Source organism: Kitasatospora sp. NPDC001309 (genome assembly GCF_042896295.1).
In the GTDB taxonomy this organism is placed as follows: Bacteria; Actinomycetota; Actinomycetes; order Streptomycetales; family Streptomycetaceae; genus Kitasatospora.
Window position 1 is genome coordinate 336186 of sequence record NZ_JBIAXC010000001.1, and the last position, 57237, is coordinate 393422.

The 57237-nt window shown below is 71.5% G+C and carries 52 protein-coding genes and 3 tRNA genes (2 of these 55 running past the window's edge); 32 read left to right on the forward strand and 23 right to left on the reverse strand.

What is annotated here, in order from left to right; all coding sequences use genetic code 11:
* From ACFY2K_RS01600 to ACFY2K_RS01655, 12 genes are all read right to left on the reverse strand, one after another.
* Positions 1-40 carry the 5' portion of a helix-turn-helix transcriptional regulator gene (locus tag ACFY2K_RS01600; RefSeq protein WP_387709161.1) on the reverse strand. The gene continues 152 nt to the left of window position 1, outside the view, so only the first 40 of its 192 coding nucleotides appear in the window; its start codon is at positions 38-40; its stop codon lies off the left edge, out of view.
* 250 nt (positions 41-290) lie between these two features.
* Positions 291-2288, reverse strand: a complete 1998-nt coding sequence (locus ACFY2K_RS01605; protein ID WP_387709162.1) for a DUF3987 domain-containing protein — start codon at positions 2286-2288, stop codon at positions 291-293.
* Entirely contained in the window at positions 2285-2572 is a 288-nt protein-coding gene (locus tag ACFY2K_RS01610; RefSeq protein WP_387709164.1) for a hypothetical protein, read from the reverse strand. The genes ACFY2K_RS01605 and ACFY2K_RS01610 overlap by 4 nt, the downstream gene beginning before the upstream one ends.
* Positions 2573-2678: 106 nt before the next feature.
* Positions 2679-2849 carry a hypothetical protein gene (locus ACFY2K_RS01615; protein ID WP_387709166.1) on the reverse strand — a complete coding sequence of 57 codons (171 nt, stop codon included), beginning with the start codon at positions 2847-2849 and terminating at the stop codon, positions 2679-2681.
* 200 nt (positions 2850-3049) lie between these two features.
* Entirely contained in the window at positions 3050-3730 is a 681-nt protein-coding gene (locus ACFY2K_RS01620) for a hypothetical protein (protein ID WP_387709168.1), read from the reverse strand.
* On the reverse strand, positions 3730-4164 hold the full coding sequence (locus ACFY2K_RS01625; RefSeq protein ID WP_280675274.1) for a hypothetical protein: 435 nt from the start codon (positions 4162-4164) through the stop codon (positions 3730-3732). Before ACFY2K_RS01625 ends, ACFY2K_RS01620 begins: the two co-directional genes overlap by 1 nt.
* 16 nt (positions 4165-4180) lie before the next feature.
* Entirely contained in the window at positions 4181-4936 is a 756-nt protein-coding gene (locus ACFY2K_RS01630) for a hypothetical protein (protein ID WP_387709170.1), read from the reverse strand.
* 149 nt (positions 4937-5085) lie between these two features.
* Positions 5086-5259, reverse strand: a complete 174-nt coding sequence (locus ACFY2K_RS01635; RefSeq protein ID WP_387709172.1) for a hypothetical protein — start codon at positions 5257-5259, stop codon at positions 5086-5088.
* Entirely contained in the window at positions 5259-5504 is a 246-nt protein-coding gene (locus ACFY2K_RS01640) for a hypothetical protein (RefSeq protein ID WP_387709174.1), read from the reverse strand. Before ACFY2K_RS01640 ends, ACFY2K_RS01635 begins: the two co-directional genes overlap by 1 nt.
* The gene (locus tag ACFY2K_RS01645; RefSeq protein ID WP_387709176.1) at positions 5501-5623 is read right to left on the reverse strand and encodes a hypothetical protein; all 123 of its coding nucleotides are present in this window, start codon (positions 5621-5623) and stop codon (positions 5501-5503) included. The genes ACFY2K_RS01640 and ACFY2K_RS01645 overlap by 4 nt, the downstream gene beginning before the upstream one ends.
* 70 nt (positions 5624-5693) lie before the next feature.
* The gene (locus ACFY2K_RS01650) at positions 5694-6965 is read right to left on the reverse strand and encodes a hypothetical protein (protein ID WP_387709178.1); all 1272 of its coding nucleotides are present in this window, start codon (positions 6963-6965) and stop codon (positions 5694-5696) included.
* A complete protein-coding gene (locus ACFY2K_RS01655; RefSeq protein WP_387709180.1) occupies positions 6962-7240 on the reverse strand; it encodes a hypothetical protein in 279 nt (92 codons plus the stop codon). The genes ACFY2K_RS01650 and ACFY2K_RS01655 overlap by 4 nt, the downstream gene beginning before the upstream one ends.
* Positions 7241-7733: 493 nt before the next feature.
* On the opposite strand from ACFY2K_RS01655, the gene ACFY2K_RS01660 reads away from it, so the two are divergent.
* Positions 7734-8582, forward strand: a complete 849-nt coding sequence (locus ACFY2K_RS01660) for a GntR family transcriptional regulator (protein ID WP_380533194.1) — start codon at positions 7734-7736, stop codon at positions 8580-8582.
* Positions 8579-9265, forward strand: coding sequence for an HAD family hydrolase (locus tag ACFY2K_RS01665; RefSeq protein WP_387709181.1), 687 nt, complete (start codon positions 8579-8581; stop codon positions 9263-9265). The genes ACFY2K_RS01660 and ACFY2K_RS01665 overlap by 4 nt, the downstream gene beginning before the upstream one ends.
* On the opposite strand, the gene ACFY2K_RS01670 is transcribed toward ACFY2K_RS01665, so the two are convergent.
* Both ACFY2K_RS01670 and ACFY2K_RS01675 read right to left on the reverse strand, forming a co-directional pair.
* Positions 9262-11733 carry a tetratricopeptide repeat protein gene (locus tag ACFY2K_RS01670; RefSeq protein ID WP_387709241.1) on the reverse strand — a complete coding sequence of 824 codons (2472 nt, stop codon included), beginning with the start codon at positions 11731-11733 and terminating at the stop codon, positions 9262-9264. The two genes, ACFY2K_RS01665 and ACFY2K_RS01670, sit on opposite strands and share 4 nt — an antisense overlap.
* A gap of 206 nt (positions 11734-11939) precedes the next feature.
* Positions 11940-12368 (reverse strand): hypothetical protein, encoded by a 429-nt coding sequence (locus tag ACFY2K_RS01675; protein WP_387709182.1) that lies wholly within the window; start codon positions 12366-12368, stop codon positions 11940-11942.
* A 213-nt stretch (positions 12369-12581) separates the two neighbouring features.
* Between ACFY2K_RS01675 and ACFY2K_RS01680 the strand changes: the two genes are divergently transcribed.
* The 8 genes from ACFY2K_RS01680 (at position 12582) to ACFY2K_RS01715 (ending at position 23929) form a co-directional block, all read left to right on the forward strand.
* On the forward strand, positions 12582-13052 hold the full coding sequence (locus tag ACFY2K_RS01680) for a hypothetical protein (RefSeq protein ID WP_387709183.1): 471 nt from the start codon (positions 12582-12584) through the stop codon (positions 13050-13052).
* 608 nt (positions 13053-13660) lie between these two features.
* Entirely contained in the window at positions 13661-15490 is a 1830-nt protein-coding gene (locus tag ACFY2K_RS01685) for an APC family permease (RefSeq protein ID WP_380521317.1), read from the forward strand.
* Between the two features lie 388 nt (positions 15491-15878).
* Complete coding sequence (kdpF, locus tag ACFY2K_RS01690) at positions 15879-15968, forward strand: K(+)-transporting ATPase subunit F (protein WP_045693083.1); 90 nt, start codon at positions 15879-15881, stop codon at positions 15966-15968.
* Position 15969: 1 nt separating this feature from the next.
* Positions 15970-17631 (forward strand): potassium-transporting ATPase subunit KdpA, encoded by a 1662-nt coding sequence (kdpA, locus tag ACFY2K_RS01695; protein ID WP_375881959.1) that lies wholly within the window; start codon positions 15970-15972, stop codon positions 17629-17631.
* The gene (kdpB, locus tag ACFY2K_RS01700; RefSeq protein ID WP_380521313.1) at positions 17631-19748 is read left to right on the forward strand and encodes a potassium-transporting ATPase subunit KdpB; all 2118 of its coding nucleotides are present in this window, start codon (positions 17631-17633) and stop codon (positions 19746-19748) included. Before kdpA ends, kdpB begins: the two co-directional genes overlap by 1 nt.
* 21 nt (positions 19749-19769) lie before the next feature.
* Positions 19770-20399: a K(+)-transporting ATPase subunit C gene (kdpC, locus tag ACFY2K_RS01705; RefSeq protein WP_375881963.1), complete on the forward strand. Its 630-nt coding sequence runs from the start codon at positions 19770-19772 to the stop codon at positions 20397-20399.
* A 202-nt stretch (positions 20400-20601) separates the two neighbouring features.
* Positions 20602-23241, forward strand: coding sequence for an ATP-binding protein (locus tag ACFY2K_RS01710; RefSeq protein WP_387709185.1), 2640 nt, complete (start codon positions 20602-20604; stop codon positions 23239-23241).
* Positions 23234-23929, forward strand: a complete 696-nt coding sequence (locus ACFY2K_RS01715; protein WP_375881967.1) for a response regulator — start codon at positions 23234-23236, stop codon at positions 23927-23929. Before ACFY2K_RS01710 ends, ACFY2K_RS01715 begins: the two co-directional genes overlap by 8 nt.
* Positions 23930-24267: 338 nt before the next feature.
* Here ACFY2K_RS01715 and ACFY2K_RS01720 read toward each other — a convergent pair whose 3' ends face one another.
* A complete protein-coding gene (locus ACFY2K_RS01720) occupies positions 24268-25536 on the reverse strand; it encodes a hydrolase (RefSeq protein WP_380521308.1) in 1269 nt (422 codons plus the stop codon).
* A 261-nt stretch (positions 25537-25797) separates the two neighbouring features.
* On the opposite strand from ACFY2K_RS01720, the gene ACFY2K_RS01725 reads away from it, so the two are divergent.
* The 8 genes from ACFY2K_RS01725 (at position 25798) to ACFY2K_RS01760 (ending at position 30769) form a co-directional block, all read left to right on the forward strand.
* Positions 25798-25870 (forward strand) — tRNA-Thr (locus ACFY2K_RS01725).
* Positions 25871-25914: 44 nt separating this feature from the next.
* Positions 25915-25987, forward strand: a tRNA-Met gene (locus ACFY2K_RS01730).
* Positions 25988-26070: 83 nt separating this feature from the next.
* On the forward strand, positions 26071-26235 hold the full coding sequence (rpmG, locus tag ACFY2K_RS01735; RefSeq protein ID WP_006604855.1) for a 50S ribosomal protein L33: 165 nt from the start codon (positions 26071-26073) through the stop codon (positions 26233-26235).
* Positions 26236-26365: 130 nt separating this feature from the next.
* Complete coding sequence (locus tag ACFY2K_RS01740) at positions 26366-26824, forward strand: MaoC family dehydratase N-terminal domain-containing protein (protein WP_375881971.1); 459 nt, start codon at positions 26366-26368, stop codon at positions 26822-26824.
* A 5-nt stretch (positions 26825-26829) separates the two neighbouring features.
* On the forward strand, positions 26830-27252 hold the full coding sequence (locus tag ACFY2K_RS01745) for a MaoC family dehydratase (RefSeq protein ID WP_387709187.1): 423 nt from the start codon (positions 26830-26832) through the stop codon (positions 27250-27252).
* A 112-nt stretch (positions 27253-27364) separates the two neighbouring features.
* On the forward strand, positions 27365-27928 hold the full coding sequence (locus ACFY2K_RS01750) for a TetR/AcrR family transcriptional regulator (protein WP_375881973.1): 564 nt from the start codon (positions 27365-27367) through the stop codon (positions 27926-27928).
* A gap of 255 nt (positions 27929-28183) precedes the next feature.
* Positions 28184-29662 carry an MFS transporter gene (locus ACFY2K_RS01755; protein WP_380644870.1) on the forward strand — a complete coding sequence of 493 codons (1479 nt, stop codon included), beginning with the start codon at positions 28184-28186 and terminating at the stop codon, positions 29660-29662.
* A 63-nt stretch (positions 29663-29725) separates the two neighbouring features.
* A complete protein-coding gene (locus ACFY2K_RS01760; RefSeq protein ID WP_380521305.1) occupies positions 29726-30769 on the forward strand; it encodes a UDP-N-acetylmuramate dehydrogenase in 1044 nt (347 codons plus the stop codon).
* A 40-nt stretch (positions 30770-30809) separates the two neighbouring features.
* Here the strand turns inward: ACFY2K_RS01760 and ACFY2K_RS01765 are convergent, their stop codons facing one another.
* A complete protein-coding gene (locus ACFY2K_RS01765) occupies positions 30810-31853 on the reverse strand; it encodes an adenosine deaminase (RefSeq protein ID WP_375881976.1) in 1044 nt (347 codons plus the stop codon).
* Positions 31854-31969: 116 nt separating this feature from the next.
* On the reverse strand, positions 31970-33217 hold the full coding sequence (locus ACFY2K_RS01770; RefSeq protein WP_375881979.1) for a pyridoxal phosphate-dependent aminotransferase: 1248 nt from the start codon (positions 33215-33217) through the stop codon (positions 31970-31972).
* Between the two features lie 286 nt (positions 33218-33503).
* Between ACFY2K_RS01770 and ACFY2K_RS01775 the strand changes: the two genes are divergently transcribed.
* The 13 genes from ACFY2K_RS01775 (at position 33504) to ACFY2K_RS01835 (ending at position 50144) form a co-directional block, all read left to right on the forward strand.
* Positions 33504-33576, forward strand: a tRNA-Trp gene (locus tag ACFY2K_RS01775).
* A gap of 150 nt (positions 33577-33726) precedes the next feature.
* Entirely contained in the window at positions 33727-34053 is a 327-nt protein-coding gene (secE, locus tag ACFY2K_RS01780; protein WP_360226154.1) for a preprotein translocase subunit SecE, read from the forward strand.
* A gap of 207 nt (positions 34054-34260) precedes the next feature.
* Entirely contained in the window at positions 34261-35178 is a 918-nt protein-coding gene (gene nusG, locus ACFY2K_RS01785) for a transcription termination/antitermination protein NusG (RefSeq protein WP_380398955.1), read from the forward strand.
* 167 nt (positions 35179-35345) lie between these two features.
* On the forward strand, positions 35346-35780 hold the full coding sequence (rplK, locus tag ACFY2K_RS01790; RefSeq protein ID WP_375881984.1) for a 50S ribosomal protein L11: 435 nt from the start codon (positions 35346-35348) through the stop codon (positions 35778-35780).
* Between the two features lie 106 nt (positions 35781-35886).
* Positions 35887-36609, forward strand: a complete 723-nt coding sequence (rplA, locus tag ACFY2K_RS01795; RefSeq protein WP_375881987.1) for a 50S ribosomal protein L1 — start codon at positions 35887-35889, stop codon at positions 36607-36609.
* Between the two features lie 239 nt (positions 36610-36848).
* Positions 36849-37631 carry a hypothetical protein gene (locus ACFY2K_RS01800; protein WP_387709192.1) on the forward strand — a complete coding sequence of 261 codons (783 nt, stop codon included), beginning with the start codon at positions 36849-36851 and terminating at the stop codon, positions 37629-37631.
* 104 nt (positions 37632-37735) lie between these two features.
* On the forward strand, positions 37736-38590 hold the full coding sequence (locus ACFY2K_RS01805) for a hypothetical protein (RefSeq protein WP_380640087.1): 855 nt from the start codon (positions 37736-37738) through the stop codon (positions 38588-38590).
* 92 nt (positions 38591-38682) lie between these two features.
* Positions 38683-39600 (forward strand): hypothetical protein, encoded by a 918-nt coding sequence (locus ACFY2K_RS01810; RefSeq protein ID WP_380521297.1) that lies wholly within the window; start codon positions 38683-38685, stop codon positions 39598-39600.
* A 102-nt stretch (positions 39601-39702) separates the two neighbouring features.
* Entirely contained in the window at positions 39703-40578 is an 876-nt protein-coding gene (locus tag ACFY2K_RS01815; RefSeq protein WP_380521295.1) for a hypothetical protein, read from the forward strand.
* Positions 40579-40937: 359 nt separating this feature from the next.
* Positions 40938-41501 (forward strand): 50S ribosomal protein L10, encoded by a 564-nt coding sequence (rplJ, locus tag ACFY2K_RS01820; protein WP_350503606.1) that lies wholly within the window; start codon positions 40938-40940, stop codon positions 41499-41501.
* 87 nt (positions 41502-41588) lie between these two features.
* Positions 41589-41972: a 50S ribosomal protein L7/L12 gene (gene rplL, locus ACFY2K_RS01825; RefSeq protein WP_375881995.1), complete on the forward strand. Its 384-nt coding sequence runs from the start codon at positions 41589-41591 to the stop codon at positions 41970-41972.
* 685 nt (positions 41973-42657) lie between these two features.
* Positions 42658-46134, forward strand: a complete 3477-nt coding sequence (gene rpoB, locus ACFY2K_RS01830; RefSeq protein ID WP_375881997.1) for a DNA-directed RNA polymerase subunit beta — start codon at positions 42658-42660, stop codon at positions 46132-46134.
* Between the two features lie 116 nt (positions 46135-46250).
* Positions 46251-50144 carry a DNA-directed RNA polymerase subunit beta' gene (locus ACFY2K_RS01835; RefSeq protein WP_375882000.1) on the forward strand — a complete coding sequence of 1298 codons (3894 nt, stop codon included), beginning with the start codon at positions 46251-46253 and terminating at the stop codon, positions 50142-50144.
* Positions 50145-50238: 94 nt separating this feature from the next.
* On the opposite strand, the gene ACFY2K_RS01840 is transcribed toward ACFY2K_RS01835, so the two are convergent.
* The 6 genes from ACFY2K_RS01840 to ACFY2K_RS01865 form a co-directional block, all read right to left on the reverse strand.
* Positions 50239-51537, reverse strand: a complete 1299-nt coding sequence (locus ACFY2K_RS01840; RefSeq protein ID WP_387709195.1) for a M48 family metalloprotease — start codon at positions 51535-51537, stop codon at positions 50239-50241.
* Positions 51538-51634: 97 nt separating this feature from the next.
* Positions 51635-52150 carry a Pycsar system effector family protein gene (locus ACFY2K_RS01845; protein ID WP_375882006.1) on the reverse strand — a complete coding sequence of 172 codons (516 nt, stop codon included), beginning with the start codon at positions 52148-52150 and terminating at the stop codon, positions 51635-51637.
* Between the two features lie 17 nt (positions 52151-52167).
* Positions 52168-53118 (reverse strand): hypothetical protein, encoded by a 951-nt coding sequence (locus ACFY2K_RS01850; RefSeq protein ID WP_380521288.1) that lies wholly within the window; start codon positions 53116-53118, stop codon positions 52168-52170.
* Positions 53119-53160: 42 nt separating this feature from the next.
* Positions 53161-55347, reverse strand: coding sequence for a hypothetical protein (locus ACFY2K_RS01855; protein WP_387709198.1), 2187 nt, complete (start codon positions 55345-55347; stop codon positions 53161-53163).
* Entirely contained in the window at positions 55344-56153 is an 810-nt protein-coding gene (locus ACFY2K_RS01860) for a hypothetical protein (protein ID WP_387709200.1), read from the reverse strand. Before ACFY2K_RS01860 ends, ACFY2K_RS01855 begins: the two co-directional genes overlap by 4 nt.
* A gap of 110 nt (positions 56154-56263) precedes the next feature.
* Positions 56264-56983 (reverse strand): Crp/Fnr family transcriptional regulator, encoded by a 720-nt coding sequence (locus ACFY2K_RS01865; protein WP_380521281.1) that lies wholly within the window; start codon positions 56981-56983, stop codon positions 56264-56266.
* A 233-nt stretch (positions 56984-57216) separates the two neighbouring features.
* Between ACFY2K_RS01865 and ACFY2K_RS01870 the strand changes: the two genes are divergently transcribed.
* Positions 57217-57237: the start of a DUF4097 family beta strand repeat-containing protein gene (locus ACFY2K_RS01870; protein ID WP_380521278.1), read on the forward strand. It continues 654 nt past the right edge of the window; only the first 21 of its 675 coding nucleotides appear in the window; it begins with the start codon at positions 57217-57219; its stop codon lies beyond the right edge, outside the window.

A 57237-nucleotide genomic window follows, 5' to 3' on the forward strand; every position in this document is an offset into this window, starting at 1 on the left:
GGACAGCGCGGAGCTTGAGCTTCGGGTCCTTCTCGGCCATGACGGCCCCTCCGTTGGCGGGTGCGGATGGTGGTTGTGGTGCATCACGGCCCATGTGGGGGACTGGGGCCGGAAAGCGTCAGGGATGTCAGGGGAACTCGCTGACCTGCGGATATGGCCCATGCCGGGGCGTCAGGAGTTGTCAGGGCTGTCAGGGGATTTCGGTTATCCCCTGACAGCCCTGACGTTCCCTGGCGGGCCGTCCGGTGGCGATTGACCTGGTCAGGGCTTTGTCCTGACATCCCTGACGGTTACGCAGGCGCGTCTGCGGCGGTGGGGGTGCTCACGGCCGGGTGGACGCGGTAGGTGACGGCCTGGGGCCGGCCGCGCTGACCGCTGGCGGTGGGCTGGTCGGTGCGGAGCCAGCCGTGCTGTTCCAGCAGGTGCAGGGCGGGTTCGACGTCGGCGACCTTCTTGAACCGCCGGGACGACGCGACGGCGTCGTGGGCCTTGATGTGGGTGCGGTGGGTGCCGTCCTTCTTCGGCCGCTGGAGCCACTGGAGGAGGGCGTGGGCGTCCTCGGTGGCGGGGTCGGCCGCGATGAGGTCGAAGACCGCGAGGGTGTGGGCGGTGTAGTAGTCCGCGATCTCGGCGGCGCGCTCGACGGTGGCGGCCTCCAGGCCGGCACGCCAGGCGTTGCTGTCCCGGTCGGAGGCGATGCGGTCGGCGAGGTGGAGCAGGACGGCGATCCGGGCGATGTGGCCGACCAACTTCCCGGCCCAGTCCTTGATGTGGGCGAGCGGCTGGTCGGGGCGGAGCTGGACCTCGACCCGCTCCTGGAGTCGCTCGACGGCGAGGTCGGCGGCCTGGTCCATGAGCACGGTGACCGGCTCGGTGAGGTCGGTCATGGCGCGGAGCAGGCGGGTCAGGTTGCGGTCGTAGGCGTTCGCGACCTGCTCGGGGATCGGCGCGGTGCGGACCTTGCGGTAGCCCAGGTTGGAGGGCGGCAGGGAGTACAGGAAGCGGGCGAGCAGGCCGCGGTCGCGGGCGCCGGGGGCGGTGCCGAGCTCCTGGAGGACAGCGGGCTGCGGGGTCACGCCGATGGTGAGCGCGGGCTTGTCGACCGTGGGCTGCTCGCGTGTGATGCGCTCGGCCTGGAGGCGCTCGCCCTTGTGGGCCTGGAGGAACACGCCCAGGTTCGGCTTGCTGCTGTAGCGGCCGACCATGCTGTCGAACAGGTCGCCCTCCGGCGAGAGCGCGGCCAGGCACCGGTGGACGGAGAGCTGGCTGTTGACGGTCTCCGGGGTGATGTCTCCGGACAGCGTCAGCCGCGGGGTCGGCGGGACGGTGATCTCCTCGGCGACCATCTTCGCGGCGGAGATCTCCGCGATGAGCCGTGTGCGGTCGAGGTCGGGGTTCTTGCGGGCCTTGGCCGTCAGGGCGTCGACCTCCGCCAGCGCGGTGTCCTTGGCGGTCTCGGCCTCGATGATCACCGCCTTGGCACCGGCCTGGAGCTCCGCCTCGACCTTGTAGACCGGGCCCATCGTGAACGCGAAGACATCGGACTTACGGCTGGCCGGGGGCATCGCGCAGGTCAGGTAGAGGTTGGACTGCTCGCGCCAGCCGGGCCGGATCTCCACGTTCACTCGCCCGCCAGCGGCGGTCGACAGCGCCGCGAGGGCCATGGTCGCGGCGGCGTCGGGCGGGGTCTGGGTGAACTCGGCGACCGCGGCGACGTAGGCGCCGACCCACTCGGGCAGGGCCTGGACGGGGAAGGTCGGCAGGGCTCCGTGGGAGCCGAGCGGAACGGGGTCGAGCCAGGTGTCTCCAGCGGCGAGGTCCGCGAGCATGGAGAGCGCGGCCGTGCGGACGGCGTCCAGGTCGGCCTGGTCCTCGCCAGCCATGGCCATGTTGGCGAGGCGGCTGGTCGCGGTGCCGATCCGGCGGCGCTCGGCGGCGAGGCGCACGATCTCGGCGTAGTAGTCGCCGTTGGCTGCGGTCGGGGTCGCCTCGACGCAGGCGTGCAGGTAGCCGGGCCCGCCGACGCGGCCCAGGTCGCCCTGGGCGCGCAGGACACCGGCCAGCAGCATCGGGTCGACCGGCCGGTCGCCGCCGGCCATCCGGGTGATGGCGCGCCAGATCGTCTCGTGCGCGAGGTGGTAGAACGCGCTCGGGTCGCCGAGCTGGGCGGCCAGCGCCGGGATCTGCGCGGGGTCGAGCAGGGCGGCGCCGATGACGGCCTGCTCGGCGGCCTTCACGTCGGCGGGCTCGGGGCGGAACGGGACCACGTTCAGGGAGTTCTCGGTCACCGCTCCTCCTCGTCGGGGAGCTGGTGGTGATCGAGCCAGGCGAACGCGGAGGTGGTCTGGGCGCGGTAGTAGACCTCGATGGCCGCGCCCGGGACGCTGCCGACGCGGACGCGCGGGTCGACGAGGCTGGCGTACAGGCGCGCGCCGTGGTGCACGCAGGCCCCGGCGGCGTCGCCGTGGCGGTCGAGGACGGTCACGGCGTCGAGCGGGCCCTCGCAGGGTCTGGCGTCGCCGAGGTGGGCGGCCTCGCAACGGGGCTGCGGCGAGGTGGTGTTTCCGGGCATGCTGGAGTCCTCTGATCTCTGAGAGGGGATCGGATTGGCCCCGCAGCAACCGCCCGTTACCCGGCAAGGTCGACGGTTGCTGCGGGGCTTCGTGCTGGGCGGTCGGTCAGTCGTCCTCGGGGCCGCAGAGGCAGTCCTCGGGGGCGGCGCCCTGTCCGATCTGGCAGGCGCAGTAGATGAGTCCGAGCGGCGTCTCGATGGGCTCGCCGCCGGTGCAGTGGTCGCACTCGCCCGGCGCCCAGTCGGCGGCGTCGAACTCGTCGTAGTCGTCGTTCACGGTGTTGCCTTTCATCAGGCAGCCCGGCGCCGGCGGCCATTGCGGGGCCGCAGCGCCAGGTTGCCGAGGGGTGTGGATTGGCGCGGTAGGGCGGTAGGTAGGGGGCCGGCCGGGAGGGCGGTACGCAGGCGCTGACCTGCGGTTCCTACCGCCCTACCACCGCCCGAGAGGGGGTGTCAGGAGGGGGCGGGGGAGCGGGGTCAGGCGGCCTTCTGGGCAACCGCAGGGACGGTGCCCGGGGCGGCCTCCGGGAGGGCATCCAGCAGCACTGCGAGGCGGTTGCGCTGGCGCCCGTTGAAGGTGAGCTTCTTGCCCTCCACCAGGCCCACTCCCAGGCCCTCCAGGTGACCCCTCAGATCGGGGATCTTCCAGCCGCCGAAGAGGCCCCGTGCCTGGCCCTCCTCCAGGACGTGGGAGAGGTGCGCGGCAGTGCCCTGGTCGGACATCCCGGCGACGTACCGGACGAGGGCGTACAGATCGGCCTCGGCGGGGGCGTCCTGCAGCTCGTCGTCCTGGTCGTCGGAGTCGTCGGGCCCGGCCTTGGCGGCGGCCTCTTCCTGCTCCTCGGCCTTGGCCTTGGCCGGCTTCTCCTTCGCGGCCTGGTCGGCCTCGGCCAGTTCGGCGGCGGCTTCGGTGTTGCCGACCACGACCGCCACGACCACCCACAGGACGAGGAGGACGGTGACCGTGGTCGGCGCGTACCGGGCGACGGGCCGGGCCAGGACGGGGGAGAGAAAGAGGCCGAGGGCGAGCGCTCCCCCGACCTGCTGGCGGGTGATGGTGACCTTCTCGACGTGGGGCCGGACGGCCCGGATGATCAGCCTGTTGCCCAGGCCGAACGCGGTGACCGAGACGCCTTCGAGGTAGCGGTGCAGCTTCATCAGGCACCGACCAGGCCCTTGAGGACCGAGCCGATCACGGTGAGCGGCAGGGCCCAGATCCCGCCGGCGGCGGCGTAGACGGACGGCACGGTGGCGCCGAGGATGCTGTCCTTCCACGGGCCGGGCTTGGTGCCGAACAGGGCGAGGGTCAGGATCGCGGCGACCGCGCCGGCGCCGACGTTGCCGAACGCCTGGCTCTGCGAGGTGAAGGCGTGGGTCAGGGCGTCGCCGACCGTGCCCGGTGCGCTGAACGCCTGGCCGGCGCCCGCCGCGAAGATGCCGAAGACGATCATCAGCCAGGCGGTGTGCTCGTCCTTGTGCTTCTTGGCGAGCTTGCCCTGCTTCTCGGCCTTCCGGCTGCCGAGGATGATCCACACGGCGATGGCCAGGCAGAGACCGCCGGAGCCGAACGAGCCGAGCAGCTGGGTGTCCATGGTGGTCTCCTGACGGTCAGTGGTGGGAGCTGGAGAGCAGGGTGACCAGCGGAGCCAGGCCGAGGGCGCCGACCAAGGCGGAGGCGAGCGGCACCCGGACGAGGACCAGCACGGTGAGGGCGCCGGGGCCGCGGACCTCGGACACCCGGACGTGGCCCCACCTGCGCATGCGCAGATCGAGGACCCAGGCGCCGGCCGCGGCGAACGCGGCGACGGTGAGGGGCAGGTGGGCGGCCAGCTGGACGGCGCCGACGTTGAAGCCGACCACGGCGGAGGCGGTGGTGAGGATGCACCAGCGGCGGAAGCGCCGGGCGCGCTCGGACTGGGGCTGGCGCCACAGCACGGAGGCCTTGCGGCGCTGGGCCAGCCGCTCGGCCCGGTGCCGGGCCTTGCGCTGCTCGGGGGTCTCCCCCTGCCGCTGGTACCAGTCTTCGCGCTCGTTGCGGATGCGCTCGGCCCGCTCCTCCGGCGTCTCGCTGATCAGCAGGCCCAGGCGATTCACCAGGCTGTCCATGTCGTAGGCGGGGGCGGGCGGCGGGGCGAGATGCTGCGGGTCGGCGGGGCCGGCCTCGTCGACCGGGTCCTCGTCGGCCTGGTCCTCGCCGGAGTCGCCGAGGGCGGTTTTGCGGAGGTCGACGGGCTCGGCCTCGGGCTCGGGAGCGGTGCGCTGGTTCCACGGACCGCTCTTGCGCCACCACTCGGCGACGGGCTCGGGCTCGGCGTCGGGCATGCCGACGGTCGGCGGCTGGGTCGGGGGCGGGGGGATCGTCACCGCAGCCACCCCCGGCGGGCCAACTCGCAGAGGCCCCACACGGCGAGCCCGACGTCGACCAGGATCAGCAGCAGGCAGAGCAGGTAGATCACGGCTGTCTCCTCTCGGGAGAGAAGGGGCCCGGCTGGGACCGGGCCCCGGACGGCGGGTCAGGAGGAGCGCCACCAGGCGCGGACGGGGTCGGCCTCCAGGGCCGTGGTGCGGCGGGTCTTGGCGTCCATGGCGGCGTGCCCGGCGCGGTCCGCCTCGCGGACGGCCTTCGCCCTCCGCTGCTGGCGGGACTGTGTGGGCTGAGCGGGCTGCTTCTTGCCGAAGCCGCGCATCAGGTGCACTCCCCGATCCGGCCGACGAGGACGAACGGCTCGCCGTCCAGCTCGCAGATCGCGTGGAACTCGGCGGCGTAGCGGCCGCCGGCGCAGGCGTCGGTGACCGTCAGGCGGTGGCACCAGGCCTCGCGGGGCAGGCCGGCGACCTCGTCGATCGTCAGCGGCTCGGCGAGGCGGTAGGCGAGGCCGCCGTGGTCGAGGCGGGCGATGCCCAGACCGGGCACGTTGCGGATGGTGTTCACCGGGCACCGCCCGTCTTGCCGACCTGGACGGTCAGCACGCGGTCGGCGCCGGCGGCGGCGCGGGCGCGGTCTTCGGGGGTGATCGGGGGGATGGGGGGTGCGATGCTGATCAGGGTCATGACACTGCCCTCGCTGTGCACGTGGTGGGGCGGATCTGGGGGAGGGGGGAGATGTCCTCGCAGCGGACGCTCAGGCGGCGGCCGGCGGGTTGTTGCGCTCGGCGTCGACGTGGCGGCGCAGGCGCACGGCGTAGTCGTTGCGGCAGCCGAGGGCGTCGCGGACCTTCCTGGTGCTGAGCTCCTCGCCGCGCGCGGCGAGGTTGTCGGCCAGGACGCGGACCCGGGCGATGTCGGCCGGGTCGAGGGGGCGTTCCCCGGCAGTCGCGGAAGCGTTCCCGATCGCCTCGTCCGGGTGGCCCGCCTTGGGAGCCTCGGAATCGGGTGCGGGTGCGTACGACCCCGTTCCGTAAAGGGCTTCCAGGCTTTCGACCGTGATCGGGGAAGCGTTCCGCAGCTCGTCGGGAACGGTGTCGAGGTAGATGCCGTCGGACGGCCCGGAGGGTAGCGGGAGGGTGAGGGCGGGGAACGGGTCGTCGGGCATTCCCGGCCACAGATCGGCGGGCGCCGGGAGGACGCTCAGCTCCGCCACCCGGGCGCGGGCGTTGAGCCGCTGGGCGAGCAGGTCGGCGGTCAGGCCGGGGACGGTGACGCCGTGGACGTACTCCCACGCGATGCGCCACGCCTCGTCGGCCGGCAGCACGCCGAACGGGGCGGCGGACAGCAGGCGGTCGGCGACCTCCCGAACCTCGGGGTGGTGCTCGGCCCGGCGGCGGGTGTGCTCGGCCCGTTCCTTCGCCTGCTTCTTCTCGGCAGTGGTCGGGCCGCGGTCGCCGTGGGTCTGCAGGTCGGTCATCCAGACGGCACCGATGCTGGACAGGGCCAGCACGAAGGCCACCCAGTAGTGCGCGGGGTACTGCTGCCAGCCGTGGGCGAAGTTGATGCCCCCGGCGACCAGGCCGGCCGCCCACGCGCCGAGGCGGTAGGTGCGGGTGGAGCGCTCGCCCTCGGCCTGCGCGCCCATGGCGACCAGCGCCCACGCGCCGCCCTCCAGCATCGCGGCCAGCAGCACTGCGAGCAGCAGGTACACCTTCGCGCCGTCGAGCGCGGCGACCTGGGACACCACGGCTGGCACGATCGAGCACGCCTGCACGAACCGGACGAACGCCCGCGCCGGGTTGGCCGTCACCCACCCGGTCACCCGGCCGAGCCGCTCGGCCCGCGCCGCCCGCCGCCGGTCCCGGGCCTCCTCAGCGGCGCGCTGATCGGCCTCCCGCCGCTGGCGGGCCGCCTCGGCGTCGAGCCGGTTCTGCTCGCGCTCATCGCGGCGGTCCGCTCGGGCGTCGGCGCGGTCGGCCTGGCGGTCGGCCCGCCGCTCGGCGCGGTAGTCGCCCAGCCCGCTCACGCGGCCACCAGCTCGAAGCCGGCGGTGCGGCGGACGATCGCCCGGAACCGCAACGGCACCGGCGCCATCTTCATCTGCTGCTCGGCGTAGGCGGCCAGCTCCGGGTCCTCCCGGCGCAGGTCCGCCAGCACCGCGTACGCCACGTCCAACCGGGCCTGGCGCTCGACCGCCGACTCGCCGACCACGCCGGCGAACAGTTCCTCGTCCACGCCCAACGCCAGCTCCGCGAACTCCTCGGTGCTCAGGGCGTGTTGACCTGCAACAATCGACTTCATGGGTCTACCTCTTCCAGTGGGAGGTGGGCCCCAGGGGCTGCCGCGCGCCCGGCCAAGGAAAGCGCGGCGGCCCCGAATTCAGGGCCGGCTACTCGTCACGTCATGAGCAGCCATGACCCCCGACCCGCGCCCGCAGTTATGGATACGGGGCGGATCGGGGACCAAAGACACTCGTTCGCTGAGACCGCGCCGGTCCGGCGCCGAGGAGTTCGGCGGTGAGCTGGCGGGGGGGTGCGTCTTTCAGGGCAGACGCGGACCTCTCGGTCCATGCCATCCGCATGCCAAGGCGCGGTCGACCTCGGCCCGATCTGTCCCGGGCCCCTTCGCCTATCCCCATAGGCGCATTTGTGCAGCTCAGAGCAGCCCAAAGGAGGCCCCTCTGTGTCGCCCCTGTCTCACTCGGTGCGGCACTCACAACATAGACAACCTGCTTAGGCAGGTCAAGAGAGTTGGGTTTCTCGCGCCTGTTGGGCACCTCCCCTAGCATTGGCGCATGGCCCTAGACCCGGATGACTCTCGCCCCCCGTATCAGCAGGTCGGCAGCTCTCTGCGGGCCTCGATCCTCACGAAGAAGCCGGGCTTCGAAACCGGCGACAAACTGCCCTCTGGCCCCGAGCTGGCGAAGCACTTCGGCGTGGCGCGCGGCACGGTGGACAAGGCGCTCGACCTGCTCCGCACCGAGGGGTTGATCGTCACCCGGCAGGGGAGTGGCTCATTCGTTCGGGAGCGCACCTCGCGCCCGGTCGGGCTGCGGCCTCACCTCGAAGCGGCCTTCGAACAGCAGCAGGTGACCCTCGACTTCGCCGGCTTCTCCAGCGAGACGCTGCACAACGCGCTGCAGGAGCCGCTCGACAAGGTCCGCTCCGGCCGGCTGGCACCGGAATCCATCACGGTCCGCCTGCTGCTGCCGGACACCACGGCGCCGATGGCCGTGCCGGTCCTGGTCGACGGGCTCCAGGACGAGGCCGCCCTCCGGCAGCGCGCCCGCAACATCGCCCTGACGAACGCCGGCGGGATCGCCCACTCTGTGGAGATGCTGGCTGAGCTGGGCCTCGTCCAGAAGGCGAGCGTCCAGGTCAAGGTGCACCGGGCATCCAGCCTGTTCAAGCTGTACATCCTGAACCGGTCGGAGGCCTTCTTCGGTTTCTACCCGCTCCGCGAGCGCACCGTGGCCATCGACGACACCGCCCACACCTTCTACGACGTGACCGGCAAGGACACCACCCTGTTCCACCACGCCGCCGGCCCGGACGATGCCTCGCTCGGATCGCAGTACGTCCAGCAGGCCCAGATGTGGTTCGACAGCGTGTGGTCCACGATCGCCTACGAGCGGCAGCCATGACCGCCACTCCTCAGCAACTCGCCGACGTGCTGCGGCCGGTGAAGCACGTGCTCCTCGACTTCGACGGCCCGGTGTGCTCGGTCTTCGCCAGCCTCCCCGCCCCGGAGGTCGCGCGCCGACTCCGTGAGGGCCTGCTCGCCGCGGGCGAGCAGGCCCCAGCCGGGGCGGAGGAGGAGACCGACCCGCTCGCCCTGCTCCGGCTGCTCTCGGGCGCCCGCCCCGATCTCACGGAGAGCACGGACGCCGCGCTGGCCGCGCTGGAGACCGAAGCCGTCCAGGTTGCTCGGCCGACCCCGGGCGGAGAATCGGTTCTCCACGCGTGTGCCCGCTCCGGCCGCCTGGTCTCCGTGGTCAGCAACAACGCAGGCACGGCTATCGAGGCCTACCTCACCGAGCACGGCCTCAGCGACTACGTGGCCGGCGTCTTCGGCCGCGCCCCGGGCGACCCGTCCTCCATGAAGCCGAACCCGCGCCTCCTGCTCGAAGCCATGGAAGCCGCGGGCATCGGGCCGGAGCACTGCATCTTCATCGGTGACGCGGTCCGCGACGTTGAAGCCGGGGAAGCGGCTGGCGTTCCCACGATCGGCTACGCGAACAAGCCCGGTAAAGATGCCAAACTCGCTGCTGCTGGCGCCGTGGTGACCGTGGATTCGATGAAACTCATCGCGGACGCCCTGACCTAGTTGTCGGGCTTTGGGGCTCTGTTGCCTTCTGGTGAGGCACTCTTCTGCCAGTGGGCGAGGTTGTTGTGGATGGTGAGGGTGTGGGGATGGTTTGGGCCCAGTACCCGCGTGCATTCGGGCAGTAGGTCGGCGAGCGCTGCTGCGGCGCCAGCTGGATTCCCTGCCTCGCCTAGCCAGGAGGCGAGGTTGTTTCGGGTCGTGAGGATGTCGGGGTGGTCTAGGCCCAGCACCCGCATCTGACCGGCGAGCAGGTCGGCGAACTCTGCTACAGCGCCAGCCGCGTCCCCCGCCTTGCCCCGCCAGTGAGAGAGGTTGCTGCGGGTGGCGAGCGTGTCGGGGTGGTCTGGGCCCAGCACCCGCATCTGATCGGTGAGCAGGTCGGCGAACTCTGCTACGGCGCCGGCCGCGTCCCCCGCCCCGCCTCGCCAGGAGGCGAGGTTGTTTCGGGTGGTGAGGGTGTTGGGGTGGTCTGGGCCCAGTACCCGCGTGCATTCGGGCAGTAGGTCGGCGAGTGCTTTTGCGGCGCCGGCTGCGTCTCCTGCCTCGCCTACCCAAGAGGCGAGGTTTCCACGGGTGGTGAGGGTGTGGGGGTGGTCTGGGCCGAGTACCCGCGTGCATTCGGTCAGTAGGTCGGCGAGTGCTTCTGCGGCGCCGGCTGCGTCTCCTGCCTCGCCTAGCCAGGAGGCGAGATTGTTGCGGGTGGCGAGGGTGTCCGGGTGGTCTGATCCCAGCACCCGGGCCCGGTCAGACAGTTGGTCGGCGAGTGCTTCTGCGGCGCCAGCTGCGTCTCCTGCCTCGCCTCGCCAGGAGGCGAGGTTTCCACGGGTGGTGAGGGTGTGGGGGTGGTCTGGGCCCAGCACCCGCATCTGATCGGTCAGTAGGTCGGCGAGCGCTTCTGCGGCGCCAGCTGCGTCCCCTGCAGCGCCTAGCCAGTGGGCGAGGTCATTGCGAATGGTGAGGGTGTTGGGGTCGTCTGGGCCCAGCACCCGCATCTGATCGGCCAGTAGGTCGGCGAACGCCGCTGCAGCGCCGGCTGGGTCCCCAGCCGCGCCTTGCCAAGAAGCGAGGCTTCCGCGGGCGGCAAGGGTGTCAGGGTGGTCAGAGCCGAGCCGCTTATGGGCCAGCTCTGCAACGTGACGGAAGTGAGCGCAGGCGGCCTCCACCTGGCCAGCCTCAGCGAGGCTGTCGCCGGTGCGGGCAAGGACGGCGTGGACGTGGAACAGATAGAGGGCGTTCTCGGCGCAGGCTGCAAGGGATCCGGTGTTGGCGCGCAAGGCCTGGATGAGAGCGGTGTTGCGCTCGATCCGGGGCCAGGCCGCCATGAGAGCATCCGCGGCAGCACGGGCGGCCTGATGATGCTGGTCTGGGGTGAGCGTGTCCCGGACAGCGCGTTGGACAAGTTGATGGGTGCGGACCGCAGCATGCGGGGTGCCAGCGGTGTACTCGATGAGGCTGAGTCGGCGCAGGGCGCTCAGAGCCGCTCGGGCGGCGTCCTCGCTCACTGGTGGGATGGGCGCGGGCTTGGCACGCCTGCGGAGGAACCGGGCAATGAGACCGTGCCGCTGTTCTCGATCACTGTTTTCGCCGCCCACAATGTCCGCGTACTGGGCGAGGTGGCTACGGGCCGGGACACTGGTGAGGACGACGTCCGGGATGCCGTTGGGGTCGAGGTGCGCGGCGAGGTGGAGCATCGGGCGGGCGAGGCCGACAGGGCGGAGCGTGCTGGCGTGTTCAACAGACAGAGTCCAGGTCGCAGCCACCGTCCGTGACTGCTGGTCGGGAAGCAGGTTGGGGGCCGTGTCCTTTAGGGCAGTGGTGCGGTCGGCGAACAGCCGCCGGTAGGCGGTCACAGTCATACCGATGTCGGCGAGTTCGGCGATGTAGGCGGCAGCCTGGGCCAGGGCGAGCGGCAGGTGCCCTAGGTCCTGAGCGAGTCCGTCCAAGGCTTCGGGGGCCTCTGTCAGGCCGTGGCCAGCCAGCATGTCGGCAAGGTAGGTGCGGGACTCATCGGGGGTGTACACGCCGACTGTGACCAGAGCCCGGCCAGCGGTCAGGGCGGGGTCCTGGCGGCGGGTGGTGACCAGCGTTCGGCCGGTCGGAGAGGCCGGCGGCCACAGGCCGGTCATGCCCGCAGGGTCGACGACATCGTCCAGGACTACCAGCCACCGGCACTGCTGCTGAGCCGCCTTGGGTTCGAGCCAGGCCAGGAACGCCGCCGCCGCACGCTCCGGTTCGTCCGGCGCGGAGGAACCGAGCAGTTCTTCGGCGGCCCTGGCGTAGGCATCGACGACGGCGGTGGCCGTGGTGGCCGTGACCCAGACCAGCACATCCAGGTCGGCGGCCTGCCAGAGGGCGCGGGCGTAGTGCGCGGCGAGTTGGCTCTTGCCGACCCCGCCCAACCCCACGACCACCCCCGCTGGGGAGGGCTGCGCGACCACAGCAGTCCCGCCGCCCGACAGTGCCGTCACCAACTGGGCGCTCTCCGCCCGGTCCTGGAAACAGACCGCCTGTGGTGGCATCGTGCCGACCTGGTGCGGCCAGGATCTGGGCGGCCGTGGCGCTCCGTAGTGGATGTTCTGGGTTCCCTTGCCCAGGACAGGGCTTTGGAAGGTACCGCCGCTCAACTCGACGTGATCGCCCCAAGACCCAGTCCTGGTGCGGGGGAGTCCTTCGGTCACTTGGAGTGCGTGCCGTAGTGGATGTTCTGGGTGCCCTTGCCCTGTACCGGACCGTTGAACGTGCCCCCGTTGAACTCGATTCGATCACCACCTGCCGGATCCGCCCCGCCCGAGCCCCGCAACGCCCGCAGCTCGTCAACGAGCTTCTCCAAGAGCGTGGCGAAGTCCTCGTCCCGCTCGACGGCGTCCTCCAGCGAGTCCTGAAGCCGGCGTCGGGTCCGCTCCGACAGCTCCTCCCGGCCCTCCTCGGCTTCCTCGCGAGTGCGCTCCAGCGCCGGGTCCTGTCCGAGCTTGCGGCTTACTGCGTCATGGAGACGGTCCATCCCTGCTTCAAGCGCGCGGTCTACCTCTCCGTCCGCCCGGCCAGTGACTAGCTTCGCCTTGCGTACGAGCCACGCGAACACGTACCCGGCAGCGATCTCCACACCCGGAACCACAACCGCCCCCAACCTCAGCTCTGATTGCGTCAGACCGTATCGAACCGGGGTCGTCCGGCCGTGCAGAACAACAAAAAACACCCCCCTCGGACTCGGCCAGCAGTCGGGTGAGCGGGTGGCCGGCCTGTGGCGCTCTGCAGCAGGCCCGCCGCAAGGGCTTCGGTCTTTTGCGGAGTGTTTGGCGTCGGTAGGTTCTGGCCGGTGATTACTCAGATCGTCACGCTGGTGGGGGTCCTGCTGGGGGCGCTTACCTCGTTCGTGGCCACCGGGTGGGCGGAGCGGGTCAAGCATCGTCGGCTGATGGCCTCGCGGTGGGATGAGCGGAAGCTCGACACCTACGTGCAGTACGCGACCTGTGTGAAGGAGATCGCCGCGGTGGCCAAGCGGGCCGTCGACGCCGAGGCGGGGTCGACGGAGCGGGCGGAGTTCCTGGCCACGATGGAGCGGGCGGAGATTCAGCGGTCGGCGCTCTTCGAGACGCTCGTTCTGCTGGCGAGTCCGGCCGCGGTGGAGGCGGCGAAGGCGGTGAACGTCGCGCTGTGGGAGTCCGAGATCGCGGCCCGCGAGCACGGCGGCGTGCAGGACGGCGCCGCCTTGGTCGAGTTGCTCAACGCCTACCACTTGCAGGCGCGGCTCGACCTCGGCGTCGGCAACCCGGTTGGCGGAGCGTGATCAGGAACACAGAAGGGCCGGTCCGGGCAGCGGAGATCGCTGCCCGGACCGGCCCGTAAAGTGCTTGGGGGAGTGGGGCTGGGAGAGGTCGTCGAGACCATGATCCGGACCAGTGGCGGACCAGATCCGGGTCGCGAGCAAGAGTTGCCTGGTCAGAGCGTGCCTGGTCAGCGGCCTGTAAATCTGTCGCGCAAGCTACGCAGGTTCGAACCCTGCACCAGCCACAGGATAGAGAAACGGCCCCCGATCTGCGGAAACGCGGATCGGGGGCCTTTTTCGTGCGGTCCGGGCGGAATCGAACGGCGGGGGCGTCCGGGCGGGGTTGTCGGGCACTTGTTGCACATAGCTTGCAATTACGTTTTGTGGGCAGCAGAGTGGGGGGTCGGGGGTGGGAGTCCTTCGACCGAGCTGATCGTCTTCCCAACCGGCGCCCGCCGGGACCACGGCTCACCCCACCCCCGCCAAGCCCCCCTTCCGCCGTACGGCGGTGGCGTCAAGGCCGCGTCAAGGGCGCTGGTGACGGCGTCAGGAACGCGTAGGGGACGGGCGCGCCCCGGGCGCGCGAACCGCAGGATTCGGAGCAACTACCGACTGCGGAGGTCCGTCCGATGTCCAGCGCCATCTCCACCCCGGCCGTCACGGCCGACGAACCGCCGGACACCGGGGCGGGCGACGAGCGGCACCGGCTCAGCGCGCTCGGCGGCCTGGCGGCGCTGTCGCTGGACGCGATGGCCTCGGTGGCCTACGGCCCGGAGTCGATCGTGCTGGTGCTGGCCGCGGCCGGCGCGTACGGGCTGGGCTTCACGGTGCCGGTCACGGTGGCGATCGCCGTCCTGCTCGCGGTGCTGGTCGCCTCCTACCGGCAGGTGATCGCGGCCTTCCCGGACGGCGGCGGCTCGTACGCCGTCGCCAAGGCCCACCTGGGGCGCCGGACGGCGCTGACCGCGGCCGCCTCGCTGGTCATCGACTACATCCTGAACGTCGCGGTCTCGGTGACCGCCGGAGTGGCGGCGCTGACCTCCGCGATCCCCGGCCTGTACGACGACCGGGTCTGGCTCTGCCTGGGCGTGCTCGCCCTGGTGACCGCCGTCAACCTGCGCGGCATCGCCGAGTCGGCGCGCTGGTTCCTGGTGCCGACCGCCGTCTTCGTGCTCTCCATCCTGGCGATCATCGTGGTCGGCCTGTTCCGGGACGCCCCGGCCAGCACGGCGGCCGCCGCCGGCCACGCCTCGGTGCTCGCCGAGAACGCCACCGCGGTCGGCGCGCTGCTGCTGCTCAAGGCCTTCGCGGCCGGCTGTTCGGCGTTGACCGGCGTCGAGGCGGTGGCCAACGCCGTCCCCTCCTTCCGGACCCCGCGGGTGAAGCGGGCCCAGCACACCGAGGTCGCGCTCGGCGCCCTGCTCGGCGTGATGCTGATCGGCCTGGCCGTGCTGATCGGCCGCTTCCACCTCCAGCCGGTCGACGGCGTCACCGTGCTCGCCCAGCTCGCGGACGCCTCGCTCGGCCACGGCGCCGGCTTCTTCGTCGTCCAGTTCGCCACCGTGGTGCTGCTCGGCCTCGCCGCCAACACCTCCTTCGGCGGCCTGCCGGTGCTGATGGACCTGCTCGCCCGGGACAACCACCTCCCGCACGTCTTCGCGCTGCGCGCCGACCGCCAGGTGTACCGGTACGGCGTGCTGTTCCTGGCCGCGGTGTCGGCCGCGCTGCTGGTCGGCTCCGGCGGCGACGTCAACGACCTGGTGCCGCTGTTCTCGATCGGCGTGTTCGTCGGCTTCACCATCTGCCAGGTCGGCATGGTCCGGCACTGGTACCTGAACCGCCCGGCCGGCTGGCGGTGGAAGGCCGCGCTGAACGGCTTCGGCGCGGTGCTGACCGGTGTCGCGACCCTCGTGGTGACCGGCACCAAGTTCACCGAGGGCGCCTGGGGCATCGTGGTGGCCCTGCCCCTGCTGGTGGTGCTGTTCGAGGCGATCCACCGCAGCTACCGGCGGATCGGCGAGCGGCTGGAACTCGGCCGGGTGCCGGGCGCGGTGACCCGTCAGCGCAGCCTGGTGGTGGTCCCGGTGACGGCCATCACCCGGCTCACCCGGGACGGACTGTCGGCGGCGCTCTCGCTGGGCGACGAGGTGTTCGCGGTGACCGTGGTGCACGACCCGGCGGACGCCGAGGCGCTGCGCCGGGACTGGGAGCTGTGGCAGCCCGGCGTGCCCCTGCTGGAGATCGCGGAGGACCACCGGCGGCTCGGCCAGCCGATCGCCGACTTCGTCAACCAGCTGGGCGAGGAGCACGCGTACGACCGGCTCACCGTGCTGATCCCCGAGGTCGAGCCCGCCCACTGGTGGCAGCGCGCGCTGCAGAACCGGCGCGGCGCCGTGATCGACCGCGCCCTGCGCCGGCACACCGACGCGGTGGTCTGCCGCCTGCGGATGCGGATGTGACCGCGGGGGCGGTAGGGGACTGACGGGTGAACCCATGGGCCCCGGTACGGCTGCGGCCGTACCGGGGCCCGTGCGTGCCGGGGCCCCGGCAGGCTCACGACGGTCTCGGCCCGATCACGTCGGTCTCGGCCCGGTGAAGCGGACGTCAAGGTCGCGTCAACGCACTGCGTTCACCCGTATGGAGGGCGTCAGGGAGCCCTAACGCGCCTTAGACGGCTGATTTGCTTCCTCTGCCGGTCGTCCGCCGGTGCCGTACGGAAGCCATTCGGCCCGGTCGCGGCATCTCCCGAACCACGCTGGTGGAGCCCATGTCCGATCTCATCTACGTCGGTGTCACGGTCGCCGTGTTCGCCGTCATCGCCCTGATCGCGCGGGGGGTGGAGAAGCTGTGAGCGCGGAGAACATCGCAGGTCTGGTCGTGGCCGTCGCTCTCGTCGGCTACCTCGTCGTGGCGCTGATCTTCCCGGAGAAGTTCTGACATGGGATCCACTCTCGCGGGCTGGCTGCAGGCCCTCGCCCTCGTCGGCGCGCTGGCCCTGTGCTACCGCCCCCTCGGCGACTACATCGCCAAGGTCCTCACCACCTCCAAGCACCTCAGAGTCGAGCGCGGCATCTACAAGGTGATCGGCGTCGACGGTGACGCCGATCAGCGCTGGTCGGTGTACCTGCGCTCGGTGATCGCCTTCTCGGCCGTCTCGGTGCTCTTCCTCTACGGCCTGATCCGGCTCCAGGGCTACCTGCTGCTGAACCTGGGCGTTCCGCAGATGGAGGGCCACCAGGCCTGGAACACCGCCATCTCCTTCGTCGCCAACACCAACTGGCAGTCCTACGCCGGTGAGTCCGCGATGGGCCACCTGGCGCAGATGGCGGGCCTGGCGGTGCAGAACTTCGTCTCCGCGGCCGTCGGCATCGCCGTCGTCGCCGCGCTGATCCGGGGCTTCACCCGGAACCGGACCGACCGGGTCGGCAACTTCTGGGTGGACCTCACCCGGATCAACCTGCGCCTGCTGCTGCCGATCTCGATCGTCTTCGCCCTGGTCCTGGCCGCCACCGGGGTGATCCAGAACTTCCACGGCTTCACCGACGTGACCACCCTCAGCGGCGAGGTGCAGAAGATCCCGGGCGGCCCGGTGGCCTCCCAGGAGGTCATCAAGCTCCTCGGCACCAACGGCGGCGGCTTCTTCAACGCCAACTCGGCGCACCCGTTCGAGAACCCGACCGGTTTCTCCAACCTGGTCGAGATCTTCCTGATCCTGCTGATCCCGTTCGCCCTGCCGCGGACCTTCGGCCGGATGGTGGGGGACAACCGCCAGGGCTACGCGATCCTCGCCGTGATGGGCATCTTCTGGGTCGCCTCGACCGCCCTGCTGACCTGGTCCGAGGCTTCGCACCACGGCACCGCCCTGCAGGCCGCGGGCGCGGCGATGGAGGGCAAGGAGCAGCGCTTCGGCATCGCCGCCAGCACGATCTTCGCCGCCTCCACCACGCTGACCTCGACCGGTGCGGTGAACTCCTTCCACGACTCGTTCACCCCGTTCGGCGGCGGTCTGACGGTCTTCAACATGATGCTGGGCGAGATCGCGCCCGGCGGTGTGGGCTCCGGCCTCTACGGCATGCTGATCCTGGCGGTCGTCGCGGTGTTCGTCGCCGGCCTGATGGTCGGCCGCACCCCCGAGTACCTGGGCAAGAAGCTCGGCGGCCGGGAGATGAAGTTCGCCTCGCTGTACATCCTCACCACCCCGACCCTCGTGCTGGTCGGCACCGGTGTGGCGATGGCCCTGCCGGGCGAGCGGGCCGGAATGCTCAACTCCGGTGCCCACGGCTTCTCCGAGGTGCTGTACGCCTTCACCTCGGCCGCCAACAACAACGGCTCGGCCTTCGGCGGCATCACCGTCAACACCGACTGGTACGACACCGCGCTCGGCCTGGCGATGATCTTCGGCCGGCTGCTGCCGATCGTCTTCGTCCTGGCGCTGGCGGGCTCGCTCGCCCAGCAGCAGCCGGTTCCGGCCACTCCGGGCACCCTGCCCACCCACAAGCCGCTGTTCGTGGGCCTGCTGTCGGGTGTGATCCTGATCGTCGTCGGCCTCACCTACTTCCCGGCCCTGGCCCTCGGGCCGCTCGCGGAAGGTCTCTCCTGATGTCCACCCCTACGCTCAACCCCGCACCGGCCGACGACAAGGCCGAGCCCGCCGCGCCGCACAGAGTGCAGAGCGGCCTCCTCGACCCGAAGCTGATCCTCGCGTCCCTGCCGGACGCGGTGAAGAAGCTCGACCCCCGGGTGATGGTCAAGAACCCGGTGATGTTCGTGGTCGAGGTGGGCTCGGTGGTCACCACCGTCTCCGCGATCGCCAGCCCGTCGGTGTTCGCCTGGGCGATCACCGTCTGGCTCTGGCTCACCACGATCTTCGCCAACCTGGCGGAGGCCGTCGCGGAGGGCCGCGGCAAGGCCCAGGCCGACACCCTGCGCAAGACCAAGACCGAGAGCGTCGCCCGCCGGCTCACCGACTGGCCCGCCACCCAGGCCGAGGAGGAGGTGCCCGGCACCGCGCTCCAGCTCGGTGACCACGTGGTGGTCGAGGCCGGGCAGGTCATCCCCGGCGACGGCGACGTGGTCGAGGGCGTCGCGTCCGTCGACGAGTCGGCGATCACCGGTGAGTCCGCGCCGGTCATCCGCGAGTCCGGCGGCGACCGCTCCGCGGTGACGGGCGGCACCAAGGTGCTGTCCGACCGGATCGTGGTGAAGATCGCCTCGGAGCCCGGCAAGTCCTTCATCGACCGGATGATCGCCCTGGTCGAGGGCGCCGCCCGGCAGAAGACGCCGAACGAGATCGCGCTCAACATCCTGCTGGCCTCGCTGACCATCGTCTTCCTGGTCGCGGTCGTCACCCTCCAGCCGATGGCGACCTACGCGGGCGCCCCGCAGTCGATGATCGTCCTGGTCGCCCTGATCGTGGCGCTCATCCCGACCACCATCGGCGCGCTGCTCTCCGCGATCGGCATCGCGGGCATGGACCGCCTGGTCCAGCGCAACGTGCTGGCGATGTCCGGCCGCGCCGTCGAGGCCGCCGGCGACGTCAACACCCTGCTGCTCGACAAGACCGGCACCATCACCCTGGGCAACCGCCAGGCCGCCGAGTTCCTGCCCGCCCCGGGCGTGTCCACGGACGAACTGGCCGGTGCCGCCCAGCTCTCCTCGCTCGCGGACGAGACCCCCGAGGGCCGCTCGATCGTGGTCCTGGCCAAGACCGAGTACGGCCTGCGGGCCCGCGCCCAGGGCGAGTTGACGCACGCCACCTGGGTCCCGTTCACCGCCCAGACCCGGATGTCGGGCGTGGACCTGGACGAGGCCGACGGCGTCCACCAGGTCCGCAAGGGTGCGGCCGGCTCGGTCTCCAACTGGGTCACCGAGAACGGCGGTTCGGTCGGCGACGAGGTCGCCACCCTGGTCGACGGCATCTCCGCCGCCGGTGGCACCCCGCTGGTGGTGGCCGCCAAGGTCGGCAGCCGTCCCGCCCGCGTCCTGGGGGTCATCCACCTCAAGGACGTGGTCAAGGAGGGCATGCGGGAGCGGTTCGACGAGCTCCGCCGGATGGGCATCAAGACCATCATGATCACGGGCGACAACCCGCTGACCGCCAAGGCGATCGCGGAGGAGGCCGGCGTGGACGACTTCCTCGCCGAGGCCACGCCCGAGGACAAGATGGCCCTGATCAAGAAGGAGCAGGAGGGCGGCAAGCTGGTCGCGATGACCGGCGACGGCACCAACGACGCCCCCGCGCTCGCCCAGGCCGACGTCGGCGTCGCGATGAACACCGGGACCATGGCGGCCAAGGAGGCCGGCAACATGGTCGACCTGGACTCCAACCCGACCAAGCTGATCGAGATCGTGGAGATCGGCAAGCAGCTGCTGATCACCCGCGGTGCGCTGACCACCTTCTCGATCGCCAACGACGTGGCCAAGTACTTCGCGATCATCCCCGCGATGTTCGCCGGGGTCTACCCGGGCCTGAGCCACCTCAACATCATGGGCCTGCACAGCCCGCAGTCCGCGATCACCTCGGCGATCATCTTCAACGCCCTGGTCATCATCGGCCTGATCCCGCTCGCCCTGCGCGGCGTGAAGTACCGCCCGTCCGACGCCAGTTCGCTGCTGCGCCGCAACATCGGGGTCTACGGCTTCGGCGGTCTGGTGGTGCCGTTCGTCGGCATCAAGCTGATCGACCTGATCGTCCAGTTCATCCCCGGCCTCAGCTGACGCAGGGAAGGAGAAAACACCATGTCCAAGCCCCTGCCGACCACCATCCGTACGCACTGGACCGCGCTGCGCGCGCTGCTCGTGCTCACGGTGATCCTGGGAGTCGCCTACCCGCTGCTGGTCACCGGGATCAGCCAGGTCGCGTTCAGCGACAAGGCCAACGGCTCGATCGTGAAGTCCGACGGCAAGCAGGTCGGTTCCAGCCTCCTCGGCCAGAACTACAACCTGCCCAAGAAGAACCCGGACGACCCGAAGGAGGACCCGGTGCCGGACCCGAAGTGGTTCCAGCCCCGGCCCTCCGCCAACAACTACGCCGGTGACAACTCCGGTGCCAGCAACCTCGGTCCGAACAGCGACGACCTGCTCAAGGCCGTCAACGACCGCCGCGCCGCCGTCGCCGCGTTCGACGGCGTCGACCCGGCGAGCGTCCCGGCCGACGCGCTGACCGCCTCCGGCTCCGGCCTCGACCCGCACATCTCGGTGGTCTACGCCAAGGAGCAGGTGAACCGGGTCGCCAAGGAGCGCAAGCTGCCGGTGGAGACGGTCGCCGGGCTGGTCGACAAGTACACCGAGAGCCGCTCGCTCGGCTTCCTCGGCAACGAGGGCGTCAACGTCGTCCTGCTCAACCGGGCGATCAGCGAAGCGAAGTGACCGAGCGGACCCGACCGAGCGGACATGACCGCGCAGAAGTGACCGAGCAGAAGTGATCGGACAGTGACACCGCACGACATACCAGGATGACCGGGCCGACCCGGGCGCGGGAGGATGCTCCCCGCGCCCGGGTCGGCCGCGCCGTACCCGCAGACGCGCACCGTCCCCCGCCGCCACCTCCTGATGGAAAGAAGCAGTGCCCATGGCCCGCGACCTCACCCCCGGCTCCGGCATCCGCACCGGTCGGTTGAGGGTGTACCTCGGCTCCGCCCCGGGGGTCGGCAAGACCTACCGGATGCTGGACGAGGCCCGGCGCAGACAGGAGCGCGGGGCCGACGTCGTGATCGGGTACATCGAGTGCCACGGCCGCCGCCACACCGAGGCCATGACCGACGGCCTGGAGGTGCTGCCGCGCGCCCACCGCTCCTACCGCGACGCCGAGTTCGAGGAGATGGACCTCGACGGGGTGCTCGCCCGCCGCCCGTCCGTCGTGCTGGTCGACGAACTTGCCCACACCAACATCCCCGGCGGCCGCCACGCCAAGCGCTGGCAGGACGTCGAGGAACTGCTCGCCGCCGGGATCGACGTCATCACCACCGTCAACATCCAGCACCTGGAATCGCTGAACGACGTCGTCCAGAAGATCACCGGGATCCCGCAGCGCGAGACCGTCCCGGACGAGGTGGTCCGCCGGGCCGACCAGCTCGAACTCGTCGACATGGCGCCCCAGGCGCTGCGCCGGCGGATGGCCCATGGCAACGTCTACAAGGCGGAGAAGGTGGACGCCGCGCTCTCCAACTACTTCCGGGTCGGCAACCTCACCGCCCTGCGCGAGCTCGCCCTGCTCTGGGTGGCCGGCCGGGTGGACGAGGGGCTGCGCGACTACCGGGCCAGCCACAAGATCGACCGGGTTTGGGAGACCCGCGAGCGGGTGGTGGTCGCCCTCACCGGCGGCCCGGAGGGCGAGACCCTGGTCAGACGGGCCGCCCGGATCGCCGCCGCCGCGGGCGGCGAGCTGCTGGCCGTGCACGTGTCCCGCAGCGACGGCCTGGCCGGCGCCTCCTCCGGCGCGCTCGCCCAGCAGCGGCAACTGGTCGAGAGCCTCGGCGGCAGCTACCACGTGGTGGTCGGCGACGACGTCCCCACCGCGCTGCTGGCCTTCGCCCGCGCCCACGACGCCACCCAGCTGGTGCTCGGCACCAGCCGCCGCGGCCGGATCAACCGCTTCCTCACCGGCCCGGGCACCGGGCAGACGACCGTGGACGCCTCCGAGGACATCGACGTCCACATGGTCACCCACGAGTTCACCGGCCGCGGCCGGCTGCCCGCGCTGGGCCGGCGCCACTCCCGGCGCCGCACCGTCGTCGGCTACCTGGCCGGCCTGGTGATCCCCTGGCTGCTCACCGTCCTGCTCTCCCAGGCGCACGACACCATCAACCTCACCACCGACGCGCTGATCTTCCAGCTCGGCGTGGTCATCGTCGCCCTGCTCGGCGGCGCGATGTCCGCCCTGCTGGCCGCGTTCATCGCCTCGGTGCTGCTGAACTACTACTTCATCCCGCCGGTCCACAGCCTGACCATCGGCGAGACCAACAACATCGTCGCCCTGGTGGTCTTCGCCGCCATCGCGCTCGCCGTCTCCACCGTGGTCGACCACGCCGGCCGGCTCACCACCCGGGCCGCCCGGGCCACCGCCGAGGCCGAGACCCTCTCCACCCTGGCCGGCAGCGTGCTGCGCGGCGCCGACGCGCTGCCCGCCCTGCTGGAGAAGTCCCGGACGGCCTTCGGCATGCAGACCGTCGTCCTGCTCTCCCGCTCCGACGGCGAGGTGCTCGCCCACAGCGAGGCCGAGCACCCGGACGAGGACGAGGCGCAGCACGAGACCACCGAGGTCCCGGTCGGCGTCGACGCCGTGCTGATCCTCACCGGCCGCCGGCTGCCCGCCGCCGACCAGCGGGTGCTCACCGCCTTCGCCGCCCACGTCGGCGCCGCGCTGGAGCGCGACCGGCTGGCCGTGGTCGCCGCCGAGGTCGAGCCGATCAAGGCCGCCGACCGGATGCGCACCGCACTGCTCGCCGCCGTCAGCCACGACCTGCGCACCCCGCTGGCCGCCGCCCGCGCCTCGGTCGGCTCGCTGCTCAGCCCGGACGTCGAGTTCTCGCCCGAGGACCAGACCGAACTCCTCGAAACCGCCGACGAATCGCTGGTCAAGCTCACCCGGCTGGTCGACAACCTGCTCGACATGAGCCGCCTCCAGGCCGGCGCGCTCACCCTGCACCTCACCGAGACCCACCTGGACGAGGTCCTGCCCCGGGCGCTCGACAGCCTCCCCGACCCGTACGCGCCGGTCCAGCCGCTCGACCTGGACACCGCCCCGGCGGTGCTCGCCGACCCCCCGCTGCTGGAGCGGGTGCTCGCCAACGTGATCACCAACGCGCTGCGCTACAACGCCCCCGGCGCGCCCGTCCTGGTCACCGCCAGCCACCACGCCGACCAGGTCGAGATCCGGGTGATCGACCGCGGCCCCGGCATCGCCCCCGAGGACCGCGACCGGGTCTTCCTGCCCTTCCAGCGCCTCGGCGACACCGACAACACCACCGGGGTCGGCCTGGGCCTGGCCCTCTCCCGGGGCCTCGCCGAGGCCATGGGCGGCAGCCTGGAGGTGGAGGACACCCCCGGCGGCGGCACCACCATGCTGCTCACCCTGCCGGCCGTCACCGAGCCCGCTGCCGAGCCCGCCGTCACCGAGCCCGCCGCCGAACCGGCCGCCGAGGCCGCCGTCACCGAGCCCGCCGCCACCGAGCACCGTGCCACCGGGGAGGAGCCACCGCACCATGAGTGAGCACACCATCGAGAACTGCGAGATCCTCGTCGTCGACGACGAACCGGCCCTGCTGCGCACCCTGCGGATCAACCTCAGCGCCCGGCAGTACGCCGTCCGCACGGCCGCCAGCGGCAGCGAGGCACTCGACCGGGCCGCGCACTCCGCCCCGGACGCCGTCCTGCTCGACCTCGGCCTGCCCGACCTCGACGGCATGGACGTGCTGCGCGGACTGCGCACCCACAGCGCGGCGCCGATCATCGTGCTCTCCGGCCGCTCCGACGCCGCCGACAAGATCGGCGCGCTGGACGCGGGCGCCGACGACTACCTCACCAAGCCGTTCCTGATGGACGAGCTGCTGGCCCGGTTGAGGGCGGTGCTGCGCCGGCCGCTGAGCCCGGCGCCGCCGGGCCGGCCGGTGATCGGCGACCACACCGTCGACCTCGCGGCCACCACGGTGGTCGGGCCGGGCGGACCGGTGCGGCTCACCCCGACCGAGTGGCGGATCCTCAGCCTGCTGCTCGCCAATCCCGGCCGGCTGGTGCCCGGGCGGCAGATCCTGCGCGAGGTGTGGGGGCCGGCCCAGGAGGCGCGCGGCAACTACCTGCGGGTCTACCTGGCCGGGCTGCGGCGGAAGTTGGAGCGCGACCCGGCCCGGCCGCGGCACCTGATCACCGAGCCGGGGATCGGCTACCGGTACGTGCCGTAGCCGCCGGTCCGTGCCAGGGGTGCCGGTCCGTGCCGTAGTCGCCGGTCGGCGTCGTGGGGCCGGTCCGTGCCGTAGCCGCCGGTACGCGTCGTGGGGCCGGGCCCGAACGGGGCGGCGTCAACGAGCCGTCAAGAGCCGGCCGGTGGGCGACAGGGGAGCGTCAAGGCCGGTCGGGGGCGGTGGTCCGTGGTCGTAGTGTCGGTGCCGGAACGAGCGGTTCCTGCTCCTTGTGGGGGAGGCCGGGACCGCTCCAGCCGCCGGCCAAGGGCGGCCAGCAGTGGGGGAGGGGCGCGCGACTCAGGTCGCGCGCCCCTTGGCTTTCCCGGCCCCCCGCGCGCTCAGCAGTCCGTGCCGCCGGACTGCCGGGGCAGCGCCAGCGCCACGGTGTCCGCGAACTCCCGGACGGCGCTGGTCCGGCTGACCACCCGGCCGCTGTGCACCACCAGCCGGCTGTGCCCGCCCGCGAGCGCCCCGGCCAGGCTGTCTCCGCGCACCGCCAGCAGCTCCGCCGGGAAACCGGCGTCCACCCGCACCGGCGGCAGCCCGAGCGCCGCCCGGGCCTGGTTCGCCACCGCGTCGTACGCCGCGTCCGGGTCCAGCTCCCCGCTCGCCGCGAGCAGGTAGGCCGCCTCCAGCGGGTCGGCCCGGCCGACCGGGTTGGACGGGTCCCGCAGCGCTCCGCTGCCCGCCGCCAACGGCACCCGGGCCGCGGTCAACTCCCTTACCAGGCCTGGCCGGAGTCCGGCGGGGCGGCCCTCCAGGCCGGTGCAGCCGCCGTTCTGCGGCAGCCAGACCACCCGCACCCCGCTGGTCGCCAGCACGGTGGCCCCGCCCCGGGCCAGCGCCCCGCACGGCCCGAGCGTCACCCGGGGCCGCAGCGGTGCCAGGGCGCCCGTCAGGCGGGCGAGTTGGGTCGCGTCGGCGGCGGTGGTGTGCAGGTCCACCGGGCAGTCCGCCTCCCGGGCGGCCTCCAGCAGCAGTTGGACGTACCCGGCCGGGTCCGGGTCCAGCTCCGGGCAGCCGCCGGCCGCCGTGGCGCCCAGCTTGAGGGCCTCGCGCAGCTGGGTCCGCCCGTCCGCGCCGGCCCGGCCGGTGAGCAGTCGGGGCATCGCCACCGCCTGGAGTTCGGCCAGGCCGCGCAGCGCCTGGCGGGCGGTGAGCACCGCCTCCAGCTGGCGCAGCCCGTGCACGTCGCCGATCCGGACGTGGGTGCGCTGGGCGGTGGCGCCGTAGCCGAGCGAGGTGAGCGCGGCCTCGGTGATCCGGCGGGTGAGGTCGGCGGGGGTGTCCGGGGGCGGGGCGGGCAGGGCGGCGGAGAAGGCGCAGTCGTAGTGGGCGTGCGCCTCGGCGGGGGCGGGGAGCAGCAGGTAGCCCTTGAGGTCGATCCGGGCGCCGGTGGTGACGGTGGGGGCGCCGGGCAGGGCGGGCAGCGGGCCGAGGCTGCCGACGGTGCCGACCGCCTGGATCCGGTCGCCGCTGACCCGCACGTCCACCACCCGTCCGTCGGCCAGCCGGGCCCCGGTGAGCAGGAGGACCGGGCCGTGCCCGAGCGGGTTGGCCGCCGGGCCGGGGCCTGAGTGCGGCCCGTCGGCGGCTGCGCTGTCCATCGCCGGCTCCTTCTCGCGCTGGCCAGTGGGCCCGTGGGGGATCGGGCCGGTGCCCCGGCCAATGAGCGTCGAGCCTATGGCGCACGGGGGCGGGGCGCCGGGAGGCGGGCAATAGTCGTATCGGCTCGGGGCGTACGGCTCGTCGGCCGATCGAACGCCCGGCCTTGGATCGTCCGTCCGTGCACCTCGCCGACCTGCGGTCTTCGCCCCGGGATACGGATTTCACCTCTGGGCGCGGAACGTGTAATCTCTTCCTCGTTCGCCCCTATAGCTCAGTCGGTAGAGCGTCTCCATGGTAAGGAGAAGGTCTGCGGTTCGATTCCGCATGGGGGCTCTGGTGAAAGGCAGTTCGGCTTCGGCCGGGCCGCTGATCACTGTGGCGGTGTAGCTCAGTTGGTAGAGCAAGCGGCTCATAATCGCTGTGTCACCGGTTCAAGTCCGGTCACCGCTACCCCGCGTAGTCGGTCGGGAGATCGCACTCCCGGTCGGCTACTCTTGTTGTGTTCTTATTCGTTGTCCAAGGAAGGCACTCCCGTGGCTGCCACCGACGTCCGCCCGAAGATCACGCTGGCCTGCGTGGAGTGCAAGGAGCGGAACTACATCACCAAGAAGAACCGGCGTAACGACCCGGACCGTCTTGAGATGAAGAAGCACTGCCCCCGCTGCAACTCGCACACCGCGCACCGCGAGACCCGCTGACCCTGCTGCAGGGCGCCGGGCCTGTGTGATTCAGGTCTTCGACTCCGGGCCGTATCCCTCAACAGGGGATGCGGCCCGGAGTCTTTTTTCGTACCCGTCCGGGTATCCACCCGCGTTCCGAGGAGCTGCCGTGGCACTCGACCCCTCTTTCATCGGGCGTAGCTACCCGCCCACCGCCCCGTACGAGGTCGGCCGGGAGAAGATCCGCGAGTTCGCGGTCGCGATCGGGGACGCCAACCCGGCGTACACCGACGCGGAGGCCGCGAAGGCGCTGGGCCACCGGGACGTGATCGCCCCGCCGACCTTCCCGTTCGCGATCGCCTTCCAGGCGGCCGGCCAGGTCGTCGAGGACCCGGAGCTGGGGCTGGACTACAGCCGGGTGGTGCACGGCGACCAGAAGTTCCAGTACACCCGCCCGGTGCAGGCCGGCGACCGGCTGACGGTCGCGGTGACCATCGACAACATCAAGTCGCTGGCGGGCAACGACGTGCTCACCGTGCGTGGCGAGGTGGCGGACGAGATCGGCGAGCACGTGGTGACGGCGATCATGACGCTGGTGGCCCGGGCCGCCGACGAGGCGGGGGAGTGAGCGCGATGGCGATCAACTACGACGAGGTCGAGGTCGGCACCCAGCTGCCGGCCCAGTCCTTCCCGGTGACCCGCGCCGCACTGGTGCAGTACGCGGGCGCCTCCGGTGACTTCAACCCGATCCACTGGAACGAGAAGTTCGCGCTGGAGGTCGGCTTGCCGGACGTCATCGCGCACGGCATGTTCACCATGGCCGAGGCGATCCGGGTGGTCACCGACTGGGTCGGCGACCCGGCCGCGGTGGTCGAGTACGGCGTCCGCTTCACCCGGCCGGTGCCGGTGCCGAACGACGGGGTCGGCGCGGTGATCGAGGTCTCCGCCAAGGTCGCCAAGAAGCTGGACGACCGCAAGGTCCAGGTCGACCTGCTGGCCACCTCGGGCGGCCAGAAGGTGCTGGGGATGTCCCGGGCGGTCGTCCGGCTCGCCTGAGGCCTTCGTCACTCCGACCGCCCCGGGGCCCGTTCGACGGGTTCCGGGGCGGTCGGGTTTTTTCGGTGCCGAGCCCTTGCCGAGATAGTGATTGGTCACTAACTTAGAGCCCATGGCGAAGACGAGCATGCGGATGAGCGCGGAGGAGCGACGCGAGAGCGTCGTCCGGGCCGCGATGATCGAGTTCGCCAGGAACGGCTACCGCGGGACGTCCACCGAGTCGATCGCCCGCCGGGTGGGCGTCTCACAGCCGTACCTGTTCCGGCTGTTCCCGGGCAAGCAGGCGATCTTCACGGCGGCCGCCGAGCGCTGCATCGAGGAGACCTGGAAGGTCTTCGACGTGGCGTCGGCCGGGCTGACCGGCGAGGAGGCCGCCGCGAAGATGTCCGAGGCGTACATGGGCCTGGTCGAGGACGGCGAGCAGCTGATGATGCAGATGCAGCTGTACGTCTCGGTGTTCGCCTCCCGGATGGCCGGCGAGGACGAGATCGGCGAGACCGCCCGGCGGTTGTGGGGGGAGCTGTTCGAGCGGGTGCGGGAGCGGGTCGGCGGCGACGTGCAGGGGACCACCGAGTTCTTCGCGTACGGGATGCTGATCAACGCCCTGGTGGCGCTGGGCTTCCCCCGGGAGCACCGGATCTGGGACGGCTTCGGCGAGCGCGAGGAGGCCGGGTAGCGGGTCGCGCGGCGCGGTCCGGGCGGCCCACTTTTCGGCCCTCAAAAGTTAGTGATCAATAACTATCCGGGAAATCCTGGGGGGACGTTCATGACGGAGCACACAGCAGCAAGCGCGACCGGGGCCGAGGCGGCGGAGGCGGCCGAGGGGGCCGAGGTGGCGAAGGCGACCGGGGCCGAGGTGGCGGCCACGGAGCGCCCGGGCCTCGGCCGTACCGGCGTCTGGACCTTGGTGATCACCGCCCTCGCGGGCTTCATGGCCGCGCTGGACAACCTGGTCGTCACCACCGCGCTGCCCTCCATCCGCGAGGAGCTCGGCGGCGGGCTGTCCGACCTGGAGTGGACGGTCAGCGCCTACACCCTCTCCTTCGCCGTGCTGCTGATGTTCGGCGCGGCGCTCGGCGACCGCTTCGGCCGCCGCCGGATGTTCGTGATCGGGCTCACGCTCTTCACCGTCGGCTCGGCCGCGGCCGCGCTCTCGCCCGGCATCGGCGAGCTGATCGCCGCCCGTGCCCTCCAGGGCGTGGGGGCCGCGGTGGCGATGCCGCTCACCCTCACCCTGCTGACCGCCGCCATCCCGGCGGCCAAGCGCGGGATGGCCTTCGGCATCTGGGCCGGTGTCAACGGCCTCGCCATCGCCACCGGACCGCTGGTCGGCGGCACCCTGACGGAGAACTTCTCCTGGCAGTGGATCTTCTGGGTGAACGTCCCGGTCGGCGTGGTCCTGGTGCCGCTGGCCGCCGTCAAGCTGCGCGAGAGCCGGGGCGCCAACCCGGCGCTGGACGCGGTCGGCACGGTGCTGGTGAGCCTCGGCCTGTTCGGCGTCGTGCTCGGCCTGATCCGCGGCAACCCGGACGGCTGGACCAGCCCGCTGGTGCTGGGCGCACTGGCCGGCGGCGTCCTGCTGCTGATCGCCTTCGTCCGGTACGAGCAGCGCGGCGCGAAGCACCCGATGCTCCCGATGCGGCTGTTCCGCAACCGGACCTTCACCGCCGTCAACGCCTCCGGCCTGCTGATGTCGCTCGGGATGTTCGGCTCGATCTTCCTGATCAGCCAGCACCTGCAGACCGTCGGCGGCTACACCCCGGAGGAGGCCGGCGTCCGGATGCTCCCGTGGACCGGGGTGGGGCTGATCGTCGCCCCGCTCGCCGGGATCCTGGCCGACCGGCTCGGCGGCCGCCCGATCGTGGTGCTCGGGCTGGTGCTGCAGGGCGTCGGCCTGGCGCTGTACGCGGCGATCAGCGCCGGACTCGGGCACTACGCGTACGGCCCGGTGGTGCCCGCCGTGGTGATGTGCGGGGTCGGCATGTCGATGTACTTCGCGCCGACCGCCGCCATGGTGATGGACAGCGTCCGGCCCGAGGAGCAGGGCATCGCCTCCGGCGCCAACAACGCGCTGCGCGAGGTCGGCGGCGCGCTCGGGGTGGCCGTGCTGGCGGCGGTCTTCTCGGAGCAGGGCGGGGACGGCTCGGCCGGGACCTTCGTCCACGCGATGGGGCCCGCGCTGTACGTCGGAGCCGCGGTGGTGCTGGCGGCCGGGGCCTGCGCGCTGCTGCTGCCGGGCCGGACGGCGAAGGCCGGGGCGGTGGTCGCCGGAGCGGTGGCCGCCGAGCAGTCCGCCGCGATCGAGCGGGCGGCGGACACCGAGGGCGTCGAGAGCATCCAGGGCGTCGAGAGCGTCGAGGGCGTCCAGGGCGCCGAGGAGGCCGTCCCGGCCGAGGCCTCGAAGGCCTGAACGGTGGGGTGCGGGTCACGGGGGCGGCCGAGCGGCCGCCCCCGTCCCCGTACGCTGGTGGGCGTGCTGGTAGAAAACGACGCCCCCCTCGCCCCGCTCACCACGCTCCGGCTCGGCGGCCCGGCCCGTCGGCTGGTCACCGCCCACACCGACGACGAGGTGATCGCCGCCGTCCGCGAGGCCGACGCGGCCGGTGAGCCGCTGCTGGTCCTCGGCGGCGGCTCCAACCTGGTGATCGGCGACGCCGGCTTCCCCGGCACGGTGCTGCGGGTCGCCACCACCGGGTTCGCCCTGGACGGCACCGTGCTGGAGCTGGCGGCCGGCGAGGTGTGGTCGGAGGCGGTCACCCGCGCGGTGCGCGAGCACGGCCTGGCCGGCATCGAGTTCCTGGCCGGCATCCCCGGCTCGGCCGGCGCCACCCCCGTGCAGAACGTCGGCGCGTACGGCCAGGAGGTGGCCCAGACCGTCACCGAGGTGGTCGCGTACGACCGCACGGCGGGCGAGGTGGTCACCCTCTCGAACGACGAGTGCGGGTTCTCCTACCGGCACAGCCGCTTCAAGGCCCGGCCGGACCGCTACGTGGTGCTGCGGGTGCGGTTCGCCCTGGCGGACCACGCGGGGCTCTCCACCCCGGTCAAGTACGCCGAGGTGGCCCGGCACTTCGGTGTCGAGCAGGGCGAGCGGGTGCCGCTGGGCGAGGCGTACGACGCGGTGCTGGGGCTGCGCTCCGGCAAGGGCATGGTGCTGGACCCGGCGGACCACGACACCTGGTCGGCCGGCTCCTTCTTCACCAACCCGGTGCTCACGGCGGCGCAGTACGAGTCCTTCCGCACCCGCCCGGGTGCCGAGGACGCCCCCGCCTACCCCGCCCCGGAGGGCTGCACCAAGACCTCGGCGGCCTGGCTGATCGACCGGGCGGGCTTCGCCAAGGGCTACGGCGACGGCCCGGCCACGCTCTCCACCAAGCACACCCTGGCGCTGACCAACCGCGGCGCGGCCACCGCCGAGGACCTGCTGGCCCTGGCCCGGGAGATCCGGGACGGGGTCCGCGAGGCCTTCGGGGTGGAGCTGGTGAACGAGCCCGTGATGGTGGGCGTCAAGCTCTGAGGCGTGTCCAGGGGCCCTGGCGGGCCCGTGCCCAGGGGCTCTAGCGGGCCGGGTGCCCGTCGACCAGCCAGGCGTCGATGTCCGCCAGCAGCTCCTTGCGGACGGCCTCCGGGGCGCACGAGCCGCGGACCGACTGCCGTGCCAGCTCGGCGAGTTCGGCGTCGGTGAAGCCCAGGGCGTCGCGGGCCAGGTCGTACTGGGCGACCAGCCGGCTGCCGAACAGCAGCGGGTCGTCCGCGCCGAGCGCCAGCGGTACCCCGGCGTCGAACAACCGGCGCAGCGGTACCTCTTCCGGGTGTTCGTAGACGCCGAGCGAGACGTTGGAGGACGGGCAGACCTCGCAGGTGATCTGGCGGTCCGCCAGCCGGGCCATCAGCCGCGGGTCCTCGGCGGCCCGCACGCCGTGGCCGATCCGGCCGGCGCCCAGGTCGTCCAGGCAGTCCCGGACGGACTCCGGCCCGGCCAGCTCGCCGCCGTGCGGGGCGGCCAGCAGCCCGCCCTTGCGGGCGATCTCGAAGGCCCGGTCGAAGTCCCGGGCCAGGCCGCGGCGCTCGTCGTTGGAGAGGCCGAAGCCGACCACGCCGTGGTCGGTGTAGCGGACGGCGAGCCGGGCCAGCGTCCGGGCGTCCATCGGGGACCTCATCCGGTTCGCCGCGACCAGCACCCGGATGCCCACCCCGGTGGCCGCGGCGGCCTGCTCGACCGCGTCCAGGATCAGCTCCAGGGCGGGGATCAGCCCGCCCAGCCGGGGCGCGTAGGAGGTCGGGTCGACCTGGATCTCCAGCCAGCGGGAGCCCTCCCGCCGTTCGTCCTCGGCGGTCTCCAGGACCAGCCGGCGGATGTCCGACTCGTCCCGGAGCACCGAGCGGGCGGTGTCGTAGAGGCGCTGGAAGCGGAACCAGCCGCGCTCGTCGGTGGCGCGGAGCTTGGGCGGCTCGCCGGAGCTGAGCGCCTCCGGCAGGCGGACGCCGTGCTTGTCGGCCAGCTCCAGCAGGGTGGCGGGCCGCATCGAGCCGGTGAAGTGCAGGTGCAGGTGGGCCTTCGGGAGGCCCCTGACGTCTCGCGGGTTCAACAGGCGTTCCATTTTCCGATACTGCCGTATGAGGCCCCCAAACGGGAACCGCCCTCTTTCCGTCCCCCGAAGGGGTGAAAGAGGGCGGTGCGGCGGGTGAATCCGCCGTGTCCGGTTGACGTCGGACGTCAGTCGCGGGCCTCGCCGAGCAGCTTCTGGAGCCGGCTGATGCCCTCGACCAGGTCCTCGTCGCCGAGCGCGTAGGAGAACCGCAGGTAGCCGGGGGTGCCGAAGGCCTCGCCCGGGACGGCGGCGACCTCGACCTCGTCCAGGATCAGGCTCGCCAGCTCGGCGGAGGTCTGCGGGCGCTGACCGCGGATCTCCTTGCCCAGCAGGCCCTTGACCGAGGGGTAGGCGTAGAAGGCGCCCTCGGGCTCGGGGCAGAGGACGCCGTCGATCTCGTTGAGCATCCGCACGATGGTCCGGCGGCGGCGGTCGAAGGCGGTGCGCATCTCGTGCACGGCGGACAGGTCGCCCGCGACGGCGGCGATCGCGGCGCGCTGGGCGACGTTGGAGACGTTGGAGGTGGCGTGCGACTGCAGGTTGGTCGCGGCCTTGATCACGTCCTTGGGGCCGATCACCCAGCCCACCCGCCAGCCGGTCATCGCGTAGGTCTTGGCCACGCCGTTGACCACGATGCACTTGTCGGCCAGCTCGGGCAGCAGGGCCGGCAGCGAGGTGAAGGTCGCGTCGCCGTAGACCAGGTGCTCGTAGATCTCGTCGGTGAGCACCCACAGGCCGTGCTCCAGCGCCCAGCGGCCGATCGCCTCGGCCTCGTCGCGGGTGTACACCGCGCCGGTCGGGTTGGAGGGCGAGACGAACAGCACCACCTTGGTGTTCTCGGTGCGGGCGGCCTCCAGCTGCTCGACCGAGACCTTGTAGCCGGTGGTCTCGTCGGCGACGACCTCCACCGGGACACCGCCGGCCAGCTGGATCGACTCCGGGTAGGTGGTCCAGTACGGGGCCGGGACGATGACCTCGTCGCCCGGGTCCAGGATCGCGGCGAAGGCCTCGTAGATGGCCTGCTTGCCGCCGTTGGTGACCAGCACCTGGGAGGCGTCCACCTGGTAGCCGGAGTCGCGCAGCGTCTTGGCGGCGATCGCGGCCTTGAGCTCGGGCAGTCCACCCGCCGGGGTGTAGCGGTGGTTCTTCGGGTCGCGGCAGGCCTCGACGGCCGCCTCGACGATGTAGTCCGGCGTCGGGAAGTCGGGCTCACCGGCACCGAAGCCGATCACCGGGCGGCCGGCGGCCTTGAGGGCCTTGGCCTTGGCGTCCACGGCGAGGGTCGCGGACTCGGCGATCGCACCGATCCGGGCGGAGACCCGGCGGTCGGCGGGGCGGAGGGACTGGTCGGGCTGCGGGGTGGAAGCGCTCATGCCTGCATCGTCGCAGAACCGGGACGGACCGGGCGTGGCGGTTCCAGTATCCGTACGGCCCCGTCCGCATCGCGGCCCCCGGCGATCCGCCGGTGTGCGCCCCGCCGGGCCGGACATCCGCCGGGCGGACGGTGGTCCCGGAAGAAGAGGTTCGACCAAACACCCCTCGACCACGTACACTCGCTGCTCGACGGCCCGCCGAAAAAGACCGGAGCTTTCACCGCCTGTACAGACAGCGGGGGGAGATGCGGTAGGTTGGTCGCCACCAGGGGCCGCGAGGTTCCGTAGGGCAATAGCTCAATTGGTAGAGCACCGGTCTCCAAAACCGGCGGTTGGGGGTTCGAGTCCCTCTTGCCCTGCTGCTTGATCCGCATTCAGCCCGTTCGCTCCACAGAGCGAGCGGGCTTGATGCGGAGAGGGCTCCGATCAGCACCGCTTAAGCCGACCGCTCGTGCCTGAAACGGGTACGCAGGTGATGTTCGGCCGGACCCGGATTCAGGTGAGGACGAGTGACGGAGACCACGGGCTCCACCGCAACGCCTGAGAGCGGCAACCCCGAGGGGACCGACGGCGCTGCCGAGACCGCTGCTGTCGAGGGCGACAAGACCTCCGGCAAGCAGAAGAAGTCCGGCAAGCGGGCCAAGAAGGGCCTCTTCGCGCGGATGGGCCTGTTCTACCGCCAGATCATCGCGGAGCTCCGCAAGGTCGTCTGGCCCACCCGGAGCGAGCTCACCAACTACACGGCGGTCGTGGTGACCTTCGTCGTGGTCGTGATGGGCTTCGTCTACGGCCTCGACTACGGCTTCGCCAAGCTGAGCCTCTTGGTCTTCGGCTGATCGAGCCCCCACCTCCGAACCACCTCCCGACCCGGGCCGAATCATCGGTCCGGGTCGAGCTGTCGGCGGCGGACGTACGCGCGCGTACCGTGGACTCGGTACTGTTGAAGTCTCCGAGACCTCTCCTGGCGACCGCGCGAGCGGCTGCGCGCCGGGCCGGTTCCGGAGCGCGCCACCTTCACCATCTCCAGGAAAGAAGCAGCCACCGTGTCTGAGTCCCCCCTGTACGACGCCGACGAGACCGTCCGCGAGGCGGATGTCGCCGCCGAGCTGGACGCGGCCGAGCTGGCTGTCGACGCAGAGTCCGCCGAGCAGGTCGTCGACGCCGTGGACAGCGACGAGGACGAGGTCGAGGCGTACGACGAGGCCGAGGCCGGCGAGCCCGCCGAGGAGGCCGCGCTGCACGTGGAGGTCGACGAGGAGCTCGCCGCCGAGGAGTCGGTGGACGAGGAGCCGGCCGAGGACGAGGACGCCGAGGCCGTCGAGGCGGAGGACGCCGAGGAGGAGGCCGAGGTCGAGGTCGACCCGGTCGCCAAGTTCCGCGAGGACCTGCGCTTCATGCCGGGCGAGTGGTACGTGATCCACACCTACGCGGGCTACGAGAACCGGGTCAAGCAGAACCTGGAGCAGCGCGCCGTCTCGCTGAACGTCGAGGAGTACATCTTCCAGGCCGAGGTGCCGCAGGAGGAGGTCGTCCAGATCAAGAACGGCGACCGCAAGACCATCCGGCAGAACAAGCTCCCCGGCTACGTCCTGGTCCGCATGGACCTCACCCCGGAGTCCTGGGGCGTCGTGCGCAACACCCCCGGTGTCACCGGCTTCGTGGGCAACGCCTACGACCCGTACCCGCTGACCCTGGACGAGGTCGTCAAGATGCTCGCCCCGGACGTCGAGCGCCAGGCGGCCAAGGAGGCCGGCAAGCCCTCCCCGGTCAAGCCGAGCGAGATCCAGGTCCTGGACTTCGAGGTCGGCGACTCGGTCACCGTCACCGACGGCCCGTTCGCGACCCTCCAGGCGACCATCAACGAGATCAACCCCGACTCGAAGAAGGTCAAGGGCCTGGTCGAGATCTTCGGCCGGGAGACCCCGGTCGAGCTCTCCTTCGACCAGATCCAGAAGAACTAGTCACACGGTCTTCGGATTCGGGGCGGGGGCCGACGGCCCCCGCCCCGAATCCGTTTTGGTCCAGCGGCGCGGACGCGTTAGCCTGGCCTGATGTGTGTGCTGGCGACCGGGTGTCGCCCCGCGTCCGCACGCACCAGCAATCACCTCTCGGAAGGACCCGGAGAGACATGCCTCCCAAGAAGAAGAAGATCACGGGGCTTATCAAGCTCCAGATCAACGCCGGTGCGGCCAACCCGGCGCCGCCGGTCGGCCCCGCGCTGGGCCAGCACGGCGTCAACATCATGGAGTTCTGCAAGGCCTACAACGCTGCGACCGAGTCGCAGCGCGGCATGATCGTGCCGGTGGAGATCACGGTCTACGACGACCGTTCCTTCACCTTCATCACGAAGACGCCGCCGGCCGCGCGCCTCATCCTGAAGGCCGCCGGTATCGACAAGGGCTCCAGCGAGCCGCACAAGACCAAGGTCGCCAAGCTCACCAGCGCCCAGGTCCGCGACATCGCCACCACCAAGATGCCCGACCTGAACGCCAACGACCTGGACGCGGCGGAGAAGATCATCGCCGGCACCGCCCGGTCGATGGGCATCACCGTCGAGGGCTGATCAAGCCCCCCGTCCCGTCAGGGGCAAACCGGCTCAGCCGTCCCTGTGGTAGGGCCTGCGCAGGCCCGTCGAATACCACAACTCCAATCACCATTCAGGAGCAGCAGTGAAGCGCAGCAAGGCTCTGAAGGCCGCGGACGCCCAGGTCGACCGCGACCGCCTCTACGCCCCCCTCGAGGCCGTCCGCCTCGCCAAGGCGACCAGCACCACCAAGTTCGACGGCACCGTCGAGGTCGCCATGCGTCTGGGCGTCGACCCGCGCAAGGCCGACCAGATGGTCCGCAGCACCGTGATCCTCCCGCACGGCACCGGTAAGACCGCTCGGGTCCTGGTCTTCGCGACCGGCGAGCGTGCCGAGGCCGCGCGTGCTGCGGGTGCCGACATCGTCGGCTCCGACGAGCTCATCGACGAGGTCGCCAAGGGCCGCCTCGACTTCGACGCCGTCGTCGCCACCCCGGACCTCATGGGCAAGGTCGGCCGCCTGGGCCGCGTGCTCGGTCCCCGTGGCCTGATGCCGAACCCGAAGACCGGCACCGTGACCCCGGACACCGCCAAGGCAGTGAACGAGATCAAGGGCGGCAAGATCGAGTTCCGCGTCGACAAGCACTCGAACCTGCACTTCATCATCGGTAAGGCCTCCTTCACCGACGAGCAGCTGGTCGAGAACTACGCCGCCGCGCTGGACGAGGTGCTCCGCGCCAAGCCGTCCGCCGCCAAGGGCCGCTACATCAAGAAGACCGCGTTCTCGACCACCATGGGCCCCGGCATCCTGGTGGACCCGAACCGCACCCGCAACCTCCTCGTCGAGGAGGACCCGGCCGCGGTCTGAGCCCCAGTGCTCTAGAGCAGTCCGTACGACGGGCCCGCACCCCCTTCACCGGGGGTGCGGGCCCGTCGTCGTTCCTGCGGTGCGGCCGGGCAGCGGCGCGGCCGGGTGGTGGGGCCCGGCGGGGCGGCGGCGGAAACGGTTGCGGGATCGGGACACGGGTGAAGGGGAACGGTTGAGCGAGTCGTCGTACGCTCTGCCGGTCAGATCATGTGGAGAACCTGTGACCGCCGGAGTGTGCCGTGCCGCCCGCCCTTCGCCCCGCCGCGCTCGCGGCGGCCCTGCTGCTGCTCGGCACCACCACCGCCTGCAGCGTGCTGGCCGCCCCGAGCACCCGCGTCCCCGGTGAGCCGGCGCCGATCCCGCCCAAGCAGGTGGTGCTCGCGGCCGCCCAGGCCCTGGACGACGCCGGCGGCGCCCGGGTCGACCTGCTGCGGGAGGGCCCGGACGGCCGGCGCAGCGCGAGCGGCAGCCTGGTCTGGGGCGACCGGGACGAGGTCACGCTGGCCGTCACCGACGAGCTGGGCACCGGGCAGCTGTCCCTCCGGGACGGCGCGCTCGACCTCACGTACCAGGGCGGCGCGGCCAGGCACGCCGAGCGCGCCACCGCGGAGTCGATCGACCCGGCGGCCGGCAACGGCTCCAGCGGCTACGCGGGCGGCTGGATGACCGCGCTGGTCACCAACCCGGGCAGCCGGGCGTACGCGATCGCCCAGGCCGACCGGCTCGGCTCGCTCGGCGCCGAGCAGCTCGCCGGGACGACCGTCGCGCACTACCGGGGCTCCGCCCCGGTGGCCGACTACTTCGGCGCGGACCGGGAGTTGGACCCGCAGCAGCTCGCCGCGGTGGTCGGCTGGTACCGGCAGCGCGGGGTCGGCGAGATCGGGTACGACGTCTGGGTCGGGCCCGGCCCGCGGCTGATGAAGCTCCGTGAGACGGCCCGGGGGAGCGCCGGGACCACCGTGACCACGACGGACGTCATCGCGCCCGGGGCGGGGGAGACGACCCCGGCCGCGACCGGCTGACGGGAGGGGATATCCGGTGCGGGTCGGCCCTGGCGATCCGTTAGAGTCCGGCTGAGAAGAAGCCGATGATCGGCTCTTCCGAGGAACTTACGGGGGGTACTTCCATGCGCGCTGTCCGTCTCGCGGCCACCGTCGCGACCGCCGCCGTCCTGCTGGCCGGCGCCACCGCCTGCGGCAGCAAGGGCGGCGACACCAAGAGCGCCGCCGACAGCACGGGCGCCACCGGCGGCAAGGACGCCGCCGCGGCCGCGGCCGGACTCGCCGCCGACCCGAAGGCCGCGCTCGCCGCCTCCGCCCTGGTGATGCAGAAGGCCGGCAACGGCAAGGTCGCCATGACCTCCCCGGACGCCTCCAGCCCGGGCGGCAGCGGCAGCGCCGACTGGAAGGACCCGGGCAAGGTCTCCGTGGACGTGTCCAGCGACATGGACGGCAAGAAGCTCAGGATCCGGGCGATCGGGGCCGACACCTACATCGGCGGCGACGACACCACGGCCGCCGCCCTCCAGGGGAAGCACTGGGTCAAGGTGCCCGCCACGGAGGAGATGGGCAGCGCCTTCGTGGTGATGGGCCAGATGGTCAACCCGGTCTCCCAGCTCACCATCGCGGCCGCGAGCGGCAAGCTCAGCAAGGTCGGCCAGGAGGCCGTGGACGGCGTCCAGACCACCCACCTGCGGGCCGTCGAGGACACCGCCACCCTGGTGGCCGGGATGACCTCGCTCACCGCGGAGCAGCGCCAGTCCGTCCAGAAGACGCTGGAGCAGGACGGCAAGACCCTCACCATCGACTTCTGGCTGAACGACAAGCAGGAGCTGGTGAAGTACCAGGAGTACGGCGACACCAACGGCCAGTCCAAGGCCGTCACCGTCAAGTACTCCGACCTCGGCAAGGCCGAGAAGATCGAGGCGCCCGCCGCCGGCGACCTCGGCGCCCAGGCCGACCTGCTCAAGCTGTTCGGCTGATCCGGCCGGACACCCGGGCCGGACACCGCACCAAACACCGGCTACCACCCCGGGCGCGTCGCGCGCCCGGGGGTTCTCGAGGGGGGAACACCATGGCTGGAACCCGGAAGGCCGCCGTCGCCGTCGTCCTCGCCGCTCTGGCGCTGACCGCGACCGCCTGCAACGACAACGGCTCCGACGGCGGGAACGCCGCCCCGGCGGCCCCGACCACGGCCGCCGCCGCGACGACCGCCGCCACCCAGGCCGCCCCGCCGGTCAAGGTGAGCCCGGCGGTCTTCCTGGAGCAGGTCACCAAGAAGACCGGCGCGGCCAAGTCGGCCAAGGTCACCGAGGAGATCTCGGTCGGCCAGGTCACCATGAAGGGCCAGGGGGCACTGGGCTGGTCCGACGGCCTGGAGGCCGACCTGACCATGGACCTCACCGGCTCCCCGATGGCCAAGGCGCTGGAGCCGATCACCGGCGGGCCGAAGGTGCACTACCTGTACACCGCGGACGCGATGTACATGGGTCTGGGCGGCCAGATGGTCCAGGGCGGCGGCCCGCGCTGGCTGCGCTACAGCAAGGAGGAGATGTCCAAGCTCTCCGGGGGCTCGACCGACCAGCTCCAGAGCGCGGACCCGGTCCAGGGCGTCCGGACGCTGATCGCCACCGGCAAGGTCACCGAGGTCGGCCAGGAGACGGTGGACGGCAAGGCCGCCACCCACTACTCCGGGGAGCTCGCCGTCGCCGACCTGGTCAAGGCGACCGGCCGGGGCGTGACCCAGGAGCAGGCCGACCGGCTCAAGCAGAACCTGGACAAGGCCGGCGTCGCCAGTGAGCAGGTCGACGTCTGGGTCGACGCCGACCAGCTGGTGGTCAAGCGGACCGAGCGGGCCGACACCAAGAACGGACCGGTGAACATCGCCGTGACCTACTCGGACTACGGCACGCCGGTCGTCGCCGCCACCCCGGGGGACTTCATCACCCTCGCCGACCTGGCGAAGGCCGGCGGCACTCCCGCCGGCAGCTGACGCCGGCCCCCGACCCGGCCGATCAGGTGGACGGGGCGGGGGCTGCCACCGGCCGGACCCGGTCCGGGTGGCAAGGTGGGCCCGGTGAGAGAGGAACGGACGATGGCGCGACGGCAGCGACTGGCGGCGGTGGCCGTCGTCGCCGTGCTCGCGAGCGGCCTGACCGGCTGCGGCGGCGGGGACGCGCCCGCCACACCCTCGGCCGGCGCCAGCGCGAGCACCGCCGCCGCGACCGCCGCCACCCCGACCGGGCCGGCCAAGCCGACCGACCGCTCCCCGCACGGCGTGCTGCTCTCCGCCCAGCTGGCCATGCAGACCGCCCGCCGGGCCAAGGTCGGCTACCGGCTGGGCGCGGACGCCGGCTCCGGCTCGCTGTTCTGGGCGCCCAAGACGGCGGCCCAGCTCAAGCGCTCCACCCCGGGTGACGCCGAGCAGCTGATCGTCGTGGACACCGTCGGCTACCAGGGCGGCGACGCCGCCACCGCAGCCAGGAACGGCGGCAGGCACTGGGAGCGCTTCTCCGTCCCGACCGACCCGGACGGGCACAAGGCGGTCCCGTACGCGGGGCTGCTGGACCTGCTGAACCCGGTCGAGGCACTGGCCGCGGCCACCGCCGACGGGGTGGAGCCGGCCTTCGTCGGCGAGGAGAAGTTCGAGGACTCCACCGTCGAGCACTACCGGGTGACCACCACCGCCGAGAAGTACGCGGCGGCCCAGACCCAGCTGACACAGGCCCGCCGGGACGGCCTGCGGGCCGCACTGGCCCCCGGCGGCTCGCTCGAACTCACCCTGGACCTCTGGCTGAACGACAAGGACCAACTGGTCCGGCTGCAGCGCACCGGGAACGGGGACAGCGGCCGGGCGGACGACTCGGTGATCTACTCCGACCCGGCCGGCGCGCTGCTCTCGGCCCAGGCCCCGGCCGAGACGGACACCGTGGACACCGGCGTCCGGACGGTCTCCCCGCTGGCCCGCTGAGCCCGCCGGGGCCCGTTCCGGTTCACCCGTCCGAGGGCGATTTGCGTCGTCCGGACGAGTCCGGTTACTGTTGCCGAAGCCAAAGACCGCTGGTTGTCGCCGCCCCCGTCAGGGAGTCGGTGGCCGAAGGATCTGCGCTTCGTCGCAGGCAGCCCGCGCAGGTGTGTCTGGAGCTTCGACTTCCGGGTCCCGCGTTCGCGCTGGTGCCCGTCGAGGTCGCTACGAGCCCCGTGCGCCTGCGCACCGGGGCTCATTGCATTTTCTGCAAGGGCTTTCCTTCCGTCCGGCCGGTTCGAGGTGTGAATGGTCGACTTTCGCGGTCGGCCGGACTTCGACATCACGGAAGGAGGCGTAAGCCTATGGCCAGGCCCGACAAGGCTGCCGCCGTCGCCGAGATCACGGACAAGTTCCGTGGCTCCTCCGCGGCGCTGCTGACCGAGTACCGCGGTCTCTCGGTGAAGCAGGTCAAGACCCTGCGTCGCTCGCTCGGCGACAACGCCGAGTACGCCGTGGTGAAGAACACGCTGACCAAGATCGCGGCCAATGAGGCCGGGATCTCCGAGCTCGACGACCTGTTCAACGGTCCGACGGCTGTCGCCTTCGTCACCGGTGACCCGGTGGAGTCGGCGAAGGCTCTGCGTGACTTCGCCAAGGAGAACCCCGCTCTCATCATCAAGGGCGGTGTCCTTGACGGTAAGGCGCTGTCCGCCGATGAGATCAAGAAGCTCGCGGACCTCGAGTCCCGCGAGGTGCTGCTCGCCAAGCTGGCGGGTGCCCTGAAGGCCAAGCAGTCCCAGGCTGCCGCGCTCTTCCAGGCCCTGCCGTCGAAGCTCGTCCGCACTGTGGACGCGCTGCGCGACAAGGTCGAGCAGGGCGGTGCCGGTACGCCGGCTCCCGCCGCCGAGGACGCCGCCGCCGAGTAATCGGCAGGCTCACGCCTCGCTGCGGGCCCGTGCCCGCCCAACCCGTACATCCGGCACCACCTGCCGATTTAGTGGAAGGACGCCATCATGGCGAAGCTGTCCCAGGACGAGCTGCTCGCGCAGTTCGAGGAGCTCACCCTCATCGAGCTCGCCGCCTTCGTGAAGGCCTTCGAGGACAAGTTCGACGTCACCGCCGCCGCTCCGGTCGCCGTTGCCGGCATCGCCGGCCCGGGCGCCGTGGCCGAGGCCGTTGAGGAGCAGGACGAGTTCGACGTCATCCTCGACGGCGCCGGTGACAAGAAGATCCAGGTCATCAAGGAGGTGCGCACCCTGACCTCCCTCGGCCTGAAGGAGGCCAAGGACCTCGTTGACACCGCTGGTGCCAAGGTCCTGGAGAAGGTTGCCAAGGACGTTGCCGAGAAGGCCAAGGCCGCCCTCGAGGGTGCCGGCGCCAAGGTCACCGTCAAGTGACTTCTCGCCCCCTCTGAGGGGGCCTGAGGCCGGGCCGATCACCCTTGCGGGTGGTCGGCCCGGTCTTTTGTGTTTCCGGGCCCGCCCGCCCTCCCCGCCGCCCGCGGCCGGCCGGCCACCGGTGTGGCCGATCGCGCACTCGGTACTGTCGGCGACGAGGAGTATGGTGATCACCGTCATCGACGGTGGCCCCGACCACGGCTTCTGTAACGCCGGAGGGGTTCGGACCGATGAACGGGTCGAGGCCCGCCCCGCCGGCGGGCCCTTGACGAACCTGGCGAGGCGCGCGATTCTCAAGGCGCGAGTCCGCCCGGTTGGTTCGCCGCTGGATGCATAACCAGCGGCCCGGGCGGGAAATGACTCCACGTGAGTTAGAGCAGTACCCGGTGGGCGCCCGCGCCCCCGGCTACCGGGAGGAGTCTCCGATTCGGTTTCCGAATCAGAGCTGGACAGCAGTGTGGCCTTTGGCTACACTGTCCCTTTGCGCTGCCTGTTAGCTGCTCCGTGACTCGTCGCCCGGAGTTTGCGTTGCCCTGAAGGGGTCTGGCACCGCCTCCGCAAAGCGGCTCTGACCTGGGGTTTCGACCCCGGCGGAGGCCAGCTGCGAGGGAGGCGGAATCCAGGCTCCAGCAGGCCCGGCTGGTACGCGCGTAGTGAGCTCCGAGCCCTCGGAAGGACCCCCCTCTTGGCCGCGCCGCGCAACGCCTCGAACAATTCCGCCGCATCCACCGCCCCGCTCCGCGTCTCGTTCGCGAAGATCAAGGAGCCCCTCGAGGTCCCGAACCTCCTGGCCCTGCAGACCGAGAGCTTTGACTGGCTGCTCGGCAACGCGGCCTGGAAGTCCCGGGTCGAGCAGGCGTTGGAGTCTGGTCAGGACGTCCCCACCAAGTCCGGTCTGGAGGAGATCTTCGAGGAGATCTCGCCGATCGAGGACTTCAGCGGGTCGATGTCCCTGACCTTCCGCGACCACCGTTTCGAGCCGCCGAAGAACTCCATTGACGAGTGCAAGGACCGCGACTTCACGTACGCGGCCCCGCTCTTCGTCACGGCCGAGTTCACCAACAACGAGACCGGTGAGATCAAGTCTCAGACGGTCTTCATGGGCGATTTCCCGCTCATGACCCACAAGGGCACGTTCGTGATCAACGGCACCGAGCGTGTCGTCGTGTCGCAGCTCGTCCGCTCCCCGGGCGTGTACTTCGACTCCACCCTGGACAAGGTGTCCGACAAGGACATCTACTCCTGCAAGGTCATCCCCTCGCGTGGTGCCTGGCTCGAGATGGAGATCGACAAGCGCGACATGGTCGGCGTCCGCATCGACCGCAAGCGCAAGCAGTCCGTCACCGTGCTGCTCAAGGCTCTCGGCTGGACCAACGAGATGATTCTCGAGGAGTTCGGCGAGTACGAGTCGATGCGCAACACCCTGGAGAAGGACCACACCCAGGGCCAGGACGACGCGCTGCTGGACATCTACCGCAAGCTGCGTCCGGGCGAGCCGCCGACGCGCGAGGCCGCGCAGACGCTTCTGGAGAACCTGTACTTCAACCCGAAGCGCTACGACCTGGCCAAGGTCGGTCGTTACAAGCTGAACAGGAAGCTGGGCAACGCCGAGTCGCTGGACTCCGGTGTGCTCACCGAGCCCGACATCATCGGTGCGATCAAGTACCTGGTGAAGCTGCACGCGGGCGAGACCGAGTGGCGTGACGAGACCGGCCGCGACATCGTGGTCGAGGTCGACGACATCGACCACTTCGGCAACCGCCGCCTGCGCAACGTCGGCGAGCTCATCCAGAACCAGGTCCGTACGGGTCTCGCCCGTATGGAGCGCGTCGTGCGCGAGCGCATGACCACTCAGGACGTCGAGGCGATCACGCCGCAGACCCTGATCAACATCCGGCCGGTCGTCGCCTCCATCAAGGAGTTCTTCGGCACCAGCCAGCTGTCGCAGTTCATGGACCAGACGAACCCGCTGTCGGGCCTGACCCACAAGCGTCGTCTGTCCGCCCTCGGTCCCGGTGGTCTCTCCCGTGAGCGCGCCGGCTTCGAGGTCCGTGACGTGCACCCCTCGCACTACGGCCGCATGTGTCCGATCGAGACCCCGGAAGGCCCGAACATCGGTCTGATCGGGTCGCTGGCCTCGTACGGCCGGGTCAACGCCTTCGGCTTCATCGAGACCCCGTACCGCAAGGTCGTCGACGGTGTCGTCACCGAGAAGGTGGACTACCTCACCGCCGACGAGGAGGACCGCTACGTCATCGCCCAGGCGAACGCCCCGCTGACCGCGGACCTGCACTTCGCCGAGCCCCGTGTCCTGGTCCGTCGCCGCGGCGGCGAGATCGACTACATCCCGGGCTCCGAGATCGACTACATGGACGTCTCGCCGCGCCAGATGGTGTCGGTCGCGACCGCCATGATCCCGTTCCTCGAGCACGACGACGCCAACCGCGCGCTCATGGGCTCGAACATGATGCGCCAGGCGGTGCCGCTGCTGAAGAGCGAGGCCCCGCTGGTCGGCACCGGCATGGAGTACCGCTGCGCCGTCGACGCCGCCGACGTCATCACCGCCGAGAAGTCCGGCGTGGTGCAGGAGGTCTCGGCCGACTACGTCACCGTGGCGAACGACGACGGCACGTACACCACGTACCGCGCCGCCAAGTTCACCCGCTCCAACCAGGGCACCGCCTTCAACCAGAAGGTGCTCGTGGACGAGGGCGCCCGGGTCGAGGTCAACCAGGTGCTGGCCGACGGCCCGTGCACCGACGAGGGCGAGATGGCCCTCGGCAAGAACCTGCTCGTGGCGTTCATGTCGTGGGAGGGTCACAACTACGAGGACGCGATCATCCTGTCGCAGCGCCTCGTGCAGGACGACGTCCTCTCCTCGATCCACATCGAGGAGCACGAGGTCGACGCCCGTGACACCAAGCTCGGCCCCGAGGAGATCACCCGGGACATCCCGAACGTCTCCGAGGAGGTCCTCGCGGACCTGGACGAGCGCGGCATCATCCGGATCGGCGCCGACGTCGTCACCGGTGACATCCTCGTCGGCAAGGTCACCCCGAAGGGTGAGACCGAGCTGACCCCCGAGGAGCGCCTGCTCCGCGCGATCTTCGGCGAGAAGGCCCGTGAGGTCCGCGACACCTCGCTCAAGGTCCCGCACGGTGAGTCCGGCAAGGTCATCGGCGTCCGCGTCTTCGACCGCGAAGAGGGCGACGAGCTGCCCCCGGGCGTCAACCAGCTGGTCCGCGTCTACGTGGCCCAGAAGCGCAAGATCACCAACGGTGACAAGCTCGCCGGCCGTCACGGCAACAAGGGTGTCATCTCCAAGATCCTTCCGGTCGAGGACATGCCCTTCCTCGAGGACGGCACCCCGGTCGACATCATCCTCAACCCGCTGGGTGTCCCGTCCCGAATGAACCCGGGACAGGTCCTGGAGATCCACCTCGGGTGGCTCGCCAAGCAGGGCTGGGACGTCTCCGGCCTCGCCGACGAGTGGGCCCAGCGCCTCCAGGCGATCGGCGCCGACCAGGTCAGCGGTGGCACCAACCTCGCCACCCCGGTCTTCGACGGTGCCCGCGAGGACGAGATCACCGGTCTGCTGGACAACACCACCCTCACCCGTGACGGTGAGCGCCTGGTGAACTCCACCGGCAAGGCCCGCCTGTTCGACGGCCGCTCCGGCGAGCCGTTCCCGATGCCGGTCTCGGTCGGCTACATGTACATCCTCAAGCTGCACCACCTGGTCGACGACAAGCTGCACGCCCGTTCGACCGGTCCGTACTCGATGATCACCCAGCAGCCGCTCGGTGGTAAGGCGCAGTTCGGTGGTCAGCGCTTCGGTGAGATGGAGGTGTGGGCCCTCGAGGCGTACGGCGCCGCGTACGCCCTGCAGGAGCTGCTCACCATCAAGTCCGACGACGTGCTCGGCCGCGTGAAGGTCTACGAGGCCATCGTCAAGGGCGAGAACATCCCCGAGCCCGGCATTCCCGAGTCCTTCAAGGTTCTCATCAAGGAAATGCAGTCGCTCTGCCTCAACGTGGAGGTGCTGTCCTCGGACGGCCAGTCCATCGAGATGCGGGACTCCGACGAGGACGTCTTCCGCGCCGCCGAAGAGCTCGGCATCGACCTGTCCCGGCGCGAGCCGAGCAGCGTCGAAGAGGTCTGACGGAGGTCGGGCCGGCTCGCGCTTCTGAATCAAGCAGAGCGCGCAGCCGGCCCGCCCCCAGGCCCCCCTCAGACCACAGACAAACTCTCGAATCACGAAAGAGGGCTTGACGACCAGTGCTTGACGTCAACTTCTTCGACGAGCTCCGCATCGGCCTGGCCACCGCCGACGACATCCGCCAGTGGTCGCACGGCGAGGTCAAGAAGCCGGAGACCATCAACTACCGCACCCTGAAGCCCGAAAAGGACGGCCTCTTCTGCGAGAAGATCTTCGGCCCGACCCGGGACTGGGAGTGCTACTGCGGTAAGTACAAGCGCGTCCGCTTCAAGGGCATCATCTGTGAGCGCTGCGGCGTCGAGGTGACCCGCGCCAAGGTGCGCCGCGAGCGGATGGGCCACATCGAGCTGGCCGCCCCGGTCACCCACATCTGGTACTTCAAGGGCGTGCCGTCCCGCCTCGGCTACCTGCTCGACCTGGCGCCGAAGGACCTCGAGAAGGTCATCTACTTCGCCGCCTACATGATCACCTGGGTCGACGACGAGCGCCGCCAGCGCGACCTGCCGTCCCTGGAGGCGCACGTCTCGGTCGAGCGCCAGCAGATCGAGAACCGCCGCGACTCCGACCTCGAAGGCCGCGCCAAGAAGGCCGAGTCCGACCTCGCCGAGCTGGAGGCCGAGGGCGCCAAGGCCGACGTGCGCCGCAAGGTGCGCGAGGGCGCCGAGCGCGAGATGAAGCAGCTGCGCGACCGCGCGCAGCGCGAGCTCGACCGCCTCGACGAGGTGTGGGCCCGCTTCAAGAACCTCAAGGTCCAGGACCTGGAGGGCGACGAGCTGCTCTACCGCGAGCTGCGCGACCGCTTCGGCACCTACTTCTCCGGCTCGATGGGCGCCGCGGCCCTCAAGGACCGCCTGGAGACCTTCGACCTGGCGGAGGAGGCCGAGCGCCTCCGCGAGATCATCCGCACCGGCAAGGGCCAGAAGAAGACCCGTGCGCTCAAGCGCCTCAAGGTCGTCTCCGCGTTCCTGCAGACCAGCAACAAGCCCAACGGCATGGTGCTGGACTGCGTCCCGGTCATCCCGCCGGACCTGCGTCCGATGGTGCAGCTGGACGGTGGCCGCTTCGCGACCTCCGACCTGAACGACCTGTACCGCCGCGTGATCAACCGCAACAACCGCCTGAAGCGCCTGCTCGACCTCGGTGCCCCCGAGATCATCGTGAACAACGAGAAGCGCATGCTCCAGGAGGCCGTCGACGCGCTGTTCGACAACGGCCGCCGCGGCCGTCCGGTCACCGGTCCGGGCAACCGCCCGCTCAAGTCCCTGAGCGACATGCTCAAGGGCAAGCAGGGTCGTTTCCGTCAGAACCTGCTCGGCAAGCGAGTCGACTACTCGGCCCGTTCGGTCATCGTCGTCGGCCCGCAGCTCAAGCTGCACCAGTGCGGTCTGCCGAAGGCCATGGCGCTGGAGCTCTTCAAGCCGTTCGTGATGAAGCGCCTGGTCGACCTGAACCACGCGCAGAACATCAAGTCGGCCAAGCGCATGGTCGAGCGCGCCCGCCCGGTCGTGTGGGACGTGCTCGAAGAGGTCATCGCCGAGCACCCCGTCCTGCTGAACCGTGCGCCCACCCTGCACCGCCTCGGCATCCAGGCCTTCGAGCCGCAGCTGGTCGAGGGCAAGGCCATCCAGATCCACCCGCTCGTCTGCACCGCGTTCAACGCGGACTTCGACGGTGACCAGATGGCCGTCCACCTGCCGCTCTCCGCGGAGGCGCAGGCCGAGGCCCGCATCCTGATGCTGTCCTCGAACAACATCCTCAAGCCGGCCGACGGTCGCCCCGTCACCATGCCGACCCAGGACATGGTGCTCGGCCTGTTCTTCCTGACCTCGGACCGCGACAACGTGAAGGGCGCCGGCCGCACCTTCTCGTCGACCGCCGAGGCGATCATGGCCTTCGACGCCCGCGAGCTGGACGTCCAGGCCCCGATCGAGCTGCGCCTGGCCGCCGGCACCGTCCCGCCCCGTGGCTGGACCCCGCCGGTGGACGAGGAGGGCCAGTCGACCTGGTTCGACGGCGAGCCCTTCCGCCTCAGCACCACCCTGGGCCGCGCGCTCTTCAACGAGCTGCTGCCCGAGGACTACCCGTTCGTCGACTACGAGGTGGGCAAGAAGCAGCTCTCCGCGATCGTCAACGACCTGGCGGAGCGCTACCCCAAGGTCGTCGTCGCGGCGACCCTGGACAACCTCAAGGCGTCCGGTTTCCACTGGTCGACCCGCTCGGGCGTCACCGTCTCGATCTCCGACGTCGTCGTCCCGCCGAACAAGCCCCAGATCCTCGAGGGCTACGAGGCGAAGGCGGAGAAGGTCCAGCGTCAGTACGAGCGCGGCCTGATCACCAACGACGAGCGCAAGCAGGAGCTCATCGGCATCTGGACCCAGGCGACCAACGAGGTCGCCGAGGCCATGAACGAGAACTTCCCGAAGACGAACCCCATCTTCATGATGGTCGACTCGGGTGCTCGTGGAAACATGATGCAGATGCGCCAGATCGCCGGTATGCGTGGTCTGGTGTCCAACGCCAAGAACGAGACCATCCCGCGACCCATCAAGGCGTCGTTCCGTGAGGGTCTCACCGTGCTGGAGTACTTCATCTCCACCCACGGTGCCCGTAAGGGTCTGGCGGACACCGCCCTCCGTACCGCCGACTCCGGCTACCTCACCCGTCGTCTGGTCGACGTCTCCCAGGACGTCATCATTCGCGAGGAGGACTGCGGCACCGAGCGCGGCCTCAAGCTGTCGATCGGCTCCGTGGGCGCCGACGGCGTGCTGCGCAAGGCCGACGACGTCGAGACCAGCGTGTACGCCCGCATGCTCGCCGAGGACATCACCGTCGACGGCAAGCTGCTCGCCACCGCCAACACCGACCTCGGTGACGTGCTGATGGACGAGCTGATCCGCCACGGCGTGTCCGAGGTCAAGGTCCGCTCGATCCTCACCTGTGAGTCGGCCGTCGGCACCTGTGCCTTCTGCTACGGCCGTTCGCTGGCCACCGGCAAGCTGGTCGACATCGGTGAGGCGGTCGGCATCATCGCCGCCCAGTCCATCGGTGAGCCCGGCACCCAGCTGACCATGCGTACCTTCCACACCGGTGGTGTGGCCGGTGACGACATCACCCAGGGTCTGCCGCGTGTCGTCGAGCTCTTCGAGGCCCGCACCCCCAAGGGTGTGGCCCCGATCTCCGAGGCCACCGGCCGCGCGCGGATCGAGGACACCGAGAAGACCCGCAAGATCGTCATCACGCCGGACGACGGCACCGACGAGATCGCCTACCCGGTCTCGAAGCGTGTCAAGCTGCTGGTCAGCGAGGGCGAGGCGGTCGAGGTCGGCCAGAAGCTGACCATGGGTGCCACCAACCCGCACGACGTCCTGCGCATCATGGGCCAGCGCGCCGTCCAGATCCACCTGGTCGCCGAAGTCCAGAAGGTCTACAACTCGCAGGGCGTGTCGATCCACGACAAGCACATCGAGATCATCATCCGGCAGATGCTCCGCCGCGTGACGATCATCGAGTCGGGCGACGCCGAGCTGCTCCCGGGCGAGCTCGTCGAGCGCGGCCGCTTCGAGACCGAGAACCGTCGCGTGGTCTCCGAGGGCGGTCACCCCGCCTCCGGCCGTCCGCAGCTGATGGGTATCACCAAGGCCTCGCTGGCCACCGAGTCCTGGCTGTCGGCCGCCTCCTTCCAGGAGACGACCCGGGTCCTCACCGACGCGGCGATCCACGCCAAGTCGGACCCGCTGCTGGGCCTCAAGGAGAACGTCATCCTCGGTAAGCTCATCCCGGCCGGTACGGGTCTGCCCCGCTACCGCAACATCCGGGTCGAGCCGACCGAGGAGGCCAAGGCCGCCATGTACTCGGCCGTCGGCTACGACGACTACGACCTGTCGCCCTTCGGCGCCGGCTCCGGCCAGGCGGTTCCGCTGGACGACTACGACTACGGCCCGTACACCGGCTGAGTCGAGCGTCACTGATCGCAGGGCGGTCACCCCTCACGGGGTGGCCGCCCTGCGGCGTTTCCGGCGGGTGCTCCTGGCCGGTGCTTCCCGGGCGCTACCGGGCCGGGGTGGCTGCGGCCGCGCGCCAGTCCTCCAACCGGCGGATCCGGGTGTGGGTGTCCGGGTGGCTGGACAGCAGCCGCCGGCCCAGGCCCGGGCGGACGGCCCGGCCCCCGTTCTCCCGCGCGGCGGCCGCCAGGGCCTCCTCCTCGTCCCGCAGGAAGCCGTGGAAGACCTCGATCATGGCGTCGGCGAAACCGAGTTCGGCGGCCTGGACGTCCGCCCTCAGCTCGGAGCGGCGGCCGACCGCGGCCAGCAGGTACGGCGTGACCAGGACCAGCAGCAGCGGCGGGAAGGAGAGCGCCACGGCCACCACCAGGACCACCGAGACCAGCCCGACCACCAGGGCGCCGAGCAGCGAGAACACCGAGGCGATCCGGAACGCCACGACCGCCGCGATCCGGAAGACCGCCCAGGCGATCCGGGCCGGCATCGAGTACCAGTAGCCGAGCAGGGTCGCCCAGGCGTGGCCGCCGCGGTGGTGGCCGAGCTCGTGGGCGAGCACGGCGGCCAGCTGGGCGTCGGGGAGGGTCTCCAGCGCGTACCGGGTGACCCCGACGATGTGGCCGGCGGCCGCGGTGGCGTTGACGGCCTTGTGGTCCTCGATCCACAGGTCGTACGTCTCCGGGTTCACCCCCGCCTTGGCGGTCACCTGGTGCCAGATCGGCTCCAGCCTGGTCAGCTCGGAGTGCAGCGCCGGACGCATCCGGAACAGGTAGCGGGCGAGCACCTTCTCGGTCGGGCGGTGGAACACCAGCGCGCCGGAGGCGATCCAGAGGCCGATCAGCACCAGGTTGAGCGGCTCGGGGAGGAGCAGCGAGACCAGCGTGACGACCAGCAGGCTGCACAGGAAGTGCGGCAGCTGGAGCAGCAGTTGGCCGACCGCGGTGGCGTCGGCGCCGCGCTGGCGGGCCGCCAGGTGGACCCGGCCGGTGTGCGGGTCGATGTCGACGGTGGGGTCGAGGACCGGCGGCCGGGGCGGGGCGGGCGGCGGGGCGAAGCCCTGGGCGGGGATGCGCGGGGGGTGCTGGGGCTGCTGCTGGGGCTGGGGCTGGGGCGGGGGAGCGTACTGGGGCGGGACGGCGGTGGGGTACTGCGGCGGGGCGGGGGGCTGCGGGGCCGGCGCGGGGTACGGGGGCGGCGGCGGGGGAGCGGCGGTCGGGTAGGCGGGCGGCTGCGCCGTCGGGTACTGCGGGGCGGCCGTGGGGTACTGGGGCGGGACGGTCGGGTACTGCGGCGGGGCGGCCGTCGGGTACGGCGGCGGTGTGGCGTCCGGGTAGGTCGGTTCGGTCATGGCGGGGTCCTCGGGGACGGGACGCGCGCACGGCGGCGTCCGTACGGTGACGGGTTGGGCAGGACGGTGCTGGGCGGTGCTGGGCGGGGCAGGCCGGTCAGCCCAGGAACAGGGCGGTGACCAGCGGGAACAGGCCGGCGCCGAAGGCGAGGATGCCGACCCGGACCCAGGAGTGCTTCCGCGCGGCGATCAGGCTGTTCTCCGCGAGCGCGGCCCGGACGGCCTCCGCGGCCAGCCGCTCGGTGTCGGCCAGGGCGTCGGTGAGCAGCCCCCGTTCGGCGGCCAGCCGGATGTCCCCGAAGTAGCCGAGCGGGCGGCCTGGGCGCCAGGTGCTGCGCCGGAAGCGGGGCAGCACCGCGAGCAGCAGCGAGACCAGGGAGACGGCGATGCCCAGGCCGCCGAGGGCCAGCAACGCCTTCGCCGCGCCGGAGAGCTGCTGCGGCGCCCAGCCGGTGCTGGTGAGCAGGCCGCCGAGCACTCCGACGATCACGCCGAGGGCGGCGACCAGGACGGCCGCCTTGCTGTCCGCGCGGGCGATCTCGGTGCGCAGCTCGGCGAGCAGGGCGGTACCCGGCGGCGGGGGCACCGGGGCGGTACCGGCGGGGGCGGACACGGCGGGACTCCTCGGGTTCACTGCGGCAACGGCGGGTTCGGGCCCTTGTCGAGCCGGGGCGTGCCCGGGCCCGCTGGGCGGTGGCGCAGGATCGCTTCGAGCGCGGCCTTCGCCTCCTGGCGCGGGCCCTCCAGCTCGAACTCCTCCAGGCCGTTCTGGTCGAGCAGCCGCTGGATCACCTGGAGCTGGCCCTGGACCAGCTCCTGCTGCTCGTCCTTCAAGTACGTGAGGGCGGCTTTCAGGTCCTCGGGGTGAGCGGCCACCTGGAGGGCCCAGGCGGTCACCCCGCCCTGCTCCAGGTGGTACTGGTAGAACTTCGCCTTCGCGGCGAGGACCTCGTTGGACTCCTGGACCTGCCGGAGGGCGTGCGGGTGGGCCTGGGTGTCGAAGTGGTAGCCGCGCAGCCGCTCCTTCTGCTCGCGGGCGGCCTGGTCGATGTCCAACTGGACGGTGCAGCGCACCCGCAGGCCCTCGGCCTCGGCGACCGGGAAGCCGTCCAGCTCCTCCTGGACGGCGGACTCGGCCTCGCCGCTCCGGTCGGTGGAGAGGTGGCGGGTGACCGCCCGCATCCGCTGCCGGATCCGCGGGACCAGCAGCGCGGGGACGTCGCGGATCCGGCTCGCCACGACCAGCTCCGCGGCCGACACCTGCCAGTCGATCTCCACCACGGCCTCGAAGGCCCCGACGTCGTCCCGGCCGGGCAGCCGCTCCTCGGCCCGCAGGTGGTGCAGGCCGAGGTCGACCTCGTACGCGGCCTGGTAGTTGCGGCCCACCAGGTCGCTGAACCCCGGGCGGTGCGGGGGCAGGTAGACCTGGTGCTCCCCGGACGGGGTGGTCAGGACGAGGGCGGAGTCGGCCCGGGCGGCCGGGCGCTTGGGCAGGCCGAGCGCGCGGCCCAGCGGGTGGACCGTCAGGACCGGGTCGGTCAGGTCTCCGTGGGGGAGGTCGGGGCGGTGTCGTGCCGACATGCGCGGGTGCTCCAGGATCGGGACGGGTCGGACGGTGCTGTGTCAGTTGCCGGGTAGCGCCGCGGTCGCCGGGCCGTCGGCGCGTACGGTGCGGACCAGGTGGTCGAGCCGCCGGCGGTCGCGCTCGGTGACGGCCAGGTCGTCGAAGAGTTCGGTGAGCCGGGCGGTGGTGCCGGGCTGGTCGGCGGCGCCGACCAGCCAGCCGCGCAGCACCCCCAGGGCGGCGTCGCGGTAGTGCGGGTCCTCCAGGGCCGTGCGCCACAGGGCGACCAGCAGCGCTCGGACCGGCGCGGGCTCCTCGGGCGCGGGCAGCACGGTGACGCTGCGCACACCTCCCGGCTCGGGTCGCGGGCTCCGGGCGTACCAGTCGAGCAGCAGCGGCCGGCCCACGGCGGTGTCCTCGGTGCGCTGCGCGGCGGTCAGGAAGGCGGCCAGGGCCAGCTGGCGCAGGGCGGCCGGGCCGGAGAGCCAGCGGACCAGGGTGCGCAGGGTCAGCTCGGCCTCGGCGGAGAGCAGCATCAGCTCGGCCGCTTCGAGCAGCCCGAGCGCCTGGTGGCGGTCGGGCTGCTCCGACGGCCGCGCGCCGGGCCGGAACCCGGCGGTCAGCTGGTCGAGCTCGCCGGCGGTCAGCCGCTCGGCGGCCAGGGCGAAGGCCTCCAGGGCCTGGGCGGGCAGCAGCGGGCCGAGCAGGGCGTAGCAGCGGATGGCCGTCCAGCGGCGGCGGGCGTTGTCGTCGCCGGCCCAGCCGCGCAGGATGCGGGGCACGGCCGCGGTGCCCGCGTGGTAGGCGAGGGCGAGGCTGTTGGCGGCCTGGAGGCAGAGCCGGAAGTCCTTGGCGCCGGACCAGGGACCGAGCAGCCCGCTCATGGCGGCGGAGAGGTCGACGGAGGCCAGCAGGGCGGTGGTGGAGGCCACCCGGGTGCGGACCAGGGCGCGGGAGTCGGTGGCCAGGGCGTTCAGCCAGCCGGTGATCGCGGGGCGGGCGGAGGGGTGGCTCGTCCAGACCTCGCGCAGCAGGGTGGGGGAGGTACGGGGGTCCAGGAAGGAGGCCATCCGCTGGGGGACCGGGCCCCAGGGGGTCTGCTCGGACTCCTCGGTGAGCTCGGCCCGGGCGAGGGCCATCCGGTCCTCGACCGAGCTGCCGAACGGCGGGATGCCGTCCGGGCGGCCGGGGGTGCGGATGGTCTCCAGGCGGCGGAACAGCTTGTCGGCGCACTCGGCGGCGAGGGTGTAGGGGGCGTGGTCGAAGACGGCCAGGGAGATCAGGAAGGCCTTGTCGTGGAGGGGGAGTCCGTCGTCCCCGAACCAGCGGCCGACCTTCTCCTGGACCGCGCCCCGACCGAAGTCGGCGAGGTCGGAGGGCCTGCCGGTCGACGGGGAGTAGGCGGCCAGCCTGACGGCGAACTCGGCGATCTCCCGGATCGGCGGGTACTTGGCCAGGAACCCCTCGACGGGGTCCAGGGCGAGCAGCTGCTCGAAGGGGACGCCGTCGTCCCGCAGTGCCCGCAGATGGGCACCGAGGACGAGCCCCGGGTCGGGCGGTGACCAGCCGACCGTGGGGAGTTCGCGGAGCGTGGGGGAGGGGGTGGTGGTGATGACCAGGTAGCCGTCCTGCTTGGCGAGTGCCTCGCGCAGGCGGTGGAGGTCGGATCGGAGCAGTGGGCGGGTGCGGGAGGCCGTGTAGTCGGTGAGCACGTACCCCTCGGCCCGTTCGACGCCGTTGAGCAGGGCGGTGGGACTGACATCCGGGTCCAGGTTTCGAATCCGGTCGATGCCCAGCTCACGCAGCAGCATCAGTGCGGCGGCGCGGCGGCCGGTGTCCGCCCGGCCGGTGAGGACCAGGACCCGTTGCTCGCGGAGGTGCACGAGAGCCTGGTCGAAGGCCGGTCCGGGCCGGAAGACCTCGGCCAGGGCGATGAGTTCATCGGTCGGGACCAGCCCGGAGGCGTGCAGTGCGGCCCCGCCGACCTGGTAGATCGTGGTCTTGTGGCCGGTGACGACGTCGCCGTGGACCTGGCCGCCGGAGACGGTGTGCCGGTCGCCGCCGATGAGGTCGCCGCCGAAGCCGGGGGTGCCGCCGGCGAAGAGGTAGGTGCGGCCGGCGAAGGAGTCCGGGACGTGCTCCAGGAGTTCCTGGACGGCCTCCACGGCGTTCTGCGGGTCCTCGGGCGGGGCTTCCTGGAGGCCGTCCTCCTGGTCCGCGGCCTCCGGCTCGGCGGTGGTGGTCATCGGTCGCCGCCGACGGTGTTGCCGGTGTTGACGTCGCCGTGGACCTGGCCGCCGGAGACGACGTGCTGGTCGCCGCCGATGAGGTTGCCGCCGAAGGTGGGGGTGCCGCCGAGGAACTGGAAGGTGGCGGCGCCCTGGGCGGCCGCCGGTGCCGGGGGCGGGGCCGCTGCCAGGGCCCGGGTGGTGGTCGGGGTGCTCGCCGGGGCGGGTTCCGGGGTGTCGGGAGCGGGTGCGCCGTGCAGCCAGGCCGGGAACTCGCCCTCCTTGCCCTGGACGGTGACCCGGTGGAACGCCTCCGGCGCCAGGCCGCCGTGGCCGTGCCGGACGATGCCCTGGTAGAGCGCGTCGGACACGGCGAGGGCGCAGGGCCCCTCGCGGTGCCGGAGGGCCTCCCGGAGCGGGGTCGAGTCGAGCAGCCGGAAGGCCTGGTTGAGGTCCCAGCCGACGGCGCCGCCGAGGGCTCCGCCGAGTTCCTGGACGGCGACCTCGCCGGAGGCGAGCACGATCCGCAGCCGTACCCGGGCGCCGGCGGCCGCGAGGCGGTTGTTGGCGTGCAGCAGGGTGGGGGTCTCGTTGATCAGCGCGTGCAGCAGCCGGGCCTTGGGGACGGTGGCGTTGATCAGGGCCATCACCGAGTCGCCACGGTCCTCCAGGCGCTGTTCGGCGGGTTCGACCCCGGCGCTGCGCAGCGTCTCGTGCAGGACGGAGTAGAGCATGCGGCGCATGAAGGCCTGCTCGACGTCGTCCCGTCGGCCGAACTGTTCGATGTCCAGCAGCAGGATGGTGTGGTTCACCGGATCGGTCATGGTCGCCTCTCGATTCGTCGTCGGCCTCAGCCTGCCCGTGCCGGGCAGGTCGGCGTGAGCGCCGTTGAGGTACTCGCTCTGTGACGGTGTGCACAGAACTGCTGTGCGGATCAGCGGAGTTGGCCGGGCCTCCGGAGCAGGTCGGGGCGCGCGACGACCAGGGAGCGGCGGCTGGTGACGACGATGCCGCGGTCTCGCAGGGACTTGAGCAGGCGGGCGACGGCCTCGCGGGAGGCGCCGACGGAGCCGGCGAGTTCCTGTTGGCTGAGCGGGACGGAGACGACGATGCCCTCGGCGGTGCGGCGGCCGTGGGTGCGGGCGAGTTCCAGCAGGAGGTCGGCGAGGCGTTCGCTGACGCTGAGCGAGGCGAACTTGAGCCGGTGCCGGTCGGCGGCGCGCAGCCGGTCGGTGGAGAGCGCCAGGAGCTGCATCGCGGCGGCGGGGGTGTTCTGCAGGTAGGTGGTGAAGGCGGCCCGGTCGACGGCGGTGGCGGAGACCTGCTCCAGTGCGGTGACGGTGGCGGCCCGGGGCCGGCCGCTGAGGGCGGCGGACTCGCCGACGATGTCGCCCGGCCCGCGCAGGGCGAGCAGGGCCTCGTAGCCGTTCTCGGCGAGGGCGGTCACCTTGAGCCAGCCGTGCAGGACGAGCAGGACGTGGTCGGAGGGTTCGCCCTCGCGCAGTGCGGTGGAGCGGGCGGGGTAGTCGAGCCGGTGGCCGAGGGCGAGCAGGGCGGTGCGGTCGGCGTGGTCGAGCCGGGCCAGGAAGGGCACGCGGTCGTCCAGGCCGTGCCCGGTCGCGGGACCCGGTCCGCCGGGCGGGGTGTTGGCCATTGCCTGATCAGCCCTCGTCGTCAGTGCCTGGGCGTGGTGCGGCTCCGGGAGGTTGAGCGCGGGCAAACAAGCTACCGGCGAAGCGGCGGCCGCGCCGGTGAATCCGTGAATTGCCCGCCATCCCCCGCACGGGGGAGGGCCGGGAACCGCTCCGCGGAGGGAGGTGCCGAGGGGGCCGGTCGCGGGAGGGTTCTCGGTGTCGGGACGGCGGGGCTTTGCGAAGGGGGCCGGACATGAAGCGGGTGCTGGGCGCG

Bases quoted from the DNA above. Each gene is read 5' to 3' on its own strand.
- ACFY2K_RS01610 (WP_387709164.1), bottom strand. From the start codon at position 2,572: ATGCCCGGAAACACCACCTCGCCGCAGCCCCGTTGCGAGGCCGCCCAC.
- ACFY2K_RS01620 (WP_387709168.1), bottom strand. From the start codon at position 3,730: ATGAAGCTGCACCGCTACCTCGAAGGCGTCTCGGTCACCGCGTTCGGC.
- ACFY2K_RS01625 (WP_280675274.1), bottom strand. From the start codon at position 4,164: ATGGACACCCAGCTGCTCGGCTCGTTCGGCTCCGGCGGTCTCTGCCTG.
- ACFY2K_RS01635 (WP_387709172.1), bottom strand. From the start codon at position 5,259: ATGCGCGGCTTCGGCAAGAAGCAGCCCGCTCAGCCCACACAGTCCCGC.
- ACFY2K_RS01645 (WP_387709176.1), bottom strand. From the start codon at position 5,623: ATGACCCTGATCAGCATCGCACCCCCCATCCCCCCGATCACCCCCGAA.
- ACFY2K_RS01655 (WP_387709180.1), bottom strand. From the start codon at position 7,240: ATGAAGTCGATTGTTGCAGGTCAACACGCCCTGAGCACCGAGGAGTTC.
- ACFY2K_RS01660 (WP_380533194.1), top strand. From the start codon at position 7,734: ATGGCCCTAGACCCGGATGACTCTCGCCCCCCGTATCAGCAGGTCGGC.
- ACFY2K_RS01665 (WP_387709181.1), top strand. From the start codon at position 8,579: ATGACCGCCACTCCTCAGCAACTCGCCGACGTGCTGCGGCCGGTGAAG.
- ACFY2K_RS01685 (WP_380521317.1), top strand. From the start codon at position 13,661: ATGTCCAGCGCCATCTCCACCCCGGCCGTCACGGCCGACGAACCGCCG.
- kdpA (WP_375881959.1), top strand. From the start codon at position 15,970: ATGGGATCCACTCTCGCGGGCTGGCTGCAGGCCCTCGCCCTCGTCGGC.
- kdpB (WP_380521313.1), top strand. From the start codon at position 17,631: ATGTCCACCCCTACGCTCAACCCCGCACCGGCCGACGACAAGGCCGAG.
- kdpC (WP_375881963.1), top strand. From the start codon at position 19,770: ATGTCCAAGCCCCTGCCGACCACCATCCGTACGCACTGGACCGCGCTG.
- ACFY2K_RS01710 (WP_387709185.1), top strand. From the start codon at position 20,602: ATGGCCCGCGACCTCACCCCCGGCTCCGGCATCCGCACCGGTCGGTTG.
- ACFY2K_RS01715 (WP_375881967.1), top strand. From the start codon at position 23,234: ATGAGTGAGCACACCATCGAGAACTGCGAGATCCTCGTCGTCGACGAC.
- ACFY2K_RS01720 (WP_380521308.1), bottom strand. From the start codon at position 25,536: ATGGACAGCGCAGCCGCCGACGGGCCGCACTCAGGCCCCGGCCCGGCG.
- ACFY2K_RS01745 (WP_387709187.1), top strand. From the start codon at position 26,830: ATGGCGATCAACTACGACGAGGTCGAGGTCGGCACCCAGCTGCCGGCC.
- ACFY2K_RS01750 (WP_375881973.1), top strand. From the start codon at position 27,365: ATGGCGAAGACGAGCATGCGGATGAGCGCGGAGGAGCGACGCGAGAGC.
- ACFY2K_RS01755 (WP_380644870.1), top strand. From the start codon at position 28,184: ATGGCCGCGCTGGACAACCTGGTCGTCACCACCGCGCTGCCCTCCATC.
- ACFY2K_RS01765 (WP_375881976.1), bottom strand. From the start codon at position 31,853: ATGGAACGCCTGTTGAACCCGCGAGACGTCAGGGGCCTCCCGAAGGCC.
- ACFY2K_RS01770 (WP_375881979.1), bottom strand. From the start codon at position 33,217: ATGAGCGCTTCCACCCCGCAGCCCGACCAGTCCCTCCGCCCCGCCGAC.
- rplK (WP_375881984.1), top strand. From the start codon at position 35,346: ATGCCTCCCAAGAAGAAGAAGATCACGGGGCTTATCAAGCTCCAGATC.
- ACFY2K_RS01805 (WP_380640087.1), top strand. From the start codon at position 37,736: ATGCGCGCTGTCCGTCTCGCGGCCACCGTCGCGACCGCCGCCGTCCTG.
- ACFY2K_RS01810 (WP_380521297.1), top strand. From the start codon at position 38,683: ATGGCTGGAACCCGGAAGGCCGCCGTCGCCGTCGTCCTCGCCGCTCTG.
- ACFY2K_RS01815 (WP_380521295.1), top strand. From the start codon at position 39,703: ATGGCGCGACGGCAGCGACTGGCGGCGGTGGCCGTCGTCGCCGTGCTC.
- rplJ (WP_350503606.1), top strand. From the start codon at position 40,938: ATGGCCAGGCCCGACAAGGCTGCCGCCGTCGCCGAGATCACGGACAAG.
- rplL (WP_375881995.1), top strand. From the start codon at position 41,589: ATGGCGAAGCTGTCCCAGGACGAGCTGCTCGCGCAGTTCGAGGAGCTC.
- ACFY2K_RS01840 (WP_387709195.1), bottom strand. From the start codon at position 51,537: ATGACCGAACCGACCTACCCGGACGCCACACCGCCGCCGTACCCGACG.
- ACFY2K_RS01850 (WP_380521288.1), bottom strand. From the start codon at position 53,118: ATGTCGGCACGACACCGCCCCGACCTCCCCCACGGAGACCTGACCGAC.
- ACFY2K_RS01855 (WP_387709198.1), bottom strand. From the start codon at position 55,347: ATGACCACCACCGCCGAGCCGGAGGCCGCGGACCAGGAGGACGGCCTC.
- ACFY2K_RS01860 (WP_387709200.1), bottom strand. From the start codon at position 56,153: ATGACCGATCCGGTGAACCACACCATCCTGCTGCTGGACATCGAACAG.
- ACFY2K_RS01865 (WP_380521281.1), bottom strand. From the start codon at position 56,983: ATGGCCAACACCCCGCCCGGCGGACCGGGTCCCGCGACCGGGCACGGC.